Genomic DNA, 56,802 nt, shown 5'->3' on the forward strand with positions numbered 1-56,802 from the left:
GTTCAACGCCCCGACCAATGCCGAGAGCGAGCTGAGCTGCATCGCCAATGCCACAGGCGGGCAGTACTTCACCGCCACCAACACCGACGAGCTCGCCCAAGCCATCTCCGCGGCAGTGGAAACGACCAACCCCGCCGAATGCGATGACGTGTACTTCGTCGGCGTCCGCGGCTCCGGTGAAGAGCAGGACAACCCGCTCGAACAGTACGAGACCGCAGCCGGAGATCCCGTGTACACCAAAGATTCCGGCCCCAACGCCCGCACCACGGGGATGGGAGAACCGGTCAAAGCCGTCTTCGACGAACTGCACCATCAGGGCGAAGCCGGCACCCCGGAGATCGCATCGATGCAGGCCCGCGCGATCCGCTATCCCGCGATTCCGGTCAATCTCCTCGACCTCTCCTACATCGACCGGTACCAACGATCCGTCGCGGTCGGTGCCGACAACCTCGCCAAGGAACTGCGCCTGATCGCCTCGCACTGCCATCAGGCGTCCGTGGTGCTCGCCGGCTATTCCCAGGGCGCTGACGTGATCAACAAGGCCATGGGCAACGCCCACCGCAGTGCAGAAACGTCGCTGTTCACTCAGGTGAAGAAGATCGTCGTCATCGGCGATCCCTCGCATCAACCCAACCGCGCCGAAAACGTCGGGGGATGGAACAAGCTGGGCTCGACGAACGGCTCCGGCGCCTCGGTCTCGGCGTCGATCGCTGATCCTGATGCGCTGACCTTCAAGGATGCCCACGCCGGACTTGTGTCCTCGATCTGCATGATCGGTGATCTTGTGTGCGATACCAGCTCGTTAGCTGTTCACGAAGCGATCGCGTCGAAATTCGGATCGCAGACCATGACCCACACCCTGTATTCGGCCTTGTCGATGCAATGCCCGGCAGTGAGCAACGCCTGGCAGTACGGCACCGACTGCAGTGGTCAAATACTGTTCACCGCGCTGGGACACATCGCGGTGGCACGTTCACACGGCGGGCTCAGTGCCGATCAGGTTGTCGTGCAGTCCGGTACGCACCTGTGGGCCGGTTTCGTCGCCATTCGCGGCGCCGTGGGACAGGTGAAGAAGGTGGGCAAGTTCGTCGGAACGCTGTTCTCCGATCCGGTCGAGGTCGGTACGTTCGACGTCGACGACGACGGCGTGGCGATCCTCGACTTCGTCGTTCCGAATGTTCCTGCCGGTGAACATCATCTGGAACTGCGCGGCGACGACGGCAGCGTGTACCGACTGCCGATCCTCGTCACCGAGACACCGGTCACCGATGGACCCTTAGGGTATGTCGTCGACGGCTCGACGGTGCACGTTCCCAGCGGCTCCGGGACGGGAAGCGTCGGCAGCTCAGGCAGTATCTTCGGGAGCTGACGAACCACCTTCGTGTCAGCGATCGTTGTCCCGGTGCTGCAAAAAGGTACCGGGACAACAGTCGTCTCCGTCTGACGCATCCCACCCCCGGAATGGTGCTGGCGGGGCACTCAGACGCGAGAGCGATCCATGGCACCGCACGGCGAAGCGGGAGGTCTATGTGGGGCAGGTCCGGGAGGCGGGCGTCCCGCCTCCCGTCGAGTGACCAGCCGGTCGACGGGCGCCCACAGGAAACATAACTGCGAAACCCACTACTGCACAAAGGTTCCCCGATTTCAGAGGTGTGTCAGGCGCGCCGACGGTGCCAGAGATGCCCGTGGAGAGATGCGATCGGTGCGCGGCGGTCATCTGTTCTTACCTCGTATGGGAACCCCTGCCGACCGACATGTCGCCCGCGTTTAGCGGGCGTGAAGTCCTGGCTTCGATCGACAGGCTGGTATGTCCCGGTTCCGATTCGGCAATGGTCCTCTCCGCGTTACTGCACTCGTTGTAGCCGCCCATTTTTCGCGGGCGATGAGCGTGTTCGCGGCCTGGGCTCCCGATGCGCAGTGGGCAGGAGGAACAGCGGGGCGGGCCTGGTGGTGTTCACCGCGGTGGGAGCTGTCGATGTCGGGGCGGTAGGCGGCGCACTTGTACAGAGTGTGCGATGGTGCTCGTGCAGGAGGTGACGCTCTCGTGGTGGGATCCAGGGTCCTTCGTAGACGAGGAGGTCGCATTCTCGGCATTGGGTTCGGAAGTAGCCTTCGCTCATCGATCGGGTTCCTTTCGTTATTTCTCGGCGACGAGTCTCTGCCGGCGCGTCGGCCGCCGACGTTCACGATTGCGGTGGGAAACCGTAGCGTTGCCGCATCTGGGTGAGGGCCGCGATGTCTTCATTGTTGATCTGCTTCGCGGTCGCCCAGGCGAGGCTGTCGGCGTAGTCGCGTCGACGCTGGTGATGTTCCTCGGGCGTGAGGGCTGTAGCGGCGGTGTGAGGGTCCGTGCAGTTCGATTCGGTGTTCTCGAATTGTGCGAGGTACGCGGCGAGGACGGCGGCGTCACGGCGAAATCTACTCACCACTGCTGCCTCACCTCGGCCTGGCAGTAGTCGTACCGTCTCCACGACGTACCGGTGGCAAGTTTGATTTCAGGCATGGGACGTGAGACTCCATTCGGTCCCGACCTGATGAAGACAGTGCAATCTTTGATCAATCGGACTTTAGCATCGCATCACCGGGGATCAGTTATCCACAAGCTATTGGTTGGGCGGTGGCAGTGCTCCAGAACGCTGGGTCGAGATTTCAGGCGAGCGTGGTTGGGCAGATACGAGCATCGCGCGTGGACAACCATGCAGTTACCGGTGTCGAGTTCGAACAGACGGACTTTCACCGCACACCTGTATCGTTCGCCCCCATTTTTGGGGTCTCGGCAAGCTCTGATGCGCGTACTACGGTCGAGCAGTCAAGTGGACGACCCATCAGACGACCCCACCAGCATGGCCTCGGCAGCCCCACACTGACGCCGGTTCGGCCGTCACCGATCTGCAGAGAAAAGGGACAAACTATGCATCTTCGAAGGTTTATGACAACAACTGCAGCGATCGCCGCGACGACAGTTGCCGGAGCTGCAGTCGCGTCGGCCGACGTGGTCATCCCGCAGACTCCGACCGTCCAGACAAACATCGCCGGTGACACGTTCAGCGCTACTGTCACCAACACCAACACGATCAATTCGCACTGCGGCCTGACTGTGCTGACCGCCGACCTTGCACCAACAACTGTTTTCCCCGCCGGTTTCGATATCGGCACCTCGAACTGGGACACCCACCCTGATCCCGTGTTGCCCGGTGACACCAAGACGTACACCGTCGATGACCTTGCCGCGGGCACGTATGTCTTCTACGCCGGATGCACGACGACGGAGAACGAAAACTCCGAATGGGTGAACTCGATGGTGCAGGCGGACACGTTCACCATTACCGCGACAACGGGGGAAGAGGGAGGACCGGGCGGTTCCCTCGGAAATCTCTTCGGGTCGTCCTGACCCCAACTTGCCGTGTGAAACGGAACTGCGGCGTACGGAAACGGACACCGATGGTCAGCAGGGCGGTGTGTCCGGAACGCTACGGCCTGTTCCTGGTCGTAGGGTCATTGGCGTCGCCGTGTTCTTGACCCAACCCCGAGAGGATGGCGCCGGGGCTTGCCGGTCTCACACATGAGCGTCGACGGCCCTGTTCGGTGCGCTGCCTTCTGTCATGGTTCTCAGCGCGCTGGGGCTCCACTGGCGAAGTCTCACTCCTTTGCCGGTGGAGCCCCTTTTCGTTCGGTCGTGTCTCGGACGACGATTCCTGCCAATGGCGAAAGGTGGGAGTCGGGGTCATCGCGGCGCGGGCCTGACGAACGCCAATGGACGCACTATCCCATTCTATGAGAATTGGAACCGCGGCCCGAGAACTGGAACACGTTACTGAACAACGGTTTCCGGATGTCTGTGAATTACGGTCACGCGATAGTTAAACATTCACAAACCGGACAGTCTGTGCTAATTTTTGCTGATCTTTGCATTCCTTATCGAGAGGTTCAACTCGTATGTCCACCACTGCTCGCCGCGCCGGAATTGTCGCCGCACTCGTCAGCTCCGCAGCCCTGATCGCCCCCGCCTTTGCCGGCGCCCTGCCCACGGGTTCGCTCGGCTCGGACGAGACGGCGCCTGGCTTCACGTGTGATGCGACCTCCACCGAAACCAACACTAACGGTTGGGGAATCCCGTTCGACGACGAGAAGAATCAGACCGCTTCCTACTCGGCCGAGAACGTCCTTGACGAGGACGGCTCCCTCGAGCTCGCGGTCGACGGCGTCGAAGACCGCTCCGTGTCGTATCACTCGGCGGGAGGTGTGAAGCTTTCCGACATCGTCGACACCGAAATCAGTTTCGCCGAACGCGCGACCACGGCGAAGGCATCGTTCCAGCTGCGTCTGAGCGGAACCACCGGCGGAAAGTTCACCGACACCACCGGATTTACCACCCTCGTGTGGGTGCCTGACGCCACCGCGCCGGACACCACGGACGGCGCCGTCCATGAGCACCTTCAAGCTGGCAAGTGGTGGAGCACCCAGAACATCGATGGCGCGAAGGACTTCGCCCGCGTCGATCTTCTCGACATCGTGGAAGCGCAGCCGAACGCCGTCATCGATCACTACGGCGTCAGTATCGGTCGCGGCTCGGCCGCAACCTCCACCCTCGTCGACGCGGTGACGTTCAACGGTTGCACTACCAACTTCGCCAAGAAGGATGCCGAGACTGAGACCGGCACCGGCTCACTCGGTAACCTGGGCAACATCTTCGGCAGCTAGACGCGGAAGGGCAGGGGCATGACATCCGGTGCGGTAGCGGTCACGAACGGCCACCGCCCGGCGAACTGGCAGCCCCAAGGCAAAGAAGGCGGCGGAGCCCTGTGTATCCGGGGCTCTGCCGCCTTCTTGCTCCGCTGTTTTTCACTACCGTTCAATCGATAATGTACTGAGGAGTTTTCATGGGATCGTTCGACACCGCATCGCTGAGCACCGAATCGCTCGAGGAACTGAATCTCGGGAAGGTCAGCGAACTGCTCAAGCTCGGCATCACCGCCGTCTCTTTCATCACCGCCCTGAACTCGCTCAGCTGAGCATCATCTTCGGGCTGACACGAACGAAATGCCACTGAAGTGTGGGCTCGGAACGTGGCGGGTCTTTGTCAAGTCGTTCCCTCTAAGTTAATGAGCGCAAACCTGTCCCGTGGCGTATTCCGCCAGCCAGACAATAGGTTCGAGCGGGGTGGCGGCGGCTCGCCCCCCTTGGACGTGGATCGGGTTTAGTTGGTCGTGGTGGCCGCGATCCATCGGTCTAGTGTGTCAAGGGCGATGCCGCTGTTGACGGCGTGTGCCGCGCGATCGAGGGCAGCGCGAAACCGGTCGTTGATCGATCGGTGGAATTGCTGCGGTTGCCGGGATAGTGCGTCTGTGACCAGTCCTGCAGCGGCGTTGAGGAGCACGATGTCTCGTACTGGCCCGTGGTTGCCGGACAGCACCGCTCGGGCCAATGTTGCGTTGTGTACAGGAGTGCTACCCAGGATTGCCTCGATGTCCACGCGGGGCAGGCCGAGCTCGGTCGGGTCGAGGTCGTGTGCGTGCATCGAGCCGTGACTGATCTCCCAGATGTGGGAGTGTCCGGTGGTGGTGAGTTTGTCGATGCCGTCGTCCCCACGAAAGACCAGCGCGGTGGTGTCGCGGGCTCGGAACACGCCCGCGATGAGTGGGGCACGCTCTAAGTTGGCCACACCTACCGCAGACGCGTCGGGGCGGGCGGGGTTGCACAGCGGGCCGAGGACATTGAACAGTGGATACGCCCATCTCGGCCCGGACGGCACGCACGTGCGCAAATCCCGGATGGAAGGTACCGCCGCAGCGAAGGTGAGTCCAACTGTGTGGAAAACCTCGGCGACCCGGCTAGGGGTGAGATCTGTTCGGAGCCCAAGAGCGTCGAGGAAGTCGGTGGCGCCGGACTTCGAGCTCGCGGCGCGGTTGCCGTGCTTGACCACAGGGACGCCACACGCCGCGATCACGATTGCGGCGACGGAGGAGATATTGAGGACGGCGCCGTAGGGGTCTCCGCCGGTCCCCACGATGTCGACCACAGCGGAGGGAACCGCTAACGGAGCGGCGGCGGCAAGCACCGCATCGCGCAAACCCACGATCTCGTCAATGGTTTCGCCCTTGATCCGCAGGCCCATCAGGAATGCTGCGATCTGGGCCGCTGTCGCCTCGCCTGAGATGATCTGCCCCATCGCCCACGTCGACTCGTGAATGGAAAGATCTCGACAATTGGCGAGTTGTTCGAGTACCCGCACCCAGTTCGTCATGTGAATCACCGCCGGAAGTATATGCCCACCATCCCGATCCCGACTCCTCAGTTACGGCCCGCTAACCCCAACACTTTGAGAACGATTCCGGGATGCTCTCCCCCGCAACCGCTTCGGGTCGATAGCAAAATATGTCATTTTCTCGATGAAATATGTTGCGCTGCAACGAAATGTTTCCTCAGTGAAAGTGCGTCGTCAGTATTGAGTGGCAGCGTCGCTACTAGACCGCGAGTGGACGCCCTGCAGCTTCGGTCGCAGCGATGCGCTCTTCGATGAGGTCGACTCCTATGTTCTGTTCGCTCCCGATACGGATCGCGTCGACGATGACTTGAGTACGCTCCGCGGGTCCTCGCCGCTTTTCCGCCATGCGAACACTCGAAAGTGCGTGAGCGCCGATCATCACCGCGCCGAGTGCCGCAGCTTTCGAATATTGCACATCCGCCAGTCGAGGTTCTCGGACGTCATGATCCGGAGCAACAATGCAGTCGAGGACGGATCTGACGCGCAAGTGGTGGTTGTACCGGAGGCCGTTTCCACCGCCAGTTCGTGAGTGCTGTGGATGATCGTGCAGCAAATTTGACGGACCTGACATGGCGCACCTGATGTATCCGAAATCGTGCCGGCGTCGGATTCCTCGAACCCGCTGTCAAACCCGCAATTCCTCGCGGTGAGGACACGATTCGGTGCGACGTTTGGTTGGCGGGCCTTTGGGGTAGCGAGATGAGGATCCACCGGATGGTCGAACCCCCATTTTCGCGTCCGGTGGATCGCTTGTGCCGTGCCTCACCTCTGCCGGGTCAGGGCACGGTACGGCTCGTAGGGTTTCACTGATCTGGAACCCGACGAGCCGTCACGGTTTCGACCGCTGCCCTACATCAGGAGAGAAATGGTTACGTACACCTTCGACAGCGAGATCCCTGAGGATCTACCGATCACTAGAGCAGCTGTGGAAAGCACCAAGATCCCTGACGCCGTCGACACCGACGGAATGACCGTGATGGAAGCAGCCAGTTACGCCACCAATCCCCTCGATGCCCTGCTGAATGCGGTTGCAGCCCTCGAAGCGGCGCTGCATCAGAGCCAGGAGACGCCTTCGCTGGCCGAACGCGACCCGATCGCAACACCATAGCGTTGCTGGTCCGTGCAGAACGTCGCTTACGATGCGAGGTTGCCGAGTTCTTTGCGCAGGGCTTTGAGGGACTGGCTGAGCAATCGTGAGACGTGCATCTGGGAAAGACCGACTTTCTCGGCGATCTCCGCTTGGGTCAGTTCCCCGAAGAACCGGTACACGAGAATTGTCCGTTCTCGTTCAGGCAACGCTAACAGTGCCGGCCGGAGGGTTTCGTGGTTGTCGATCCCGTCGAGCGCAGCATCGTAGTCACCGAGCGTGTCCCCGATAGAGGCGCCGTCGGGTGAGGCCGCGACGTCCAGGGACGCAGAATGGTACGAATCTCCGGCCGCGGCGATGTTCGCGATCTCGGCGGGCTCGACGCCCAGATCTGCGGCGAGTTCGGGAACGGTGGGTTCGCGTCCGAGAGTTTGGGTGAGTGACGCCTGAGCTTTTTTCAGAGCCAGGTAGTTCTCCTGCAGTGAGCGGGGAACCCGAACGTCCCATCCCCGGTCACGGAAGTGCTTGCGCACCTCACCCATCATCGTCGGGACGGCAAAGGACAGAAAATCCTGACCTTTCGCCAGGTCGAAGCGATTGACCGCGTTGACCAGGCCCACGCTCGCGACTTGGACGAGATCCTCGTGTGTTTGACCGCGTCCTCGATACCGCCGTGCGATGTGATGAGCGAGAGGCAGGCACGTTTCGATGATCTCGGTGCGAAGCCGCTCGTAATCGGGGACGTCGGCGGGCACCGCGACGAGACGTACGAACAGATCGGTGACCTGCGAGTACTCGTTGACTTCCCGGGCAGGCGAGGTCACGAAGGCGCCTGCAACGCCTTGGTCAGGGTGATCGTCGCACCCCAGTTCTGCTCGGGCGAGGCCGGTGGGACCTGCTCGAGGACTACCGCGTCGACCAGGATCTCGAGGACATGCCATCCGAAGGACGAAGTGCTCGTGGTGATCTGCCCGGTTGTCGAGGTAGAGAGCATCACTCGCACAGCGCCCGGGTCGACATCTCCGTCGAATGCGCACGTCAGCGAGCTGGAAGGGAGAGCGTGGCCAATGAGAATGGTTGCCGCTTCGTCGGCGGCGAGAACGAGGTCGGACAACCCGTCCAACGAGAGCGCATAGTGCGCGGCCACGGTCCGCACTAGTGAACGCAGCACCGCGAGCTGATCAGGAGCTGCCGAAACGGACAGGGAAGGCTCAGCGGCGGCCGGGGAAACGATCGCTCGCTCGGGGAACGTCACGTGAGATTTACTCCTGTACCTGGTCGGATGCGACTAACTCCTGTAGCGGGAGTTAGGTGGCCGCACGCGAGAAACAATGGTCAGCACTTCAATACCCAGTTGACCGACCGTCAAATATCGAGCTTAGCGGTGTTGTCAGTTGTGCAACAGGACGTGATCGACTTGGGTGCGCACAGCGTCGGGGACATCGAAGCCTGCTGCTACTCGCGTGAGGAGATGCTCTGCGACACCACGGTCCTTGACGTTCGTTTCCTGAGGTGGTGGACCCGATTTTGCCGGCTGTGGACCGGCGGGCGACCGTTGCAGCGAAAACCGCAGTGAACGAACCAACCACCCCGACGAAACCAGCGACCATATGACCAGGACGACCACAGAAGCGAACAGCACTGGTGTCAGGGTTCTGTGGGTGCTTGACGGTGGAGTTTCGCGGCCGCGGTGAGGAGGTATTTTTCGGCGTCGGCGTATTCGGTGATCGTGCCGCCGGGGCCGGTGGTGTGGGCGAGGAGTTCGAGGTAGCGGCGCCGGTACAGGTGCGCGTCTGGTTGGTGCAGGAGGAAGTGCGCGGCGGCAACGACCTCCGGACGCGGTGCCGCGCGGATGAGCCTGGTGCGGGCGTCGTGGTGGCGCTGTGCCTCGGTGCTGTTGTCCGGATTCGTTCCGGGACGGTCGGCGTCGTGGGGTTTCCCGGTGGCGTGGGTCATCGAGTGGCCTTGGTGTGGACGAGGTCGAGGTTGTTGTCGTAATAGTCCAAGACACGGTGATCCATGATGGTTCGCCAGAGCGGTGGTACGGCGGCGCAGACGATCATCACCGCGTACCCGGCCGGCAACTGCGGGGCGGCTTGAGCGCTGCGCAGAGATTGATAGCGCAGACGCGGATTCGCGTGATGGTCACTGTGTCGTTGCAATTGATAGAGGAACAAGTTGGACACGAGATGATCACTGTTCCAACTGTCTTCGGGCCTGGCTTTGACAAAGCTGCCGTCGTTTCGCCGGGCGCGCAGGAGTCCGTAGTGTTCGAGATAGTTCGCGGCTTCGAGGAACGTGATGCCCGCAGCGGCTTGGAGCAGTAGCCAGGGCAGGATCTGCCATCCGAAGGTCACGGTCACGATCGTGTACAGAGCAGCGCTCAGGGCCCACGCCTGGAGGATGTTATTTGCCGGGGACAGCACCGTTTTTCCTTGACGGCGCAGGCGTGCCGTCTCGATCCCCCACGCCGACTTCAGTCCTCCGATGACGCTGCGAGGGAGAAACATCCAAAAGGACTCCCCGAAGCGGGCACTCGCCGGGTCATGGGGTGTGGCGACCTTGATGTGGTGGCCGTGATTGTGCTCGACGTAGAAGTGTCCGTACAGCGATTGGGCGAGAACGATCTTCGCCAACCAGCGTTCGAGGTTGTCGCTTTTGTGGCCGAGTTCGTGTGCGGCATTGATACCGACGCCGGCGACGACGCCGACGGTCATGGCGAGCGCGATCTTCTCTCCGGTCGCCATCGGGGCATAATACGACCAGCACCAGGCGGCGAAGACGAGACCTGCGTATTGCAGTGGCACGAACAGGTACGTGCACCACCGGTAGTAGCGGTCATTCTGCAGTGCCGCGATCACGGCGTCGGGTGGGGACTGCCCGTCGGGGCCGGCGACGAGGTCGACGACCGGGACTACAAGAAGCAAAATCCAAGCTCCCGTGGCCCAGAACAGTCCCAGGTGTAAATGTTCGACGAGTATCCAGGACAGGAACGGGCTGGCCGGGATCAGTAGTCCGAGTGGCCACCAGTAGCGTTTGCGGTCCCGCCACGTGTGCGCAATGCGACCGGATTCGGGGTGGAGGTTGTGGTGGGCGTCGTTGTCGGCGGTCATGAGCACATCACGGTAACGAGCGGATGGAGCAGCGTCATCGGCATTGTGCCGTTCTCTTGATGGTTAGTCGTGCGTACGAGAGGTGTATAGCGTTATACCGCAATAAGTTACAGGCAATGAAGGTTACATGTACTTGCGTTGTTCAGTTGGGTGCGCTCTCCGCGCGGGTGACGTATCCGGTTGTGGTGTGTTCGTGCTCTGATCACGGTTTGCTTCATATCGATTCGAATCTAATGACAAATTGGCAGTAGTTGTACATCGCTTTTTACAGATGCCGCAGCGTACCTTCGTCGATATCGAGGTCCCACAGGCTTGTCTCCCAAAGAATCACCTTTCCGATCGGCATTGCCGACTTACTGTCGACAACTTGGATTGTGTCATTCTGTTGATTGAATTCGTTGCACTGCAACGAGATGCGTTCATAGTGAAACGTATCTTCGCCTGGTATCGAGTGGCAGTGTCGCTACCAGAGTGCGAGCGGACGTCCTGCCGCTTCGGCCGCAGTGATGTGCTCTTCGATGACGTCGACTCCTACGTTTTGTTCGATCCCGGTACGGATCGCGGCGGCGATGGTGCGAGTGCGACCTGCGGGTCCGCGGACGTCGGCGAGTGGGCTGGCGATGTTGCGTCGCCGAAGCTCGTATTCGCTGCGGTTGCTGCGATTGGTTCCCAGCAGCAGGTGGGTGGGGTTGGTGCAGCCGGCGAAGTCGCATTGATGACACAGCACCGCGTCGTCGGTGCCCGACCAGCCCAGCCTCGAGATGACACCGTATTCGAGTTGGTAGGCGAACAAATGCGCCGGCACGGTCCCGCGGCGAGACGGCCCCGGCAGGCTCGCTGCCCGGAAGGAACCGTGCCCGGTCGAGGACACCCCGCCGATCCACGGCCAGCACTGGTGCTGGCGGCGTCGGTAGCGTTTGGATTCGAACCGAGAAACGACGGCTGGGTCGTCGAGCCAGGATCGCCATAGACGTTCGGGAATGCGTAGCGGTTGAGGTTGCCCGATCAACGTCATCTGGAACGCCGATGGCGTGGGAGTGCTGGTAGGCATCCCGGGGAGAGGCAATGGAGCATCGCCCGCGAACGTCATCGCCTGCTCCTGACACTCGATCCGGACTGTTACCCGGACTGACTGTAGGAGTGCGTACCGACAGGAATATGCCTGACCGGCATTCGGGCGTGCTGCGGTAACAGTTCCAGCGAGCAATAATCGCCCTCCGGCAGACGCGCCGAACTGCACCCCCACTTGTTGGGCCGAGGTCCCGATGCGGTTGCCACGTAGTTGCTCTGCCAGAATCAGGCAGATGACCGACAAAAACGGCACACGCGAAGACGTGCTCGCAGTGGGTTCTCGCGTACGAATCAGGGTGCCAGGCTTCGATGCTGATGGCAGCGTGGCCTGCACGGGTGTGGTGATCGAGGACTACGCGGACATGATCATCGACCGAGGTTCGGTGGGGCGGGACTGGGCTCCGGTACAGCGGTGGGCGATCGCACTCGACGACGGACGACTGATCTTCGCGAACGACGAAGACCTGACGGCCGCAGAGTAGGGTTCAGCGGAAGAATTGGCACCGACCGCTTTTCGTTACCACTGAAGCGGTAGCAGGGTGCCCGCTGTTACCCACGCGGCGCCCCAGCTCAACGAAGGTCTGAACTACCTACGCGAGGATGAGGCGCCGTCCTCGTCGCTTGGAAACTCGACCGCCTCGGACGTTCCGTCCTTCACGTCAGCGATAGCGTCAACGGCTGCCGTTCAGCTCGCGGGCGAGGAAACTTTGCACCTCGGAGCGGGAGTTGGCGGACGATCTGACCGACTTCAACGGCGGATTCTGCTGCACGCGCCACTGCACCGAGTGCGACGGTACTGTGAAGACCTCTGGCTTGTTCGGGAGTAGGGGAGAAAAATGTGTGCTGCTGCCAAAGTTGCCTCGTCGGTGATGCAAGTAGCCAACCTGGATCGGTCGGTGAGTTACTACTGCGACGTGTTTGCCTGCCGTGTCGCCTTACGTGAACGCGATGCCGTGCTTCTTCTGACGCCGGATGATTTTCAGATCTACATGTATGTGCAAAAGGGCGCATCCCGGCGAAACATGAGCAACATCGGCGTCCACTACGTCATGTGGTCCGCCGATACAGAAGAGGAACTTACGCGCATCAGTGAGCGTCTACGCACATATGATGCCTCCACCTTCACCCAGGCAGTCGGTGGAGTGACCTTCGTCGACGGCTGCGATCCCGACGGCATCCGTGTCATCGTCGCCTACCCGGGCCCAGAGCAACTACCCCGAGAGCTGATCGCACAACGATTCCACGGATAACTTGCCCAACGCACCCCAGGTAGCGGTGCGTTGGGCAAGTCAGTCCTCGCTGCTCACACGGTCACCGATCCACGCGAGGAGATGGGGATCGGATGACGTCAGACGCTCTACTTCCTCGCCCCCGTCGCAGCGTCGTAGTGAGATCATGATCGATGTGGGGGTGCGCTGTAGAACCCGCCACGTCGCTCCCGAATCGGACCAGCGCGAAAGAGTTTCCACCGGTTGATCTTCCGTCATGTCGGCTCCGCTCAGGTATTGGCCCAGCTGTCCGGTCCGAAGACCTCGTAGTGAATATTCTGCGACGGGACATCGCGTTCGAGCAACGATGCGCGCATCGCCAACATGAACGGCATCGGCCCGCAAAGGAACGCCTGGGTATCCGGTTCGACAGTGATATCGCGCAGATCGGCTCGGCCTTCGTGTACCGACCCGAACGGTATGTGCGTGCCGAGATCCTCGTACCAGCGGTGCAAGGTTGCTGCGGGAATCTTGTCGACGAGTGTGCTGAGTTCTGCTCGGTGAGCATGGTCCGCGATGGATCGATCAGCATGAATGACGGAGACGGAACGCTGTGCACCGGTGTCCGCAAGATGGTTGAGCATGCCGATCATCGGTGTGCAACCGATTCCGGCCGACGCGAGTAGCAGTGGTGAGTCGTCGTCAGGCATCATCAGATCGCCGAACGGTGTGGTTACCGACAGCTCGGAACCTTCGAACGCGTTGTTGTAGAGGAAGTTCGACACTTCGCCGTCGGGAGTTCCCGAGATTCGCTTCACACTGATCCGCCAGTCCGCGCTGCTCGGTATCGAACACAGGCTGTACTGACGGATCTGGCGAGCGCCGTCTGGAAGCACCACGCCGACCGAAAGGTACTGTCCGGGAGCAAAGGTGGGGAGAACGCTGCCGTCGAGCGAGGTGAGTGTCAGTGACACGGTGTCGGCGGACTGCAGGACGCGCTCACTGATTCGCACCGTCCGCCACACGTCGCCGGCCTCGACTCCGGCGAGCTGGTAGAGACCCCGTTCCATCGTGATCAATGTTTCCGCCATCAGCCAGTAGACCTCGTCCCAGGCTGCTGCGACGTCGGGAGTGACTGCATCGCCGAGTATTTCGACGATCGCGGCGAAGAGGTGTTCGTGAACGATCGCGTACTGATCGGGGGTGATTCCCAACGACGCATGCTTGTGAGCGATAAGAGAAAGGATGAGATCGACCTTGGCGCTGTCCGGCTCGAGCTGCAGTGTCGCGAATGCCGCGATAGCGCCCGCGAGTGCTTTCTGCTGTTCGCCCTGCTTCTGATTGCCGCGATTGAACAGATCGCGTTCGAGTTCGGGATGTGCGTCGAACATCGTGCGGTAGAACAGGGTTGTGATATCGCCGATGGCAGCGCCGACCACGGGAAGGGTGGCGCGAATGACCTCGGTTGACTGTGGGGAAAGCATGAGCTGCTCCGTTCGGTCGAAATTGACGTTGATCAGCCTGCTTCGTCGCTCCGAGTGGTGAGGCGAAGCAGAACAGTTTTGGACGGCTGCCGGATGACGTCTTCGATCGTGACCGCGTCGAGTGAGACGAAAAACGCTTCCTGAGCGTCACGCAACGCACTCCGAAGGAGGCAACCGCCGCGCAGTGGGCACGGCTTGTCGCCTTCGCAGTCGACGACCTCGCCTGGCCCTTCGAGGCGTCGGGCCAGCCAGCCGATGGTGGCGGTGCGGCCGAGTTCGGTGATGGAAAGCCCACCGCCGCGACCACGCCTGGTTGTGACGATGCCAAGCTCACCGAGCCGTGTAACCACCTTGGTGGCATGGGAATACGACACGTTGAGCTGCTCCGCAATTACCCGGGTACTGGGGGAGGCATCCGCGTCGAGTACGGCCAACCGCATGACGACGCGCAATCCCAGATCGGTGAACTGCGTCAGTTGCATGACCCGAACCTACATAATTCGCATCTGAGATGACTATTTATGTGAGGGGGATCTCAAACGAAGCCTCAACGCACCACGTCGACGTGGTCGAGAACGCTGTGAAGCGGCACCGATCGTGCAAATTGGTTTGTCGACGAAGATCGAACCGGGCACATCGTCCCGTAGCGCACGCTCAGAGGGCGGAGGTAAAACCGTACCGTCGACGCATTTCCTTGATGGCGACGACGTCTTTTGCGCTGAAACTCGTTGCAGCTGACCATTGCAGCGCTTGCGCGTAGTCCTCTCGCCACTGGTCGATCTCACGTGCGGTGAGGCGAGTGACGGTCGGTTTCTGTCCCTCGGCTACGGGTTCGAATTGGGCCAGAAACACGGCGAGTAATGCTGCTTCGCGCCGACACCTGTTCGTCATGGCGCCACCGCTTTGATGCTGATACCGGCAACGCGGAACGGTGCTGCAATGATCCCGCAAGCGTCGATCGGATCTCGGTGAGCCCGATCGATGCGTCGAACGCAACGACGAACAAATGATGTACAGGGACTTTCGTTCCGGAAATGCACTGTGCTACATAGTCTCATTACAGATGGAGCTCCATTCGGCCCCGACCTCATGAAGAACGAACAACTTTCAAGTAACTCACCGTAACAGTACGATTCGGATTATCGCTAACCTCAAGCTACCGACGGTTCGCTCACCGTACATCGCACCCGAACGACAACTGTCAACGGGGGTAACGACGGTGGACTGGATCTGGAATCGGTCCGCCACCGAAGTCCGTCGTATATTTTTTGCGTCGAGCGACTCGCCAACGGTCACGCCCGAGATCGCACGTGTGGGCTTCGGCTCCATGGTGCGCGGTTCTGTCTGCCACGATTTTTCTGCCGAAGATTTTGTGGCACTTGTATTACCGGGCTTCTCCTCGGAAGGTCGCGGAGGAGTCAGATGGCAACGCTTTTTCAGAGTCGACGGAATCGAGGCCGATCCCGGATCCGATGGAAATTCCACTACCAGAGGAGAATTGAGGGCGCGGTAAGCCCGGATATCCACCTCGCCGAGGTGCTCGGTGGTGACAGCAGCGATGAGCTGGTCCGGTCGAACATCGGTCCGAGTGGATCCTCGTACTCTCCGAAGCACGCGCAGTTCCGCCCGCGTCGTCAGCGAGCGCTGTGCGGCGGATTTTTCGCTTGTCGCATTGTTCCTTTTCCGGGTGTCGTGTTTGCGTTGTCCGTTGATCGACCTTTGCGGTCGACGAATATCTCACATCACAGCAGTCGTCTGCAGGACAGGTTTACAAGGATTGCCGGTACCCGAAAAATTCATGATCCTCGTTGTACCCGCCGAAGCCGCCACCGACGTCGGAATAGTCCGCGACGAACTCCACGCCCTTGAGCCACTTGACCTGCTTGAAACCGAGTTGCGTCTCATTGCGGAGTCGCAGCGGTGCACCATTGCCGAACGGCAAGGGGGCTCCATTCATGTCGTAGGCAAGCATCGTCAGGTGGTATCCCATCTGTTCGATCGGGTGCGCGTCATAGTAGGTACCCCCGTCCGGGCCGTCGCCGAGTGAATAGAACACCACCCACTTCGCGCCCGGTTTCGGTTGCACAAGGTCGATGATCGTCTGCATCGACACCCCGCCCCACTTGGCGATGCCCGACCATCCTTGGATGCAGAAATGCTGGGTGATCTGCTCCTGTAGTGGTAGTGCGCGGAGGTCAGCCAGGCCCAATTCCACCGGGTGCTCGACCAGTCCGTTGACCCGCAATCGGTAGTCGACGAAGTTGCCGGTCACGAGGGATTGGTATTCCTGCGAGTCGGGGTACTGCCCGTTGTGCCAGAAGTACGGGGAGATGTCCTTCTCGGTGTATTCACCCGGCTTGGAGTCGACGTGCTCGAACAATCGCTGCGCTGGTCCGATGAGCGCGAAACCCACTCGCTGGACCACTCGGGGATGACGCAGCGTGAGCGGGGTTGCCGCAACCCAGCCGACAATAACGACCACCATCGAGACCGCAAAGATCGTGAAGCCGATCCAGCTGTTGTCATCCCTAGACGCGTACATGTGGTTGGCGTTGCGGAGCAGTCCGGTGGTGAAGACCATCGCCACGTGGATCACGATGAACGCCAGGAACCAGATCAGCACGAGAAAGTGCAGCGAGCGGGCAGTTTGAATGCTCAATATCTTGCTGACCCGCCTGAAACGGGTGGACAACGCCGGCGACATACCCAGCCCGGTGATCATCGCGACCGGAGCGGCGACGAAGACCGTGACGAAGTAGGCGAGCAGTTGCAGTCCGTTGTACGCCACCCAGTGATCTTCGGTCGGCCAGTCGAGCGAAAGGTATTGCAGAAGTACAGAGATGGCGTTGGGGAAGACGTCCCAGCTGGTCGGAATCACATGCCGCCATTGCCCGGTCGCGAGCAGCAACACGTAGAAGATCAGACCGTTGAGCAGCCACAGCGTGTTGGTGCCGAGATGCCACCACCGGGCCAGGCCGATCGAGTGCCGGATCCCCGGTAAACCCACGTACCCGGGCAGGCTGATCGAGTCCTTCTTCGCTGTCCACAAGGGATCGGCAGGAACAGGTTTCTGGATACGGAACCATTCCCGGCCAGGTGTGCTGTGGCGAGTCCAGTACAGCCGAGGGTGGTCGGTGAGGATCTGTACTCCCGACCGGATGATGAAGACCATCAGAAACAGATTGAGAAAGTGTTGTGCACCCAACCATGCGGGGAGGGCCGATGTTTCGCCTGGGCCGGGCTCACTCGCACCGGGATGCTGCTCGATGAACACCTGCACGGACGACATGCTGCGCAGGTGTTGCGCCGCTGCGACTGCCCCGATCAGGACGACGAATCCGAGAGGGAGCAGCCAGAGCAGGTTGAACCATCTGCTGTGGCCGATGCGCATGCGAGGTGCGATACCGGTGGCGTACGGTACCGAACCCGCCCACGTGACGGGGTCGACGACGTCCGCACCTGGGGTCAATTGTGTGCGGAAGCTGTGCGCTACAGCAGGAGTCCGCGCGGCATCGGGAGCCGCACTCGGCGGTGTAGGTGGATCGGTGGAGTCGACCATCGGTCACATCCAAACGCTGTCAGCGACACCGGCGAGATACCGGTGTGCAAAAAATTGTTCGATGACCTGACCCTACGCACCACTATTAGCCGCAAAGTCGGCTTACCTGGTTTTTGTCGACTACCGCGTCGCATCTCGGAGCGTATATGCGGACACGTCGGGAACGACCCATTTCTCGTCGACTTCCTCGATCGGGAGAACATCGAGGACTATGTCCGGATCCAGCGGTATTGCTCCCACGATCCGGGGAACCCGCGTGCCTGTACCAGGAGGCGATGGGTTGCGCTCGTCCCACCTGATCGAGACCCCCGCAGCAAGGAGGGCATCCTGATCGACAACCACCACTACCAGTGGAAGTCGGAGGTCTTCGTACACTGTCGAGAGAACATAGTCGAGATCCGCAGTAGTGGCAGCATGGATGAAGCCGACTTGATCGAGAGTCGTTGCGCGGGTTGATCCTTCATATTCTCCGAATCGTTGAGCACCCTCCCAGTCATCAGCAAGGGCTATGTGAAAAATACATTCGCTCATCGGAAACCTTTCATCGACGTGGTCGGGTGTCAGTGAAGACAGGCGGACAACACCCCGAACAGAGAAATGATCACACTGATCAACAACACGACCTTCACCAACTCGAATGCGATGTACACCAGATGCATCGTCGAACGTGGTAGGTCTTCTCCGGCAAGGATCCGGTCGGACCGTCTACCGAGCCGCGGCCGGATCACCACAACCTGAACAACGAGCACCAGCGCGACCAGCACGAAGAACGTCAACGCAGGTGCGTCAGGTTTCGCGGCCATGCAGGATGCCGCCAATGTCAGTGCCAGAACCAACTCCACGGCGTTCAGTGCGGTGAAGACCTTCCGGCCGATCCCGAGCCCGATGGCCAGGCTCACTCCTGGAGCACGAAACTTGATCGGTGCTTCCAGGAAGGAAATCGCAGCGACCATCCCGAGCCAGAAGACCGGCAAAATCAATTGTGCGTAGCGTGCCGCTTCTGTCATAGGTCATCAGGCTCACCGGACGGGATCGAGTTCGGTTCGTTCACTGCGGAGGTGACAGCCTTCCTTCTACCTGCATGTTCTTCCGTCCTCATTCGTTCGGTCATGTGCGGGTAATGCAGTTCGAACGCGGGACGCTCGGAGCGGATCCGCGGCAGTTCGGTGAAGTTGTGCCGCGGCGGCGGACAACTTGTAGCCCATTCGAGCGAATTGCCGTACCCCCACGGATCGTCGACCGTGACCACCTGGCCGTAGCGGTAGGACGTGAACACGTTCCACACGAACGGCAACAGTGACGCGCCGAGAACGAACGAACCGATCGTGGAGATCGAGTTCAGCGTGGTGAATCCGTCCGAGGGCAGGTAATCGGCGTATCGGCGCGGCATACCTTCGGCGCCGAGCCAATGTTGCACCAGAAAGGTTGTGTGGAAACCGACGAAGGTCGTCCAGAAATGCCACCTACCGAGTCGTTCGTTCATGAATCGTCCGGTGATTTTCGGGAACCAGAAATAGATCCCGGCGTACGTGGCGAAGACGATCGTCCCGAAGAGGACGTAGTGGAAGTGCGCGACGAGGAAATACGAATCGGTGACGTGGAAATCGAGCGGCGGGCTCGCCAATATCACCCCGGACAGACCTCCGAAAAGGAAAGTCACCAGAAATCCGATCGAGAACAGCATCGGCGATTCGAAGGTCAATTGCCCCTTCCACATCGTTCCGATCCAGTTGAAGAATTTGACCCCGGTCGGTACGGCGATGAGAAAACTCATCATCGAAAAGAACGGCAGCAGAACGGCTCCCGTGGCAAACATATGATGAGCCCACACTGCCGCCGACAGTGCCGATATGGCGATCGTCGCGTAGACGAGTCCGAGATAGCCGAAGATCGGCTTGCGGGAGAAGACCGGAAAGATCTCCGACACGATACCGAAGAACGGTATCGCCACGATGTACACCTCGGGATGTCCGAAGAACCAGAACAGATGTTGCCACAGGATCGCACCACCGACGGCGGGATCGAAGAGATGCCCGCCCAAGTGTCGGTCCACGAGCAGTCCCATCAGCGCTGCCGTGAGAATAGGAAAAGCCAACAACACCAGGATCATGGTGATGAAGACATTCCACGTGAAGATAGGCATCCGGAACATCGTCATCCCGGGTGCACGCAGACAGATCACGGTGGTGATCATGTTGACCCCACCCAAGATGGTCCCGACGCCGGCCAGTGCGAGTCCCATGATCCACAGATCCCCACCGACACCTGGTGAATGCAGGGCGCTGGTCAGCGGGGAATACCCCGTCCATCCGAAGTCAGCGGCACCTCCGGGGGTGAGGAATCCGGATACGGTGACGAGCGCACCGAACAGGTACAGCCAGTAACTGAGCGCGTTCAATCGCGGGAACGCCACATCCGGTGCGCCGATCTGCAGGGGAAGTATGTAGTTCGCGAAGCCGAAGACGATCGGAGTGGCATAGAGCAGCAACATGATCGTGCCGTGCATGGTGAAGAGCTGGTTGTACTGCTCGTTCGAGAGAAACTGAAGACCGGGGACGGCAAGTTCGGTCCGGATCAGCAGGGCCATCAATCCGCCCAACATGAAAAAGACGAACGAGGTGACCAGATACATCACGCCCAGCTGTTTGGGATCAGTCGTAGTGGCAGCGGCATAGAGGAACGTGCCCTTGAGCCCCCGGCGTTTCGGGTAAGGCCGCGAAGGAAGGAGCCCTGTCACAACGGGAGTCATTGCCGTCCCTCACTGCGCGGGAGATGGCGGTCCGATATCCGGACGATTCGAGTACGGATACCCGACCACCAATTCCGTATCAACGCCCACGCGACCGAGATTCATGGATCCTCCCGGCGATCCCACCATCTCGGACGCACCGGGCAGTGGCCGATGGAAGAAGCGGGCGTTGTCATCGATGAAATCTTCCCAGCGGGCGGGGACGTCGGATTCGTACGAGATGGCCTCGACCGGGCAGACCGGCTCGCACGCGCCGCAGTCGATGCATTCGTCAGGGTGGATGTAGAGCGACCGCGCTCCTTCGTAGATGCAGTCCACGGGACATTCCTCGACGCACCCCCGGTCCAACACGTCGATACACGGTGCTGCGATCACGTATGTCATGAGCGACCTCCCGGGGTACTGCCTATTTTTAAGGAATTCTTTCCTCTAAAGTCTTACAGTATGGCGATACGAAAGGGAACCGGTTCTGCGCGCGCCGGCACCCATGCAGTACTTGCGTCCCGGCGGCGAGTCCAACTGCTGGACGCTTTGCGAGCCGGCGCGGAATCGATGACCGCCACCGAACTGGCGGATCTGTGCGGCCTGCATGTGACCACAGTTCGGTTCCACCTCAACGCGTTGATCGAAGTAGGCCTGATCGCGAAGGAGACCGAGCGCAACGTCACCCGAGGACGTCCGCGCCAGCTCTACCGGGCACAGAATCCACTCGGATCAGGAGTCGGGATCACCTCCGGATACGAAAAGTTAGCCCACGTTTTAGCGGCGCACTTCGCGCGCCACGCCGACGGTGATCCGCAAAAGCTCGCCGAGGCAGCAGGTCGACAGTGGGCGCTGGACGATCTCGGCGAAACCTCCGGAACCGGCCGATCCGCAGACGAGACGGTGCTCGTCGTCACCACCTTGTTCGCGGAGATGGGGTTCGATCCGGAACTCGAATCCTCGACTTCCCGAACGCGTATCCGATTGCACGCCTGTCCGTTCGAAAGCGTCGCCCGACAGAACCCCTCCGTTGTCTGTTCCTTGCATCTCGGTCTGATACGCGGCGTTCTGACACGACTCGGCGCACGTCAGATCAAGAGCACGCTCACCCCCTGGGACACCGCGCATACGTGCCTCGCGCAACTGGAGCGGCAATGATGCCCAGGTACATACAGCCGGTGTCTATCAATATCGACCTCGCACAGTCACATTCCCCTCCCTCATGCATTGCTGGACCACTGACGTGCTCACGCGATCGAAGATGTTCCCCGTTTCGGCGGACCGCATCGAGAAATGAACAGCCGGAAACTTCCTCACCACAACGGATTACATCCCATGAACATCTATCGCATGATCTGGTGGATTACCGCGGTCATCCTGGCCGTTTCAGGGGGATCGCCGCAGCCGTCACCGTCCAAACCGACGTTCTGGTATCAGCGGTGATTGCCGCAATGCTGATCGGAGGGGGTTCACCGTGGCTGCGACCGATCACACGTCGTACTACCCCACCACCGCGAACTCTCCTGACGATTGCGCTACGAGACGGCGCTACATGGGCGGCAGGAATGGTCACCGTCATCGGATTGATCACGCTCGCCGGCGCTCCTGCCCTACCGCTGATACTGCTGATGGCCATCACCTCCGCTCCGGTATGCCGCTATCTTCGCGACAGAGTCGAGTTCACACCCTCGCTCCCGTGCTCGAAAGATCCCCTGATACGCACCGGCGGCGTCGATGTGCCGCTTCTCCCATTGCCGGACTGCAGCCAACTCTCGGACGAAGCCCTGTGCCGATGTTGGCGCATGAGCTTCCCCGCGCTGCAGAGCGATCCCTCGACATCGCCCTCGGCCACGGACGCACTGCACCTCGCGCGTACCCGCGAGGCTTATCTCGACGAAATCGAACGTCGCGATCCAAGGGGATTCGCCCGATGGTTAGAGAGCGGCGCCCGCGCCGGCAGTGACCCCGCCAAGTTCCTCACCCCACGAGATCACCCCCCACCGCCGCAGCCCTAATTCAACGCCCCCGCCAAATACCCATGAACCAATGAGGAACCTCCTCATGGCCGGACCAGTCGAGAACGATGGAAATCCCTGGCCAGCACCGCATAAACCAAAGAAAGCGAACATCGTGGAAAAGATGTCCTTGACAGCGCTCGCTCGCCAACTCGCCGACAAGGCGGGAAACTCGAAGAGCGGCCGGAGCGCTCGTACCGTGTACGGCGGCCATGAACACGTCCTGCGTCAAACCGTCATCGCGCTGGCGGAGGGGCAAAAACTCGACGAGCACGAGAATCCCGGGGAAGCGACCGTCTATGTCCTCACCGGCCGGGTACGCCTGTGCGCGGACGAAAATGCGTGGGAGGGATCATCCGGCGATCTGTTGATCGTCCCAAATTCTCGGCATTCTCTCGAAGCACTGGAGTCCTCGTCCGTACTGCTGACGGTCGCTAAAACAATCTAAAAATATCGACGGCCTTCTGCGGCCACTGATGTGACCGTCATTTCTTACTCTGCTTCGTCATCGACCACGATCGAGTCGCAGAGCTGTGCCTGTGTCGTCCACGGGCACGGTTCGCGTTCCTTCTACGTGTCGATGGCAATCGTCCTGTGAGGTAAATGCATTGAACCGTTTCGAGACCAAAGATCCGATCGCCACTGATTCCTCGGAGTCCACTGCCGGCGGCATGTCTGCCCCATTTAACTCTGCCCTGCTTGATGCGCTGAAACAGCGCGTTGTCATCGGCGACGGAGCGATGGGCACCATGTTGCAGGCCGCGGACCTCACCCTGGACGACTTCCTCGGCCTCGAGGGGTGCAATGAGATCCTCAACGACACCCGTCCCGACGTGCTCAAAGACATCCACCGTGCGTACTTCGCCGCTGGTGCCGATGCCGTCGAGACCAACACCTTCGGTTGCAACCTGCCCAACCTCGCCGACTACGACATCTCTCACCGGATCCGCGAACTCGCGGAAAAAGGCACTGCTCTCGCCCGTGAAGTAGCGGACGAGATGGGACCAGGCCGCGACGGCATGGCCCGATTCGTACTCGGCTCGATGGGACCGGGAACCAAGCTCCCCAGCCTCGGGCACGCACCGTACGCAGTCCTTCGTGACGCGTACACCGAAGCTGCGCTCGGCATGATCGACGGTGGCGCCGACGCCATCCTCGTCGAAACCTGCCAGGACCTGCTTCAGGTGAAGGCGGCCATTCTCGGCAGTCAGCGCGCGATGGAGCAACTCGGACTGCGGTTGCCGATCATCACGCACGTGACGGTAGAGACAACTGGAACGATGCTCCTGGGCAGTGAGATCGGTGCGGCGCTGACGGCACTCGAGCCACTCGGTATCGACATGATCGGCCTGAACTGTGCCACCGGGCCGGCCGAGATGAGTGAACATCTCCGTCATCTGTCCAAGTACTCGACGCTGCCGGTGTCGGTCATGCCCAATGCCGGTCTGCCGCAGCTCGGCCCCAAGGGTGCCGAGTATCCGCTGACTGCCGACGAATTGGCCGAAGCCCTCAGTGGTTTCGTTTCCGAGTTCGGACTCGGCCTCGTCGGTGGCTGCTGCGGTACGACGCCCGAGCACATCAGCGCGGTCGCCGACGCGGTCCGTCAGGTCGAGAAGGCCCAGCGCACGCCGATCCACGAGCCGAGCACCTCTTCGCTGTACTCGGCGGTGCCGTTCGAGCAGGACGCCAGCATCCTGATGATCGGCGAACGCACGAACTCCAACGGCTCCAAGGCTTTCCGCGAGGCGATGCTCTCCGCGGACTACCAGAAGTGCCTGGACATCGCCAAGGACCAGACCCGCGACGGCGCACACATGCTCGACCTCAACGTCGACTACGTGGGCCGCGACGGTGCCGCCGACATGTCGGAACTTGCCAGCCGCCTGGCGACGTCCTCGACGCTGCCGATCATGCTCGACTCCACCGAGCCTGCCGTGCTGCAGGCCGGCCTCGAGCACCTCGGTGGCCGCTGCGCCGTCAACTCCGTCAACTACGAAGACGGCGCCGGCCCCGAATCGCGTTTCCACAAGATCATGACTCTGGTCAAGGAGCACGGCGCGGCGGTCGTCGCCCTGACCATCGACGAAGAGGGCCAGGCTCGCACCGCCGAGACGAAGGTCGCCATCGCCAAGCGTCTGATCGAGGACATCAAGGGAAACTGGGGACTCGCCGAGTCCGACATCATCGTCGACGCCTTGACCTTCCCCATCTCCACCGGTCAGGAAGAGGTGCGACGCGACGGCATCGAGACCATCGAAGCCATCCGTCAGCTCAAGGCTGCGTACCCGGAACTGCACTTCACGCTGGGTATCTCAAACATCTCGTTCGGTTTGAACCCGGCCGCTCGCCAGGTCCTCAACTCGGTGTTCCTGCACGAGTGCACCGAGGCCGGACTCGACACGGCGATTGTTCACGCGTCCAAGATTCTGCCGATGGCCCGAATTCCTGACGAGCAGCGCGAAACCGCACTCGACCTCGTCTACGACCGTCGCAGCGAGGGCTACGACCCGCTGCAGAAGCTGATGGCTCTCTTCGAGGGCGTATCGGCTGCGTCGGCACGTGAGTCCCGTGCACAGGAACTCGCCGGACTTCCGTTGTTCGAACGCCTCGAACGCCGCATCGTCGACGGCGAGCGCAACGGCCTCGACGACGACCTCACCGAGGCGATGACGATCAAGCCTCCGCTGGCCATCATCAACGAGACCTTGCTCTCGGGCATGAAGACCGTCGGCGAGCTGTTCGGCTCCGGACAGATGCAGTTGCCGTTCGTGTTGCAGTCGGCCGAGGTCATGAAGGCTGCCGTGGCATTCCTCGAACCGCACATGGAAGCCAGCGACGAGGACGGCAAGGGTCGCATCGTGATCGCGACCGTCAAGGGCGACGTTCACGACATCGGCAAGAACCTGGTCGACATCATCTTGAGCAACAACGGCTACGAGGTCGTCAACATCGGCATCAAGCAGCCGATCGCGACCATCCTCGACGTCGCATTGGACAAGAAAGCCGACGTGATCGGCATGTCCGGACTGCTCGTGAAGTCCACTGTCGTGATGAAGGAAAACCTCCAGGAACTCAACGCACGCGGAGTCGCCGAGAAGTTCCCGGTTCTGCTCGGTGGTGCGGCGCTCACGCGCTCCTACGTCGAGAACGACCTGCAGGAGGTGTACGAGGGCGACGTCAGCTATGCCCGCGACGCCTTCGAGGGTCTGAACTTGATGGACCAGATCATGACGACCAAGCGTGGTGGCGGCCCGGCGCCGGACAGCCCGGAGGCCATCGCAGCTCGCGAGAAGGCTGCCGAGCGTAAGGCTCGTCACGAGCGTTCCAAGCGCATCGCCGAAAAGCGTAAAGCTGCAGCGGTTCCGTCGTCCTGCCGGAGCGTTCCGATGTCGCAACCGACATCGCGGTGCCGACACCTCCCTTCTGGGGCTCGCGCATCGTCAAGGGAATCTCGCTGTCCGAGTACTCGGGGCTGCTCGACGAGCGCGCTCTCTTCCTCGGCCAGTGGGGCCTTCGCGGTCAGCGCAAGGGCGACGGTCCGACGTACGAGGAACTGGTCGAGTCGGAAGGCCGTCCGCGGCTTCGATACTGGCTCGATCGGCTGACGTCCGAGGGCATCCTCGCGCACGCCGCCGTTGTGTACGGGTACTTCCCGGCGATCTCGGAGGGCGACGACGTCATCGTGCTCACCGAACCGAAACCGGATGCACCCGAACGGTTCAGGTTCACCTACCCGCGTCAGCACCGCGACCGCTTCCTGTGCATCGCGGACTTCGTCCGCTCGCGCAAGGACGCCGAGGCAACCGGTCAGGTCGACGTTCTTCCGTTCCAGTTGGTGACGATGGGTCAGCCGATCGCGGACTTCGCCAATGAATTGTTCGCGTCGAACTCGTACCGTGACTACCTCGAAGTTCACGGAATCGGCGTCCAGCTCACGGAATCTCTGGCCGAGTACTGGCATCGGCGCGTTCGTGAAGAGCTTGTGCTTCCCGAGGGTCACACCGTCGCGGAGCAGGATCCCACCGAGGTCGCCGGTTACTTCGATCTCGAGTACCGCGGCGCTCGTTACTCGTTCGGATACGGCGCGTGCCCGGATCTCGAGGATCGTGCCAAGTTGGTTGCGTTGCTCGAACCCGAGCGAATCGGCGTCGAACTGTCCGAGGAACTGCAGCTGCATCCCGAGCAGTCCACGGACGCTTTTGTCCTGCACCACCCGGAAGCAAAGTATTTCAATGTCTGAGTTGTCGAACGGAATATCGGAAGACGGCCCCTCGCCGTTCGCTCGCCGCGTCCTCGACATCATCGACCGTATCCCTTCGGGCCGGGTGATGACATACGGACTGATCGCTGACACCGTCGACGCGCATCCTCGCCAAGTCGGCAGGGTCATGACCCACTGGGCAGACGAAACACATTGGCACCGAGTGGTCTACGCCAACGGTACTCCCGCTACCTGTCACGGCAACAACTCTCGCGTCCTACTGCGCGGCGAAGGAACACCCATGCGCGACGGACGAGTCGACCTCGTACACGCGCTGTGGAATGGGTGATCCACCTCAAACGATGGCGAGAACCATCCCGCAATCGCCTTCGACGAAATGCCATGTCCTCCATGCGAATAAGTCATCTTTACCCTCGTATTTTCTCCCCGGGCCATTTTTTAAGTCTGGTATGTCGGATGAGACACGGCCATCCGTTGCGCGGCCTCGGCATGCTCTCAGACGGAGTGGCAGTTGGCGGCACATCCAGGGGCAGTGTGTAAGGAGCGAGAGCGTGTAGCGCCGACGCGGCGTGTGAACGGGGAGAGCGCAGTGACCGGGCGGCGGGCCGCCGGTATCGGTTCGATGATGTGGACGGTCAACTGACAACGTCGAACACGTTGTGTTCGCGCTTCGCGCTGAACCTCCACGTGGAGACAAAAAGATCTCTCAGAGAGCATTCGGAAACTCGCGGCGGTGCTCGTTCAGCGCGCTTGTGGGGCAGAGGTGGGCTTCTGGTTGGGTCAGGGATGAACAGTCACTGACCGTACCCAGGAGCCCACCATGTCATCACCACCTGTCGCGTCGTGCCCGGCATGCCCACTCGGGGCGCCTGGACATCGGAACGCGGTGTATCCGTCCTCGTCGCTGACCGACGCGCAGTGGGCGGTACTGCGACCATTGCTACCTCGGCCAGGCAACTCCACCGGATGGGGCGGCAGGCCAGAAAAGTACTGCCGCCGAGCGGCGTTGGATGCAATTCTCTATGTGGTTCGGGGTGGGATCGCGTGGCGGCAGTTGCCGGTGGAGTTCCCGCCGGCGTCGACGGTGTACGGGATCTTCGTCCGTTGGGTCCGCGCCGGCGCGTGGCAGCGTATCCACGACGCGTGCGCGACCGGCTCCGCGTGCGGGCCGGACGAGACCGGTGCCCGACCGCGGCGATCGTCGACTCGCAGACCGTGCCCGCAGCCGACACTGTGCCCGGCTCCCGTCGCGGATGGGACGGCGGTAAGCGAACGAATGGGGTCAAGCGGCACATAGCGGTGGATGTCAACGGGCTACTGCTCACGGTCGTGGTGACCGCCGCCTCGATCCAGGATCGAGACGCCGCACACCGGCTACTGGCCGGACTGCGGGGCGGCTTCTCCACTATCGGGCTTATCTGGGGCGACGGCGGCTACCCGGGGTCGACTGCTCGGTTGGGCGAAAAACGTGCTCGCCCTGCAGGTTGAGATCATCAGACGGATCCCCGGCGCGAGCGGATTTCACGTGCGACCCCGGGTTTGGGTAGTCGAGCGCACGTTTGCCTGGATCAACAAGTACCGCCGTTGCGTACGCGCTTACGAGAGTCGACCCGACCACCACGAGGCCGTCATTCGCATCGCCATGATCGGCCTCATGACCCGGAGCCTTGCACGGATATGAACCCAGTTTCCGAATGCTCTCTCAGTGGCGGTCAGTGGCTCGGCTGCGTAAAAATTCGCGCGCTGACCGGCGACGGAAAAACCGGACTGGATCTGTGGCTCTGGGTCACCTCCGACGCCATCAGCAGCACCGGCCCGTCGACCTCGCATCCAGACCTCAAGCAGAGAAGATGACGCCCTGGGGCATGCGCGTTCGCTTTTCATAGCGTTGACTTCGGTGAATGCCCGTGCATACGGCCTTGAATGCGAAATACCCCGGCTCTAATTGGGTCGGGGTATTTCGTGGTTTCACATTTGTCAGCTTGTCGACAAGTTAACTTTTTCGTCGTTCCGTGGTTGCGGGCTGGCCTGGCGATTCATTGCTCGGGTCTGATTCGTTTCATAGTTCGGGTCGTCCGGGAAGCAGTGTGTCGATGCGGCGGCAAGAGTGGCGTGGACCAGCGCGGCGTGCTGGAGGGTGTCACGGATCTCGATGGGGTAGGCAAATCGTTGCGGGTGATTCGGGTCTGGTTGCAGCGCAAGTATGGACACTCTCGAAGCGAGAGCTGCGTGTTCGATGCGTGTCAGTTCGTGGTGTTGCGGTTCGGGTATATCGGCCAGGGCAGCTTCGAGGATCGTCCAGGGCTTGCGTGGGCTCGCCGCGTTGGTCGGCTCTGGTTCGAGGTTCGAGGGGTCGTGGGTCATCGTTTCTTGCCTTTCAGTTCGTTGTTTTGTCGGTGAGTGCCCCAGGTGTGGGCTCGTACGTCGGCGCAGATCGGGCAATAGTTTTCGTCCCTGGCATGCGTCCACCCCCGTTCGAGAACGGATTCGATGTCAGTGCAACCGTTTTCGTTCTCCTCGGTGGTGGTTCCACACCCGTTGCAGCTCAGATATGGCGACATCGTCGTCATATCTGCTCGTCGTCGGCGCTCGACGGACTCGCGGGGAGCAGTACCGCGGCGATGCGCGTCAGTTCCCATCGCGATGGCCGGCGGTTGACTTCCGATCTTCCATCGACGAGGTCGTTCAGTGATCGAGCTATCTGATCGTCGGTTTCGTAGCCGATCGCCGGCGATGTTGGCCGGTCCTCGAACACCGCGGTTGTTGTCGATGACTGTGTAGACGGCGCCCTTGCCTTCGGGGTTCTTCCCTGGTGAGGATGACGAATTGGTGGTCGTCGGATACCGCACGGACGGTCCACCACAGGTCTGCCGGTTGAGACGAACTTCCGCGCGGTGCCCGGCAGTGAGGGCACATGCCGTGATCGTCGAGGGGGAGGATCGTGTTGCGATACTCATGATGCGCTCTGCTCTCTGTGGTGGGGGATCGGAGATGGCGTGTGGGGTGTCAGCAGCTCGTGGTCGGAGCGATCCCGGCGAAGCGGTCGTCGAGGAACTCGAGTGCGCCGGGTAGGCCGATCACCGCCGCCGAGAGGTGGTCGGGTGCGGAGACTTTCGTCGGAGGTGACCGGCACCCCGGCTTTGCAGTACCGCGCCATTGTCGAGTCGATCGCCTCGACCGGGATCAGGACGTCGGTTCTTCGAATGCCGCTCGTACACAGGGGCATTGGGCACCGAAGAAACCTCTTCGACGCTGTTGTCGGCGAACACGGCCGCAATGTCCGCGCTGTCGAGTAGCGCCATGCCGACATCGCCGGTCCGCGACATCGGCGAGGGATCGGCCGGCGCCGCAGGAACATGGTCTCGTTGGCGGCGGTGTTCGCGATCTGGTCACGCAGCTGCTGTCCGGCAGCGTTGAGCTGGCTCGTGATCGGCATACGGTCGCAGGTATTCACGTTCGAGGCCGAGTGCGGCGGCCATAGCCAGCCCGAATGCCGGGTGTTTTTGCTGGCCCAGGGCCTTGGCCATCTTGTCGCTGTTCATCGGAGCGCCGCCGTAGGCGCTGCCCGCGAGCTGGAGTTCTCAGGGCGTAGGTCGGGGCGATCGCCGCGGCCATTGCCGTCGCCATTGCGCCGCCGGAGTAGCCGGCCATCCCGACGGGGCTCGCGCCGAGTCCGAGCGCGTCGAATCGCCTGGCGGCGCGGATGCCGTCGAGGGTGATCTGTCCGCCGAGCTTGGCAGCCCCGTAGGCGCGCGGCGGGCCGAGATGGTCGGGGATGGCCACCGACCATCCCTTCGCGATGGCGACGTTCAGGCTAGGGGCTTCGCGGATCGCGAGCTTGAAGGTCGTCGGTGTACATCGCGGTCGACGGTGCACAGCCGAGCCCCAGCGCATTGATGATGTGGGTGATACGACAACAACACCCCGACCCGGCGCGGCGCCGCGAGGTGAAAGAATTGTGGTCACCGCAGCAATGGGGTGACCTGTCGAATTCGTCGACCGGAACTTCAGCTGCACTTCCGTCGGTGTTGAGAAAGCCTGCTGGCGCCGACACAGGCCGCGCAGCGAGCACACCGCCAGGTCGGTGGTCGGCCAGATCGGCGGGCGAGGTGTAGAAGGTGTCGGTCAACGCGGCCGGGTAGATGATCGCCCGACGCACTCGCTGCCGGGGCGACGGCAACGACCGCAGCGGCGGCTGGCCGCACAAGCGGCCAGAAGAGCAGCGATAGTTTCCGGCGTGTGATCGCGGGGCGATGGGGCGCATTCCTGCGCTTTCGTCGAAGTCCAAGCGCAGTGCATCGCTCACGAACGAACGAGCGCCACGGCCGGGTGAGTCACCGAGCGGCTCGATGACCTGCGCATCGTGTCCGAAATCGGGCGTTGAACGTGGGCGGGGTGTCCCCTGATCCGGAGGACGAGCGGGTGCCCAGCCCGAAGGCCCTGAGAGGGGCGAGGGGACGTGTCGTCTTACCAGGTGAAAGGCTATTTCTAGACTTCTAGGATCAGTGATCCGGATGGTCGAACCCGGCAGAGGTGTCCGGCGGTGCGTCGCGCTCCTCCGGCTTCTCCACGATGAGTGGCCTCACCCAGCGTTGTACCGAAACCCCCACCAACCATTAGGCAAAAGAACCATTCCGGCCTGACCCTCGTCAGGCGGCGGACTCCAGCCCTCATCCGGGGGCCGGGTCGAGTGGACGGGCCTCACGAACACGTGAAGTGGCTGGAAGATGACTTGTGACCCCACAGGTCGATTCCGGGCAGGTGTGGTTCTCTGACGCTGACAAATGCACTGCGCCGGAAGGCGAGGACCCAAGGAGCGGCGATGTTGGCGACTAAATTCAGAGCCCTCACCTACCAAGTCGACGAGGATGCAGCTCGTGGAGACGGGAATCCACAGGCCATGGTGCGTTTCATGCTGTCGGGTAGTTCGATGTCTCGAGAGTCGTGAGGTGAGGTTGTTGCAGCTGACGATCCGCGGTGGTTTGGGGTGCGGCGTTCGAGAGCAGCTCGGTCACGAGTGATTGGTTGCCGGCTTGGGCGGCGACAGAGAGGGCTCGATGTGCGGCGTCGGGATCGCAGTGCGGCGGGACGACGAGTATCACCAGTCTTCGTCCGTCGACGCCGGTGACGTACACGGTGCCGTGTGGTTGAAATCTGTAGCCGTCCAACCGGACCGAACGACCTGCGAAAGGAAGTCGGGTGGTGCGTGAATCCCATCCGTTCAGTTCGTAGGCGACACGATCGATCGGCCCCAGCCGTGTGATGACTGCCGCGAGTAGTTCGGGAAGTTCGGCTTCGAGGTCCGTGGAGTACGGCCACCACGCGCCGTCGACGCTACCGATCGGCACCGAGGTGGAGTTCTGGGGTTCGGGCTTGAGCCTGAGCCGCGGCATATGCGGCTCGTTGATGCCGCGATCGGTGTCGTTGGAGGGGATGACGGTGGACTCGTGCGTCATGGCGACGCTCCTTGTCTCGGCCGTGAATTCGGGCCGACATCACTTCGGATCGGTGACGCCGTGAAATAGACGATCTCAGGCGGACAATCGCCGATACCATCGACGATACGCCCCTGAAGCCGCCTCAGTGCTGTGATCACTCTCGCGGCGGGTTCCCTCACCGCTGGTGGAGCGGGATACATTGGTAAGGAAGGTCTTTCGGTCCCTACTTTCCCGGTGTCGAGCCGCGTAGGCTCGGTGAGTAGGTTCGCCCTTGCGCAACGCTGCGGAGGCGCGTCCAACGACGACATATCCGCGATCAACGACAAGATATCGGCGACGAGGAAAACCTGTGACCACCACTCACACCCCGAGTTATCGCGCGAACGCCCATGGCATGCGGCCAGATCCGTACGCAGAGACGCTGGCTCGTTTGACGGCGGAGTTCACCGGGAGGTTCTCCGAGCGCGGTATCGAGATCGTTCTCGACGGTTGTATCGCCGACTTGTCCGGGGTGCCGTTCGCGTCGATGCCGGAGATGAGCGAGCGCCTGGCACTGGAGCGGATTACCCGTTATTGCCGCAGCAGAGATCGTGACTTCACCGATTTGTGGTGATTCGCGACTCGATCGGAAAATATTGAGTTGCGCGCTGTTACGTCCGGAATCTACAACGTAGGAGGCCGTCGGAGACGAGTGTGGGACGGGTCGGTAGCCGTGAAGTTTTCCTCGCGTGATGTGTGCGGAGTGTTGTTCGAGCGGGAAGGAGTCGATGGTGAAGGTATCGTCATCGATGATGCACGTATCTGATCTCGACCGTTCTGTGCAGTTCTATCGTGACGTGTTCTCCTGCACTGTGGAGCTGCGCGCTGAGGACTCGGCGTTGCTGTTGACCCCTGACGGATTCCAGATCTACATGCACGCGAAGTCGGCATTCCACTCCGGCGATGCGGGTGCCACCGGGGTCCTGTACATCATGTGGTCCACGGACAGTGAAGACGAATTCGCACAGGTAGCGCAGCGGTTCCGGGAGCATGACCCGTCGGCATCGGTGCAGACGGCGGACGGGTTGAGTCTTCTCGACGGATGCGACCCGGACGGGATCAGGGTCGTGATCGCGTATCCGAGCCCTACGCAGTTCCCGCGCGAGGTGATCGCCGCCCGCTTCCGTGGATAGCGGCCCCTATGCAGGACTCGCACCCGAAATGCTGCCGGTTCCCGAAGCCTCGGTGTCGAAAGAAGTCACCTGCGATTTGGTTGATCTATTACTTGTGTTGCGCCGATGATATGTTGTACAGCAGTACTATTCATCGTAGTTGTGCATGGTTTGGTTCTTCTTGTGTATTCGTACGATGTTCAGGGCGTGGGGGCGGGTGGTGTCACCGGGGCGTCATCTGTTTCGGTGCCCTCGTGTCTTCCGGTGAGAGTGTGTGGTTCGATGTTCGCCGTAGCGGGCGTGTGCGTGTGGGGAGTAAAGTTTTGCTGACACCACGGGTATGTCGGACGCTGGCGTCCATGTCGGCCTCGCCGGTGGAGATCAGTGACCAGTCGCTTTGCCGCGGCGCGGATGGGTGTCAATCATGACTGTCGTACACACCGCGACCCTCGTGGATTCGAGAGAGCAAAGCCAGCACGTCCTGAAGATTCAAATGTCGTTGCAGTGTAAGGGTTTTGCGGTCGCGACCATCGTTCGGGGATGCTGATATGCGGATCGTGGTCGCACTCGGCGGCAATGCCTTGCTCGAACGTAAGGACCGTCCCGATGCTGAGGTAGAGCGCCGCCACATCCGTGAAGCTGCGGCCGTGCTGGCGCCGCTCGCGCGAGAGAATCAACTGATCGTGTGCCACGGCAACGGCCCCCAAATCGGGCTGTTGGCGATGGAGAGTGACGCCGATCCGTCTTTGACCGAGTCGTATCCGCTGGATGCGCTCGGCGCCCAGACACAGGGAATGGTCGGGTACTGGCTCACCCAGGAACTGCGCAACGCCGGACTCTTGGGTCCGGCGGTCGCGGTGATCACGCAGACTCTCGTCGACGAAGCCGACCCGGGTTTCGCCTCGCCCACGAAATTCATCGGGCGGACCTACACTCGCAGTGAGGCCGAGGATCTGGCGGTGCGCCATGGCTGGCAGATTCGTGGGGACGGCTTGGCGTGGCGCCGGGTCGTGGCTTCTCCGCGGCCGTTGGGGATCGTCGAACAAGAGAGCATCGAGCATCTCCTCGGTATGGGTGCAGTGGTTGTCTGCGGCGGTGGGGGAGGGGCGCCGGTCGTCCGTGAGGTCTCTGGTCGGCTGCGAGGGGTCGAGGCGGTCGTCGACAAGGACTACACCTGCACCCGCCTCGCGTTGGATCTGGCTGCGGACAGATTGCTTCTCTTGACCGATGTCACTGCCGTGATGCGCGACTTCGGTACTCCCGCCGCGCATGCCATCGACAGCATCGGTGTCGACGAATTGGCCGAACTGGATTTTCCGGCGGGATCGATGGGCCCGAAGGTCGATGCGGCTGCGTGGTTCACCGCCGTCACCGGACATCGGTCCGCGATCGGCGCTCTCGCCGAAGCTGCCGACGTCTTGGACGGGCGTGCAGGTACCACGATCACCGGCCACGGCCCGTCGTCGCCAGACTCTGCTGACGCGTCGGACGCGGTAACAGCCCCACCCGGATTGTCTGTGAGCGAGAGGACGGACGTATGACTGACCCGGCCGAGTCCGTCGTTGCAGCGATTTCGTCCTGTCGGCAACGGTGCGCGGAGCCCCATTCTGAGGCGTTGATGATTTCCCGCTCGCTTCGTCGCCCACGGACTCGCTAATCGGGGTTTTCCCATTTCCCGTGGGTAGGGTCGCCCTGACCTGTGCCCGAGATCGGTATTGGATTTGTCCGGTGCGAATCCGGTTTGTCTGAGCATTCTGCGCAGGTCGACGGTCAGCTGTTCGTCGATGTCTTTGCCTTGCGGGCTTCGAGTACTTCAGTTTCTGGTCTCGAGGTCACCGTGAACGTGCCGTCGTGTTTTTCGGTCACTGTTCCGAGGGGCTCGGTATCAGTGGCTCGACCGTCTCGACATGGTCGAGTCCGCTGCTGACGGTATGTTCGCGATATCCCTGGGCCGTGTGTCGGCCTCGAACGGGTATCCAGCGCAGCGGTGGCAGTACCAGATGCAGCGTCCTGTCGACGTGTAGCGTTCGGTAGGTGTTCGGAATTGCACTGTACGACTACGTCATTCGTCGGATCCGGGCAGCTGCGCTGGTGGATGGTGCGAGCACATCGAACAGTGGTGTGTAAGCGCCGCGGCTGGGTGCGGAATGTGCATGGTGATTCCCGGTTGCACGGTTGTCGCCGAAGAGCGCGGCCGTGAGCGATGGCTCGGAGAGTGCGACCGCGGGCAGTTGCACTCGTTCCGGACTGGCGGAGTGTCCCTGGCATCCTCGACGCTAGTCCCGGGGTCATGGATTCCGGTGATCGTGCGTGGGGGGCGTCGGCTCTGTGGGCCCGTGCACGCGGCGGATTCGGTGGTGCGGGTCATCGCCGGTGGCGGTGATCGTATCGAGGATCAGTTGCGCGGCGGTGCGGCGGTCGGTGCGGTTGTCTGCAGCGTGGCGATCGAGGAGGTGATGAGCGTGCTGTGGGGTCTCACCTCGGCCTATCAAGACGCCGATGGCTTGATCGATGTCGGATGCTGCGTGCAGGTCGGCGCTGATGTCCGCTGCGGCCGGGACGGTGAGATCCTGGTCGAGGACGAAGTCGGCCGCAGGTCGTCCTGTGAGCCAGGTGAGGTCGGCAGCGAGATCGACGAACGTGCCCGGCGATCGTGCGTACAGAATGATCGCTGTCGCCAGTGTCGTTCGCGGGTCGGCGGGGTGGTCGGGCACGCTGATGTGCAGTGAGGTGCGAACGTCGCCGACGGCCGTTCCTGCAGTCATAGTGGTGATGATGATCGGTGGATTACTTTGCGGTACAACCACACTGAGACCTATGTAGGTCGGAAAAGCCTCGGCGGCCGCGAGGGCCAGACGCTGCAGACTGTGTGTGATGTCGACGCCGGGGTCATCGAGCGCTTCGGTCAGGACGGCAAGCGTGGCCGACATCGCTGCGGTGATGTTCATGAGCCGCGTGCTCCGTTGGGCGTTCCCGAGCGCCGATCGAGCCTGCCAGAGCCGGGCAGAGCGAGTCGCTGTACCCGGTGAAGGGGGCCGGGATACGGGTCAGGATCCGTCCCGGGACGGTGCCTCCGTGTCCGACCGTACGCCCGACCCGCGCCGTGTGGCGACCCCGGCGGGGAGATTCGCACTTCAGTTCGGGTGGTGGCGGGCGCGGGCGCGGCGCACGGCTTCGTCGACGATGCGTTGCGCTACATCCGCCAATTTGCGGTGTTCGGTTTGGCTGATCGATCGAAGTTGGGTGAACGCGTCTTCGGCGCTGCGTCCGCTGCGCCCGCGAAGGATCCCGATTGCTTGATCGATCACCGGTCGAGTCGAGAGCGCGGTCTGCAGTTGCGTGGCCAGCGTCATCGCCTGGGCGAGGATCTGAGCGTTGTGTACCGCGGCTGCCGCGGGTTTGGCGAACAGTTCTCCGAGTTCGGCGGCGTGCTCGTCGAACACGTCCTTGGCGTGCGCGTAGACGTTGATCGCTCCGACCACCTGGTCGGGCAGAAGCAGAGGCAGCGACAGCGCACTGTGCACGCCCATTCGGCCGACACGGGGGCCGAACCTCGGCCACAGTTGTTCGCCGCCCAGTGATCCCGACCGCACCGTGCGGCGTTCGCGCGCCGCGGTGATGCACGGCCCTTCGCGAAGGGTGACGTACTGGATCTCGTCGATCTCGGCGACGAACGGAGCACTTGCCGCCAGCGCTTCGACGATGTTCTCGGTCCGATCGACCTGCAACAGGGTCACTCCAGCGCCCTCGGCGCCGGGAATCGCATGAACTGCGAAGGCCGCCACCTCGGCCAACAACTCGGGAAGCCCGCCACTGCCGGAGACCAGGCCTGCTAATTCTCCTATGGCAGTGTGCAAGTCGGCGGTATCTGCGCCGGCCTGCTCCGCGCTCAGTGAGTTGGTTGTATTGCTGTGGATGCCTTCGGTGAACTCGGTCATCGGTATGCTCCCGCGCTCAGTTGGTCACGCTCGGGTGCGCCTGGTAAGAAACAGCTCCCGACGACATACCCATGCGGCCGATCAGCCACGAGGTGGGATGGTCACACCAAGAGTATCGCCAGGGGCAGTTTCTGGGCTGGCGAAACGGGCGATCCCCTCGCAAACGGGGTAGCGTGGACGGTGCTGAGAATCTCAGCTGGTTCGGGATGAGTTCTGCTGTCCGCTGCAGAACTTTCAGGGGCATGCAGCTCCACGACCCGTACACGCCGGTGATCGTCTGAACATCAGGATCGCCATGACTGTTTCACAAGTTTCCCCTATTCGATCGGCTCCATCGGTCCGTTCATCGGGGTACGCCCGACGCTCCGGAACGTCGATGTCTGCGAAGGGCGCCGCCGTCTGTATCGGTCGCGACGACTCACAGCCGGGTGGCCGGTGATGAACGCGCTGAGCGTGGTGATCCTCGTTCTCGTGGTACTCGTACTTCTGTTACTGGCGATGGCGGTGCGGATCGTCAAACAGTACGAGGACGGTGTGCTGTTCCGGCTGGGGCGCGTGATCGGCGAGCGCAAACCCGGGTTGCGGCTCATTATTCCTGCAGTTGATGTGCTGCATAGGGTTTCGTTGCGAATCGTGACGATGCCCATCCAGTCCCAGGGGATCATCACTCGCGACAACGTGAGCGTCGACGTCTCGGCTGTGGCCTATTTCAAGGTCGTCGATGCGGTGAAATCGGTAGTCGCGATCGAGAATGTCTACTCGGCGATCGATCAGATCGCTCAGACGACTCTGCGTAAGGTCGTCGGTCAGCACACCTTGGACGAGACATTGTCGGCGACCGACAAGATCAACCTCGATATCCGCGCGATCCTGGACGTGACCACCATCGAATGGGGCGTGCAGGTGACCCTGGTCGAACTCAAGGACATTCAATTGCCCGACAGCATGAAGCGGGCCATGGCCCGCCAAGCTGAGGCCGAGCGGGAAAAGCGCGCGAAAATCATTGCTGCCGAAGGTGAATCGATGGCCGCCGCAGCCCTAGGTGATGCATCGGACACGATGATGGCTCACCCGTTGGCGCTGCAACTGCGAAACCTGCAGACCCTCGTCGAGCTCGGTGTCGACAAGAACACCACCGTCGTGTTTCCCGCTCCGTTGATGTCGACGATCGCCGAACTCGGAACTTTCCTGGCCCATGAGGGTGCCGCCGCAACCAGCCGCACCGCAGCACCGCCCACTTCCGTTCCCCCTCCGATCGCCGCCCCGCCCAACGGGGTCTCCACTGTGGGAGGCCCGCGATGATGGGCGCGTTGATTCTCCTGGCCATGACCGGTGCCGGGTGCTGGTGGATGCTCTCCCACTGCCGTCCGCAGCTCAAGGAGTCGTTCACCATCGCGACCTGCCGCCCCACCGGGAAAGCGACAACTGCCGGAAAGGCGAGTGCTCTCGGACTCGAAGACGACCCCGATCAGTGGCGCGCTACCTGCGGCGCATGGACCGCATTGGACGAGCGCCAACTTCTGCGATTGCTGACGAACTCGACCACGGACCCGACACAGACCAAACGACCCGCAGCGAACTCTGATGACACCGCAGGCGAGGACATCGAAGACGAGGACACCACATGAGAAGTACCGCAGCGACGCCAGACGCCCCCACCTTGGATCCTGAACTGCTCTCGCGGATGGATGCATATTGGCGGGCGGCGAATTATCTTGCGGTGGGCCAGATTTACCTGTACGACAATCCGCTGCTGACGCGGCCGCTGGCGCTTTCGGATGTCAAACCGCTCGTCGTCGGCCACTGGGGGACCACCCCAGGGCAGAATTTCATCTATGTGCACTTGAACCGGGTCATCACCAAGTACGACCTGGACATGTTCTACGTCGCCGGCCCCGGGCACGGCGGTCCGGCGTTGGTGGCCAACACCTACCTCGAAGGCACCTACAGTGAGATCTATCCGGATGTCGGTCTGGACGAGGCCGGGATGAAGAAATTGTTCACCCAATTCTCTTTCCCCGGAGGCATTTCCAGCCACGTGGCGCCCACGACGCCGGGTTCGATCCACGAGGGCGGCGAGCTGGGGTATTCGCTCAGTCACGCGTTCGGGGCTGCGTTCGACAACCCGGATCTGATCGTGGCCTGCGTCATCGGCGACGGCGAAGCGGAGACCGGACCGCTGGCCACCGCCTGGCACTCCACCAAGTTCCTCAATGCTGTCGGGGACGGGGCGGTGCTGCCGATCCTGCATCTCAACGGCTACAAGATCAGCAACCCCACTGTGCTGGCCCGCATCGAACCCGAAGAGCTCGACCAGTTCCTGCGTGGCTGCGGATGGGCGCCGCGCTACGTCGAAGGCGACGACCCCGAAGAGATGCACGAACTGATGGCCACCGTCCTCGACGAAACGATCGAGTCCATTCACGCCATCCAACACCACGCCCGGACCTCGGGCGAGAACACACGAGCGCGGTGGCCGATGATCGTTCTGCGCTCACCGAAGGGCTGGACCGGGCCGAAGGTCGTCGACGGGTTGCAGGTCGAGGGCACGTTCCGGGCGCACCAGGTGCCGCTGTTGGTCGATGACGCTCACCCCGGCCATGCCGAGCAGCTCGATGCCTGGATGCGCAGCTACAGACCCGAGGAGTTGTTCGACGAGACCGGGCGGCTGCGACCCGACCTGGCCGCCCTCGCCCCGACCGGGGATCGGCGGATGGGTGCCAACCGGCACACCAACGGCGGGTTGCTGCTTCGCGATCTGCGGATGCCGGACTTCCGTGACCACGCCGTCACCGTGACCGCGCCCGGTTCGGTCCGGGCCCAGGACACGGCCGTGCTCGGCACGTTCTTGCGCGAGGTGGTCCGTCTCAACGAGAAGGGCCGCAATTTCCGGATCTTCGGCCCGGACGAGACACTGTCGAACCTGCTCGGCGCGGTCTTCGATGTCACGGATCGGCAGTGGGATGCACGCACCGTCGCAAGCGACGAATTCCTGGCCCCGGCGGGCCGGGTGCTGGACTCGATGCTCTCCGAGCACCAGTCCGAAGGCTGGCTGGAGGGGTACCTCCTCACCGGCCGGCACGGGCTGTTCAACTGCTACGAGGCGTTCATCCACATCGTCGACTCGATGTTCAACCAGCACGCCAAATGGCTCAAGGTCACCAGGGAGTTGCCGTGGCGGCGCGACATCGCGTCGCTGAACTACCTGCTCGCCTCCCACGTCTGGCAGCAGGACCACAACGGCTTCACTCACCAGGACCCGGGCTTTCTCGACCATGTCGTGAACAAGAAAGCCGACATCGTCCGCGTCTACCTTCCCCCGGACGCCAACTGCCTACTCTCGGTGGCCGATCACTGTCTGCGCAGCCGCCACTACGTCAACGTGATCGTGGCCGGCAAGCATGCGATGCCGCAGTGGCTGAGCATGGAGGCCGCGGTCATCCACTGCACCGAGGGGATCGGTATCTGGGAATGGGCCGGCAACGACCGCGGCACCGAACCGGATGTGGTGTTGGCCTGCTGCGGGGACACCCCCACCCTCGAGGTGCTGGCCGCGGTATCGATCCTGAGGGAAAACCTGCCCGACCTCAAGATCCGAGTCGTCAATGTCGTGGACCTGATGAAACTTCAGTCGGCCAGCGAGCACCCGCACGGGCTGTCCGACGGGGACTACGACGCCCTGTTCACCCGCGACAAGCACATCATCTTCGCCTTCCACGGCTACCCGACCCTGATCCACCGCCTCACCTACCGCCGCACCAACCGCAACCTGCACGTACGCGGCTACAACGAGGAAGGCACCATCACTACTGCCTTCGACATGCGCGTGCAGAACCGATTGGACCGCTTCCACCTCGTGTCCGACGTCATCGACAGGCTCCCGCAACTCGGCGCCACCGGCGACTATCTCAAACAAACCATGGCCGACAAGCTCGTCGAGCACACCCGTTACATCGACATCCACGGCCAGGACCTGCCCGAGATCCGTGACTGGGTCTGGCACACATGATGACCATGCCCCCGCCTGTGCCCATCACGCCCGCGGGCCCCGCCGTGATCGACACCGCCCTGACCGACACCGCATGGCCGGATACGACGGTGACGGACACGGCGCGGGCGTTGGTCGCCGACGACAAAGGTCTGCTGGCGATCGACGAATCGATCCCCACCTGCAACAAGCGCTTCGCCCAGCTCGCGATCCCCCAGACCGAGCAGGCCCGCCGCACCTACCGGGAACTGATCGTCACCACCCCCCAGCTCGGAGAGAGCATCAGCGGCGTCATCGTCTGTGACGAGACGATCCGGCAACGCACTGCCCACGAGGTGCCGTTCCTGAGCGTGTTACGCGACGCTGGGATCGCCACGGGCATCAAGGTCGACCTCGGCGCGACACCGATGGCCGGTCATCGCGGGGAGACGGTCACCGAAGGCCTGGACGGGCTGCGCGCTCGCCTGGCCGAGTACCGCCAACTGGGCGCCGGCTTCGCGAAATGGCGGGCGGTGTTCACCATCGGTGCGGCCACTCCCAGTCGGGTGTGCATGATCGCGAACGCGCACGCGCTGGCGCGGTATGCCGCGCTGTGCCAGGAAGCCGGCATGGTGCCGGTCGTCGAACCGGAAGTGCTCATGGCCGGCGAGCACACTCTCTCGCGGTGCGGCCGAGTCACCGAAGACGTGCTTCGCCTCGTGTTCGACCAACTCGAGGAGCAGGGCGTCGTACTCGAGGGAATGCTCCTCAAACCCAACATGATCCTTCCCGGGCGTGATTGCCTGATCCAGGATCCGGTGCAGGCCGTGGCCGATGCCACCCGTACCTGTCTGCGGCGGGCCGTGCCGGCGGCGGTTGCCGGGATCGTGTTCCTTTCCGGTGGACAGTCCGGCGATCTCGCCACGATCCGTTTGGCCGCCGTCAACGACGGCACCGGCTCACCGCTGCCGTGGCCGGTGGCGTTCTCCTTCGGCCGTGCGATCCAGCAGCCCGCCTTGACGATCTGGGACGGTCGGGATGCGAATGTGACCCGCGCCCAGCAGGCCATCCAACGACGGGTTACGGCCAATCGCAATGCCCGCCGCGGCACCGACTTCGAGTAGGCGGATGCCCAACATGAGCACTGGCAGCACCCAGTCCACACCGGGCGGTTCGGCGACACCTGACCCGGAGTCCGACTTGACGACGTTGCCGATGCCCGAGGTCCAAAAGCAGCTCGCGGCCTCACCGGATGGGCTGACCCAGGCCGAGGCCGACACACGCCTGGCGAGGTACGGCCCGAACGAGATCGCCGAACACACGACCAATCCACTGTTGAAGTTCCTGTCCTACTTCTGGGGGCCGATCCCGTGGATGATCGAAGTGGCGGTCATCCTGTCCGGCGCGGTCGGGCACTGGCCGGATTTCTTCATCATCTTGCTGCTGCTTCTGGCCAACGCCGTGGTCGGTTACACCGAGGAGCGGCAAGCCGGCAACGCCATCGACGCTCTCAAAGCGAAACTCGCCGTCACCGCCCGCGTCAAACGTGACGGCGAATGGGTCACCCCGCCGGCCCGAGAACTGGTTCCCGGTGACGTGATCCGACTACGGCTCGGTGACATCGTCCCCGCCGACGCTCGTCTGCTCGGCGGCGACGAGATCGAGGTCGACCAGTCCGCCCTCACCGGGGAGTCGCTACCGGCCACCCGCACACCAGGAGATGCGGTGTTCTCCGGATCCATCATCCGCCGCGGTGAGATCGGTGCGCTGGTCTACGCCACCGGCACCGACACCTACTTCGGCAAGACCGCCGAACTCGTCGAGGACGCCCACACCGTCAGCCACTTCCAAAAAGCGGTCCTCAAGATCGGCAACTACCTGATTATCCTCGCGGCAGTGTTCGTCGCGGTGATCGTGCTCGTCTCGTTGCTTCGCGGCGACGCGGTGCTGACCACCTTGCAGTTCGCTCTGGTGTTGACTGTCGCGGCAATCCCGGTCGCGATGCCCACGGTGCTGTCGGTGACCATGGCGGTCGGCGCCCGGCTACTGGCCAAGAAGAAGGCCATCGTCAGCCGGCTGGTCGCGATCGAGGAACTCGCCGGTGTGGACGTGCTGTGCGCAGACAAGACCGGCACCCTGACCCAGAACTCACTCACTCTCGGTGCCCCGTACAGCGTCGACAAGGTCACGGCCGACGAGGTCGTCCTGGCCGGTGCGCTGGCCTCGCGCGCAGACAACGACGACCCCATCGACCTCGCCGTCCTCGGCGGCCTTCGCGACAAGAGTGCGCTGCAGCCGTACACGCTCACACACTTCGAGCCGTTCAACCCGGTCGACAAACGCACCGAGGCCACCGTCACCGGCGCCGACGAGGCGACGTTCAAGGTCAGCAAGGGGGCCCCGCAGGTTATCCTCGCTCTCGCCGGTGACAGCGCCGAGCTCACACCGGCCTTCGAGGCCGCGGTCAACGAGTTCGCCGCCCGCGGCTACCGGTCGCTGGGGGTGGCCCGCTCCGACGGCCACGACCAGTGGAGGGTCCTGGGCGTGCTCCCGCTGTTCGACCCGCCCCGCGAGGACGCCGAAACCACGATCGCCACAGCCCGGAAGATGGGAGTGAGCGTGAAGATGGTGACCGGTGACGCGATCGCCATCGCCAAAGAAACCGCCGCCAAAGTCGGGCTCGGTACTCACATTCTCGATGCCGCCGGCCTCGGCGATGTGAAGAAGGAAGAGACCCCGGCACGGGTGCGGTCCATCGAGACCGCCGACGGCTTCGCCCAGGTCTTTCCCGAGCACAAGTTCCACATCGTCGATGTACTGCAGAAGAGCGGCCATATCGTCGGAATGACCGGTGACGGAGTCAACGACGCCCCCGCACTGAAGAAAGCCGACTGCGGCATCGCCGTCTCCGGCGCCACCGACGCCGCCCGCGCGGCCGCCGACATCGTGCTGCTGACCCCCGGCCTTACGGTGATCATCGACGCGATCAAGGAGAGCCGCAAGATCTTCCAGCGGATGAACTCCTACGCGATGTACCGCATCGCCGAAACTCTGCGGGTGTTGCTGTTCGTCACGGGGGCGATCCTCGTCTTCAACTTCTTCCCGGTCACCGCCATCATGATCGTGATGCTCGCGTTGCTCAACGACGGAGCGATCTTGTCCATCGCCTACGACAACGTCCACTTCAAGATGGCGCCTGAAGCCTGGAACATGCGCCTGGTGTTGGGTATCGCCACCGTGCTCGGTGTCGTCGGGCCGATCGCCGCATTCGGTCTGTTCTACCTCGGCGACCGGGTCTTCGATCTGGGCCGTCCCCAACTGCAGACCATGATGTATCTGATGCTGTCCGTGGCCGGGCACCTGACGATCTTCCTCACCCGGACCCGCGGCCCCTTCTGGTCCATCCGCCCGGCCCGCATCCTGTGGATGGCTGTACTCGGCACCCAGATCATTGCCACCCTCATCGCCGTCTACGGGCTGTTCATGACACCGCTGGGCTGGGGCTGGGCCGCGTTCGTCTGGGGTTACGCGATCATCTGGGCGTTGGTCAGTGACCGCGTCAAACTTCTCGCCTACCGCATCCTCGATCCCGCCACCAACCTCGATGATGGGGGGCTGACCGAGGGCACGCCGCCACCGGCAGACGAGCCCCACAGCGCAGAGGATCGCCTCGTGCGGCGAGCGGAGCACGAATGAAGCTGATCATCGTCCGACACGGTCAGACCGACTGGACCCTCTCCGGCCGCTACACCGGCACCACCGACGTGGAATTGACCGCGAGCGGGCGCCACCAAGCCGCTGAATTGGCGCCGCTCCTCGAACGCATGCTGCACGGCCAGAGCCCCCTGGTGGTGTCCAGTCCCCGCCGCCGCGCCACCGAGACCGCCACACTGGCTCTGCCCGAGCGAGCTGTCACGATCGACCCTGTGGTGGCCGAATACGACTACGGCGACTACGAAGGCCTGACCACCCCACAAATCCGTCTCATCGCGCCTGGGTGGATCATCTGGCGCGATGGCTGCCCCCACGGCGAATCCACCGCCGACGTCGGCACCCGCGCCGACGACCTTCTACACTCCCACGCCGAGAACGATCCGCGGCCGGTAGTCGTCGTCACTCACGGGCACTTCTCCCGCATCCTCGCAGCCCGGGCCCTCGGACTGCCGGCCGAGCAGGGTCGACTGTTCGCCAGCACCCCGGCCTCGGTGTCGGTGATCGAAGACCACCACGGCGAGCGGTGCATCGCGCTGTGGAACCTTGACCCGGCACTGCTCGCCGACCCCGGTGACCGCAGCGCCTCCACACATGCGCCCCACGACAAAGCGCCGGCACCGCTCGCTTCCGATGCGTCGGCGCGATCAGTGGGACTACCCGCGGGGACGACTGCATGCCTGTTCGACCTCGACGGCGTACTGACCGCGACCGCGACAGTTCACGCGGCGGCGTGGCAGGAGATGTTCGACGACTACCTGAAATCGCGGGCGCACCGTCTCGGAACACCATTCGTAGCGTTCAACCCGGCCGCGGACTACGACACCTACGTCGACGGCAAGTCCCGGGCAGACGGCGTCGCCTCGTTTCTGGCCTCGCGGGGGATCGAACTGCCGCCCGGCGGCCCCGGGGACCGGCCCGGAGCGGAAACGATCACCGCGCTGGGCAGCGCCAAGAACAGCATCCTGCTCCGCCGGATCCGCCGCGACGGTGTGCACGCCTATGCAGGGTCGGTCCGCTACGTGCAGGCCGTCCGCGCAGCCGGGCTACGCACCGCAGTGGTGTCTTCGAGCGCCAACTGCAGCGAGATTCTCACCGCCGCCGGGATCACGGAGTTGTTCGACGCCCGCCTCGGCGGACTCGACGTGCGCGCCGACGGTCTGGCGGGCAAACCCGCGCCGGACAGCTACCTGGCCGCGGCCCACGCGCTGGGGGCGCCGCCCCGGCACGCGGCCGTGTTCGAAGACGCACTGTCCGGCGTGCAGGCAGGGCGAGCCGGCCGGTTCGGATGCGTGGTGGGAGTGGACCGGGTCGGGCAGACCGACGCGCTGCGCGCCGCGGGCGCCGACATCGTCGTCACTGATCTGGCCGAACTTCTGGACCGGGCGTGATCAGCCATCCGGCCTACACGACCGAGCCGTGGTGTCTGCGCGAAGACAGCCTCGACCTCGACGTGTTGGCGCAGAGCGAATCACTGTTCGCGCTGTCCAACGGGCACCTCGGTTGGCGCGGCAACCTGGACGAGGGGGAACCGTACGGACTTCCCGGCTCCTACCTGAACGGGGTGTACGAGTCGCGGCCGCTGCCCTACGCCGAAGCCGGCTACGGCTACCCCGAAGCAGGGCAGACCGTCATCGACGTCACCAACGGCAAACTGATCCGGCTGCTGGTCGATGATCAGCCCTTCGACATCCGCTACGGGCAACTCCTCACCCACGAGCGGGTGCTCGATTTCCGGACCGGGCTACTCACTCGCGAGGTGCAGTGGGTGTCCCCGGGTGGGCGAGGAGTGCGGGTGCGCTCACAGCGACTGGTCTCGCTGGTACAGCGGTCGGTGGCCGCGATCTGCTACGACGTCGAAGCCCTCGACGACGAGGTGCAGGTCGTGCTGCAGTCCGAATTGGTCGCCAACGAGGCGCTGCCGCCCAGCGGCGGTGACCCACGGGAAGCCGCCGCTCTTCTGGCACCACTCGTATCGGAGCAGCACGCCTGCACGGGCACGGGTGGATCGCTGTTGCACCACACCGCCGTCAGCAGGCTGCGGGTGGGCGCGGGGATGGAACACAAGATCCACGGCCCGTCCTCGGAGCCAGCGAGTACAGCCTCGAAGGGCGCCCGTTCGGTGCAGGTCGTCGCGGCGAGCGCACCGGATCTGGCGCGGGTGACACTGACTACGACGGTGGGACCGGGGCAGCGACTACGGCTGATCAAATTCGTCGCCTACGGCTGGTCGGCGGTCCGCTCGCAACCAGCCGTCGCCGCTCAGGTCGCCGCCGCCCTCACCGCCGCCCAGCTGAGCGGATGGGACGGATTGGTGACCGAGCAACGCACCTATCTGGACGAATTCTGGGCCCGCGCCGACATTGCGGTCGACGGTGACCCCCGCGTGCAGCAAGCGGTCCGGTTCGCGTTGTTCCACCTGCTACAAGCGGGCGCGCGGGCCGAAGGGCGAGCGATCCCGGCCAAAGGCCTGACCGGCCCCGGCTACGGCGGACATGCGTTCTGGGACACCGAAACTTACGTGCTGCCGGTGCTCACCTACGCCGCCCCGCACGCCGCGCGCGACGCGCTGAGGTGGCGGCATTCGATCCTGCCCCAGGCGCGTGAGCGGGCGGCCCAACTCGGGTTGGCCGGGGCGGTGTTTCCGTGGCGCACGATCGCCGGGCATGAGTGTTCCGGGTACTGGCCGGCAGGAACGGCGGCCTTCCACGTCGGCGCCGACATCGCCGACGCGGTGGTGCGCTACCTCGACATCACCGGAGATACGGCGTTCGAGCGCGATATCGGGCTGGAGTTGCTGGCCGAGACGGCACGGCTGTGGTGCTCGCTGGGGCACTACGACACGCGGCACGGGTTCCGTATCGACGGGGTGACCGGCCCGGACGAGTACTCGGCGGTGGCAGACAACAACGTCTACACCAACCTCATGGCGCAGCATAATCTCGTCCGCGCGGCCGACGCCGCCGGGCGCCACCCCGGCCAGGCCCGCATCCTCGGCATCGACGCCGGGGAAACCGCAGCGTGGCGTGCCGCGGCACGGTCCATGATCATCTGTTATGACCACGGCCTGGGTGTGCATCCCCAGTCAGAGGGGTTCACCAGCCACGAGGTCTGGGACTTCGCCGCCACGACCGACGAGCAGTACCCGCTGCTGCTGCACGCACCCTACTTCGATCTCTACCGCAAACAGGTCGTCAAACAAGCCGATCTGGTCCTGGCGATGCACCTGCGCGGTGAGGCGTTCACCCCCGCGCAGAAGGTCCGAAACTTTCTGTACTACGAAGCCCTCACAGTGCGTGACTCCTCCCTGTCGGCCTGCACGCAGGCGGTGCTGGCCGCCGAAACCAACCACCTGGAACTGGCCTATGACTACCTAACAGAAGCCGCCTTGATGGACTTGCACGACCTCGAACACAACACCCGCGACGGCTTGCACGTCGCGGCGCTGGCCGGGATCTGGATCGCGCTCGTTGCGGGGTTGGCAGGGCTTCGTGACCGCGACGGCACCCTCGCCTTCACTCCGCGCCTGCCCTCCGGCATCACCCGACTGTCCGTGAACTTGTGCACGCACAACAGCAGGCTGGTCGTCGACATCACCCCACACACCACGACCTACCACCTGAAAGACGGTGACCCACTGCCTCTACTACACGACGGACTCGCCGTCACACTCACCTGCGCGAACCCGATCACCCGGCCCACCTGCGCGAACCCGATCACCCGGCCCACCTGCACGGCACCCGCCTCCCATGAACCGGCAGACGAGGCACCAACCCAACCCCGCGGCCGGGCACCGCTCCGCCAGCGACCCGCCCGATGACGATCTCGACCACCGGCGGCGGCCGTGTGGTCGCGGTGTGATTGCTCGCGGTGTCGAGATCGCCGGGCGGTCCAGACTCGGACATGAACGGCCAGGACCCCTCAGAGTTGCGGTGCCGGGCCGCGGACGTGCCGGAAGGCTGCTTCGATGCCGAAAGACATCGCCACCATGACCGCGAGGACTGTCGCAGCGCCGAGAGTGCTCTCGGCGAGAAGAGCTGCCAATGCGCCCGCACATGCCGTCGCCGCCGCGATGGAGATCCACGGCGCCGATCCACGCCGTCGCGCTGTGCGAGCTTCAGCGGCGTTCACGACGGCGAAGATGATGAGGAACCCGGCGCTGCCCATCGTGGAGATACTGTTGAGGTCCAGCGCGTTCGCGAGCACGACGGTCGATCCGGAGGTGATCAGCAACCCTTCGATCGGACGGTTCCAGATGGGCCGCTCGAGCTGGGCAGGTAGTTCTCTCGACTTCGCGATGACGTAGATCATCCGAGCTGATCCGTACAAGGTGGCGTTGATCGCCGATGCGGTCGAGAGCATCGCCGCGACGGCGATCATCGTGAACCCGGCTGCTCCGAGCGCGGGCCGGGCGGCTTCGGCCAGCGCGTAGTCACGCGCGTCTATCAAGGTCGCCAGCGGCACTGCACCCACCGAGACAACAGCGACGAGCACGTACAGCACGATCACGAACAACACCGAAATGTAGTAAGCCCTGGGCAGAGTACGCCCCGGATCGTCGACGTCCTCGGCGGCGTTGGCGATGAGTTCGAAGCCTTCGTAGGCCAAGAAGATGATCATGCCGCCGGCCACGATGGCGATCGGGGAGCTCCACTGCGACGGCCCGAGCCGTGTCGCGGATACACCGGCCAGCCCGACCGCGACGAACAACACCAAGATCGCGATCTTGATGGCCACGACATAGCGTTCGGTGCGAGCGATCGTGGATGCGCCGGCGATGTTGAGGACGGTGATGAGGACGATCGCCGCGGTGAGAAAAAGATGTTTACCGATGCTGCGGTAGTCCGGTGGCAGAAAGGTGGAGGCGTAGCTTCCGAACGCTTGGGCGTACAGCGCCAACATGACGATGTAGCTCAGCCACAGCAACACGTTGATCCCGCCGGAGAACAATCCGGTACCGAATGCACGGTTGACGAACGTGACCGTGCCGCCGCGGCTCGGGTACGACTTCGAGAGCAGCGCATACGATCTCGCGGTCAGCAATGCGATCAGCCCTGCCAGGAGGAACGCGAGCGGTGCGGCGCCTTGGGTTATTTGTACCGACAGTCCGAGGACGGCGAAGATCCCGCCACCGACCATTCCTCCGACACCGATAGCGACAACGCCCCACAACCCGATCGGATGTGAGACCGCACGCGCGGATCGGGGCATCACCGAAGTCTATCCGCCGCACACACAAGAAGGACGGCGAATCGGAGCAGGTCACGGCGACCTGGTGGGCAGGACATCCGCGTCGGGTCCGGCTGGAGTTCTCGGATCGATGGCCGATGAGTCGTTCAGCGAGGTCTCGGATGCGCCGCGCCATGGTGGCGGGAACGTGCAATGTAGGCGGGTTGGGCGATGGAAGCGAGCACGGTGGCCGAAAAACTCGTCCGGTGTGTAATCGACGATCTCGACGGCGATGTGATCGACGGTGCTGCGCTGTGTGTGGAGTTCTCGTTTCGAGGGATCGACTACCGGATCGATATGCGAAAGTCGAACGCCGACAAACTGAACGCCATTCTGTCGCCCTTCATCGCCGCTGCGGCCATCGTCGACGGCGCGCCGCGGGGAGGCCGAGGGACAGACTCACCTCTTGCTCCACGTTCGCAGGCATATTCGCAACCCGCACGCCGGTCTTTCTCCGGATGCGATTTCGAACTGTGGCGCAACCGCTTCGAAGCGATGGCAGACCCGAACCGACTACGAATACTGCATTGTTTGAGTGCTGGACCTCTGTGCGTCATGGACCTTGCCGTCGCCACAGACATGACCGCATCAGCGGTCTCGCACGCTGTTCGGATACTCCGTGATTGGAAGATTGTCTCGCGGACACGGGACGGTCGGCAGATGTACTACCGTTTGGTGGACGAGCCTGTGCGTGTCCTCCTGCGCAGGCAGCATGTCCGCGTGAGGGAGTCTCCGACCTGATCGTCACGTGACCGGCAGCAGTGTTTCCGAGACTCTGACATCGCGAGGTCACGGCCACCCCTCGCTGACGCACTCGGCAACGACTGGACCGAAATATCTTCATGCTCACGCGAATTCGTCCGGCCAGGCTGCAGCGGTGACTGTGGGCGGAATCATGAGCACCGGGTACCGGTCCTGACGGGTCAGCCGATTCGAGACCGAAGTGTGAAACAGGTCGCCGGCGGCCGATACTGCTCCCCGTCGCGGAGCGCCGATCACGACGACGAAGGCCCCGTATGTGTCGGCGATTGTCATCAAATATTGTGCAGGTTCGGCGCGGTGGCAGTCGTAGGTCCAGTTACCAGGGAAGGTGTGCAGAATCGCTAGTACGTGGTCGCGTTGGGCAGTGACCGCCTGATGGAAGCGATCTTCGTAATAGGGTGAATCGGTTTCGACGGGCATGTCTTCGATGTCGACACAGTGCACGACATGCAGCGCTGCTCCCTGCTTTGCTGCGAAATCCGCGGCGAAGGTCAGGGCATTGCTACTGGGGAAGCCGGAACCGAATCCGACAACGACATGCCCTACGGCGGGGAGATGCGAGCGGGTTTCCTGCAGATGACAGGTCAGCGGTGAGCGCGACGCGTGCGAAACATTCTGCTGATGATTCATGGAGGTCTCCTTGGAAGGGTGGACGACCATCGCATCCAGGTGCCGGAAGGTGCAGGCCCGTAAGGACAGTCGCACTCACGGGCGCCGGACGGGCTGGGTGAAACTTTCATCCGAGGTGATGGTCAGAGGGGTTGCTGATCGATGAGGTCGATCCTCCACCTCCTCTCACAGTAGGTGAGCGCTTGGTAGGACCCCGTGTGGACGGTGATCATCGTTGCGTCCGGGTCGATGTGCAGCATCAGTGGCCGGATGACGGCGTCGTGGGTGACGACGATCAACGGTGCCGAATCGGCACGCGAGGCGGCGATTTCGTCGAGTGCGGGTAGGGCACGGGCGAGGACGGTCTCGGACGTTTCGACTCCGGGAGCCGCATCGACGGTGCCCCATTCTGTGAGTACCTCGCTTTTGCGGTGCCCGGTCCAGAATCCGTAGTCGCGGTCGTTGAAGCGCGCATCGACGCGCTGCTCGATGCCCAGTGCCTCTGCGATGATCTGGGCAGTGCGGACCGCGCGACGGAGTGGACTGGACAGAACCCGACTTACACCGGTATCGCTCAGGGCCCTCGCCACTGCGGCGGCTTGTCGCTCTCCGATCTCGTCGAGCGGAGGATCTGCCAGGCCGCGCAGACGGTCTTCGGCGTTGAGGGCGGTGTGTCCGTGGCGGACGAGGTAGAGCTGAGAGGTCATGACGGTTCCTCTCTCATCGGTCCTGCGTGCCGTTCTCCTTGCCTCCGTTGGTCAGTAGCAGTTGTCACGGCGAGGCCGTCCATCCGGTAGACCTGGCCTGCGCCGGGATCATCAACAGCGGTCGGTGGCTTTTGTGGATCAGATGCGCGGACACCGACTCACCGGACATGCGTTCCATCGTCGATATGAATCCGCGGCGTGGTGTTCCGATGACGATCATCAGCGCGTCGTACGTCTCGGCGATCGAGTTCAGCAGCCGCATGGGATCGTCGCGGGTGCAGTCGTACGACCAGTTCCCGGGCAGCGGTGCCAGCATGGCGCACGCCTGGATGCGTTCGGATTCGAGCCCGGCGGCGAGTTCTTTCTCGTAGTTGGGGGAATCGGGATCGATCGGTAGGTCGTTGGGGTCGACGCTGTGCGCGACGTGCACACCGGCATGGACGTGCAGCGCGAAATCGACAGCGAACCCCAAGGCCGCGTGCGAGCCGGCACCCCGATCGAATCCGACCACCAGATGACAGCTAGGGGGATCAACTGCAGCGGGGCCGTCGATATGCAGCGCTGTCAGTGACTTCTGGTTCTCGGTGAACCGGTGACGTCCGTCTTTACTCATCTCGTCCTCCTCACAGTCCCGCCAGGGCGAGACCGGCCGCCCCGGCGGACAAGGTCAGTGCCAGGGTTCCTACCGCATTGCCGAAAGCAGGCCAATAGCATTGGCGTTGGATCAATCGCACGGTCTCGAAACTTGCCGTACTGAAGGTGGTGTACCCGCCGCAGAACCCGACACCGACGATCAACTGCAGTTCGCGAGAGGCGCCGTGGAAGATGACGGCCCCGGTGACCAGTCCCAGGATCAGTGAGCCGGTGATGTTGATAATCACTGTGGCCCAAGGTAATTCGGTATTGCGTCGGGTCCGTATCGCGCCGTCGAGAACGAACCGGCTCACCGCGCCGGCGCTACCTGCGAGTGCAATCCACAATGTGATCATCGGATTCCTTCTGGGCGTCGGGCCCGGACCTGTGCTCCGAGAGCGATTCCGACTGTGGTCGCGACGAGACCGACCACCACACTGACCACCGCGTAGAGAACTGCGGACCACATGTGGTGATCGTGGAGGAGTAGATCGGTGTCCACGGCAAGTGCGCTGTACGTGGTGAAGGAGCCGAGCACACCGGTGCCGACACCCAGTCGCACCCGTCGGCGCCATCCGGCGTCCTCACCGAGCCGGGTGAGGGCCTCGAGCAGCAGTCCCAACAGCAATGCTCCGGCGACGTTGATCGCGAACGTCGTCCAGGGGAACTGTCCGGCAGAGATCGGAAACGCCAGAGTGAGTCCGTAACGCAGAGGGGCACCGAGCAGGCCGCCGACGGCTACCGCCGCGATCGCAGACGGTCGTACATGCAGCGGCCCCGGCCCCGGCTCGCGGGGAACGGAATCGGGGTCGATCGGCAGTGTCGGTGCGGGATCGGGTCTACGGGCCACAGACGTACTCCTTCCACGGTGGGAAGGAGCCATCAGCCCCGGGAGTGGGGCGGTTCAGAGCACCCTCCGAAGGGTGTGTCTAGGCGGAGATCCATCGCCTGTTACCGATTGTAGTAGCCGTGCCCGTCCCGAGGCAGTCGCCTTCGATCACATTTCGAAGCCCGGCGAACGCCACTACACATCGGTATCGGGGGCGGATGGGATCTTCCTTGACGATTGCACGACTCCGTCAACGCCCGTGACGGCAACCATCACGCAGTAGTCGTCGGGAGGACACCATCGGCATTAGAAACCACGCCGCAATCGGTCGAAAGTCACACTTGTGCAAGTCGGCTATGTCGAGAAAATCATGTCGTAGCGCTATGTCGAATGACCCTTAAGGGTATTTTCGACAGATATTGTTCGGTTGCGCCGGGCCTTCGAGCGCAGATCAGGATCTTGCCCATCAGGTCGATGCGTTGGTGGGTGCCGGTCGATGTTCGAGGCTCGGTATCGGTTACGCGACGAGGAACAACAGCGCTATCAGTGCAACGTACGTCGCAGCGGCCAGCGGAACCACGATGGAGCAGTTGTCGGAATTATTCATGCGTTCACTTCGAGATAAGCCATCAGAGCCAGAAACCTACCCCGACGAGAGAGTGTGCGCGAATAGGCGACTGCGCGAAAACCGCCGTTCCGGATGCACTCTGCATCTGACTCGAAGCCTGCGCCGACGATCCGATGCGGTGATCGACTTGCCCCTCGACGAACGCCTCTTCTCCCGTCCGAGTTCCGCATTTCACGACGCTGCGATTTGAGCAACCGCCGCCAAGCCATCTACGGTCGAACAAGTTCGAACTCGCCATCAATGAATGTCTACCTCCGTTCAGGCCGGTCGCAGGACAGACACAACCGCGCCAGTTCTAAGGCGTGATCGTCCGACACGGTAACTCGAGGGAGCACACGTGAACACGGTTGAAGAAGCCTGGCGTGGAATCCGAACACAGGTTTCCAGTCCCGTGCCAATCGTCATCTTCACGATGATCGTGTTTCCAGTTGTCTATGCCGGGACCGCGAAGCGTGCGTTGGAATCCCTCAATGCAGCGATCGTGGACGGGGCCGGTTGGTGGTGCATCCTCACTGCTACCGGATTTGTGCTGTTCGCGTTGTACTGCGGAATCAGCCGCGTCGGCAACATCGGGTTGGGTCGGACGACGAGCAACCTGGAGTTCGGTGTGCTGTCGTGGCTTGCAATGCGCTTGAGCACCGGCAGGGACATTGGCCTGGCGTTTTACGCAGCGGCAGAGCCGCTTTCACACTACGTGACTCCCTCCGATCGTCGGCCGCGTCGCCGGATCCACCGATGCCGATGTCAATCAGGCCATGGAACCGTCAACCGAAAGCAGGTCACCACATGACCGAACTCCCACCGCATCCGCCGGCAGGTAAACGCGCGCTCTTCGCGCGCGGTTCGTGGTCTGAGGCCACGCGGATCGCGGCGCTGCTGCGCGGCGAGACGGTGGGCGGTGCGTTGCTCCTGGCCGCAACGGTCGTTGCGCTCGTCTGGGCGAATTCGCCGTGGGCCGGTTCCTACGACGCACTCTCCGAATTCCGGATCGGCCCCGGCTCGCTGGGGTTGAATCTGCCCCTCGAAACCTGGGCTGCGGACGGCCTGCTGGCCATCTTCTTCTTCGTCGTCGGCCTCGAACTCAAACGAGAATTCGTCGCCGGGGATCTGCGGGATCCCAGCCGTGCTGCGCTTCCGATCGCGGCAGCGGTCGGCGGCATGCTGGTTCCGGCCCTGATCTTCGTTCTCGTCAATCTCCGAACCGGTGACGGGGCCTTGGCGGGGTGGGCGATCCCCACGGCCACCGACATCGCCTTTGCCGTCGCTGTGCTGGCGGTGGTGAGTACGCATCTCCCGTCGGCTCTGCGAACATTTCTGTTGACCTTGGCTGTGGTGGACGATCTTCTGGCCATCACCGTCATCGCGATCTTCTACACCGACGATCTCGATGTCGCGATGCTGGGCGCAGCACTGATCCCGCTGGCGTTGTTCACGCTGGCCGTACAGAAACGGGTGAGATCGGGGTGGGTTCTCCTGCCGCTTGCTCTCGCGACCTGGGTGTTGGTTCATGAATCCGGTGTCCATGCCACCGTCGCCGGGGTACTCCTCGGGTTTGCGGTCCCGGTCGTTCGCAGCCGAGCTGCAGGAGGACCGGATGCCGGGCCCGGCCTCGCCGAGTACTTCGAACGCCGGATCAGGCCGCTCTCCGCGGGCTTCGCAGTGCCGGTCTTCGCTTTCTTCGCGGCCGGAGTCACCGTGGGGGGAATCTCCGGGCTCACCGATGCGTTGACCGATTCCGTCGCCCTGGGCATCATCGCCGGTCTCGTGGTGGGCAAGACCATCGGCGTGTTCGGTACAACCTACCTGCTCGCGAGGTTTACCCGGGCGGTGCTCGACGAGGGCTTGGCCTGGATCGATGTGTTCGGTGTGGCGGTTCTTGCGGGAATCGGATTCACCGTCTCACTGCTGATCGGTGATCTCGCGTTCGGTGCCGGTTCCCTCCGCGACGACCACGTCAAGATCGGTGTTCTGGCCGGTTCGGTACTCGCGGCACTGTTGGCGTCGATAGTCCTTCGCCTCCGAAATCGCGTCTACCGAGTCATCGCCGAGAACGAGAAGCGAGACGACGATGGCGACGGAATTCCGGACATGTATCAAACCGGCGACTGAACTATCCAGTTGCGCATTGAATTTCCAGTTTGCCGTTTCCGGTCGTCTCATCTCGTCGATGCGTTCCGATGGAGTCCGGCGTTCCATCGGTTTGAACGAAACACGGCCCTCGGCAACGGTTGTCAACACTGTTCGTTCACCCCCATCGAGGAAAATGTGTCAAATATTCTTTCTGCGACAACGAAGTTGAACCCGACAACGATGTGCTGCGCGGGTATGTCACAGTCGGGTATCGATTTCGATGAGAGGAAAGTCGGACATACCTGGGCAAACCTCGGTAAGGACCCGGACAGGTATCGAAGGACCGGTTCACCGCGTCCGCAATCCGTGGTTGCA

At 62.6% G+C, this 56,802-nt stretch carries 58 protein-coding genes, 2 pseudogenes and 1 riboswitch (1 of these 61 cut by a window edge); of the genes and pseudogenes, 29 read left to right on the plus strand and 31 right to left on the minus strand.

All coding sequences use genetic code 11. The annotated features are described in order from the left end of the window. A protein-coding gene (locus GJB56_RS30555) for a cutinase family protein (protein ID WP_113683975.1) crosses the window boundary here: on the plus strand, positions 1 to 1,369 show its 3' portion. Its footprint begins 551 nt before the window's first position; only the last 1,369 of its 1,920 coding nucleotides appear in the window; its start codon lies beyond the left edge, outside the window; its stop codon occupies positions 1,367 to 1,369. 814 nt (positions 1,370 to 2,183) lie between these two features. On the opposite strand, the gene GJB56_RS30560 is transcribed toward GJB56_RS30555, so the two are convergent. Beyond that, positions 2,184 to 2,426, minus strand: coding sequence for a hypothetical protein (locus GJB56_RS30560; protein WP_154606742.1), 243 nt, complete (start codon positions 2,424 to 2,426; stop codon positions 2,184 to 2,186). A gap of 503 nt (positions 2,427 to 2,929) precedes the next feature. Here GJB56_RS30560 and GJB56_RS30565 point away from each other — a divergent pair. From GJB56_RS30565 to GJB56_RS31970, 3 genes are all read left to right on the plus strand, one after another. After that, the gene (locus tag GJB56_RS30565) at positions 2,930 to 3,391 is read left to right on the plus strand and encodes a hypothetical protein (protein WP_113683977.1); all 462 of its coding nucleotides are present in this window, start codon (positions 2,930 to 2,932) and stop codon (positions 3,389 to 3,391) included. Between the two features lie 545 nt (positions 3,392 to 3,936). Continuing rightward, positions 3,937 to 4,701 carry a hypothetical protein gene (locus GJB56_RS30570; RefSeq protein ID WP_113683978.1) on the plus strand — a complete coding sequence of 255 codons (765 nt, stop codon included), beginning with the start codon at positions 3,937 to 3,939 and terminating at the stop codon, positions 4,699 to 4,701. Between the two features lie 179 nt (positions 4,702 to 4,880). Continuing rightward, on the plus strand, positions 4,881 to 5,012 hold the full coding sequence (locus tag GJB56_RS31970; protein WP_268248344.1) for a hypothetical protein: 132 nt from the start codon (positions 4,881 to 4,883) through the stop codon (positions 5,010 to 5,012). Positions 5,013 to 5,197: 185 nt separating this feature from the next. Here GJB56_RS31970 and trpD read toward each other — a convergent pair whose 3' ends face one another. After that, positions 5,198 to 6,244: an anthranilate phosphoribosyltransferase gene (gene trpD, locus GJB56_RS30575; RefSeq protein WP_205318856.1), complete on the minus strand. Its 1,047-nt coding sequence runs from the start codon at positions 6,242 to 6,244 to the stop codon at positions 5,198 to 5,200. A 220-nt stretch (positions 6,245 to 6,464) separates the two neighbouring features. Further along, the gene (locus tag GJB56_RS30580; RefSeq protein ID WP_154606743.1) at positions 6,465 to 6,680 is read right to left on the minus strand and encodes a hypothetical protein; all 216 of its coding nucleotides are present in this window, start codon (positions 6,678 to 6,680) and stop codon (positions 6,465 to 6,467) included. 450 nt (positions 6,681 to 7,130) lie between these two features. Here GJB56_RS30580 and GJB56_RS30585 point away from each other — a divergent pair, with 450 nt between their 5' ends. Beyond that, complete coding sequence (locus tag GJB56_RS30585) at positions 7,131 to 7,373, plus strand: hypothetical protein (protein ID WP_113683980.1); 243 nt, start codon at positions 7,131 to 7,133, stop codon at positions 7,371 to 7,373. A 26-nt stretch (positions 7,374 to 7,399) separates the two neighbouring features. On the opposite strand, the gene GJB56_RS30590 is transcribed toward GJB56_RS30585, so the two are convergent. The 5 genes from GJB56_RS30590 to GJB56_RS30610 all read right to left on the minus strand — a co-directional run bounded on the left by GJB56_RS30590 (position 7,400) and on the right by GJB56_RS30610 (position 11,555). Further along, positions 7,400 to 8,176 (minus strand): SigB/SigF/SigG family RNA polymerase sigma factor, encoded by a 777-nt coding sequence (locus GJB56_RS30590; protein ID WP_113683981.1) that lies wholly within the window; start codon positions 8,174 to 8,176, stop codon positions 7,400 to 7,402. Beyond that, entirely contained in the window at positions 8,173 to 8,607 is a 435-nt protein-coding gene (locus tag GJB56_RS30595; protein ID WP_113683982.1) for an ATP-binding protein, read from the minus strand. The genes GJB56_RS30590 and GJB56_RS30595 overlap by 4 nt, the downstream gene beginning before the upstream one ends. 392 nt (positions 8,608 to 8,999) lie before the next feature. After that, positions 9,000 to 9,308, minus strand: coding sequence for a hypothetical protein (locus GJB56_RS30600; RefSeq protein ID WP_230091269.1), 309 nt, complete (start codon positions 9,306 to 9,308; stop codon positions 9,000 to 9,002). Further along, the gene (locus tag GJB56_RS30605) at positions 9,305 to 10,465 is read right to left on the minus strand and encodes an alkane 1-monooxygenase (protein ID WP_113684016.1); all 1,161 of its coding nucleotides are present in this window, start codon (positions 10,463 to 10,465) and stop codon (positions 9,305 to 9,307) included. Before GJB56_RS30605 ends, GJB56_RS30600 begins: the two co-directional genes overlap by 4 nt. Before the next feature lie 463 nt (positions 10,466 to 10,928). After that, positions 10,929 to 11,555: a hypothetical protein gene (locus tag GJB56_RS30610; protein WP_113683983.1), complete on the minus strand. Its 627-nt coding sequence runs from the start codon at positions 11,553 to 11,555 to the stop codon at positions 10,929 to 10,931. Positions 11,556 to 11,769: 214 nt separating this feature from the next. Between GJB56_RS30610 and GJB56_RS30615 the strand changes: the two genes are divergently transcribed. Together GJB56_RS30615 and GJB56_RS30620 are read left to right on the plus strand one after the other, a co-directional pair. Beyond that, on the plus strand, positions 11,770 to 12,018 hold the full coding sequence (locus GJB56_RS30615; RefSeq protein ID WP_113683984.1) for a hypothetical protein: 249 nt from the start codon (positions 11,770 to 11,772) through the stop codon (positions 12,016 to 12,018). 354 nt (positions 12,019 to 12,372) lie between these two features. Next, positions 12,373 to 12,786, plus strand: coding sequence for a VOC family protein (locus tag GJB56_RS30620; RefSeq protein WP_113683985.1), 414 nt, complete (start codon positions 12,373 to 12,375; stop codon positions 12,784 to 12,786). A gap of 39 nt (positions 12,787 to 12,825) precedes the next feature. Here GJB56_RS30620 and GJB56_RS30625 read toward each other — a convergent pair whose 3' ends face one another. The 9 genes from GJB56_RS30625 to fdxA form a co-directional block, all read right to left on the minus strand. After that, positions 12,826 to 13,023: a hypothetical protein gene (locus GJB56_RS30625; protein WP_113683986.1), complete on the minus strand. Its 198-nt coding sequence runs from the start codon at positions 13,021 to 13,023 to the stop codon at positions 12,826 to 12,828. 11 nt (positions 13,024 to 13,034) lie between these two features. Beyond that, positions 13,035 to 14,228: a globin domain-containing protein gene (locus GJB56_RS30630; protein ID WP_113683987.1), complete on the minus strand. Its 1,194-nt coding sequence runs from the start codon at positions 14,226 to 14,228 to the stop codon at positions 13,035 to 13,037. 32 nt (positions 14,229 to 14,260) lie between these two features. Then, complete coding sequence (locus tag GJB56_RS30635; RefSeq protein ID WP_113683988.1) at positions 14,261 to 14,710, minus strand: RrF2 family transcriptional regulator; 450 nt, start codon at positions 14,708 to 14,710, stop codon at positions 14,261 to 14,263. A 172-nt stretch (positions 14,711 to 14,882) separates the two neighbouring features. Further along, entirely contained in the window at positions 14,883 to 15,119 is a 237-nt protein-coding gene (locus GJB56_RS30640) for a hypothetical protein (RefSeq protein WP_113683989.1), read from the minus strand. 877 nt (positions 15,120 to 15,996) lie between these two features. Next, complete coding sequence (locus tag GJB56_RS30645; protein WP_113683990.1) at positions 15,997 to 17,787, minus strand: molybdopterin-dependent oxidoreductase; 1,791 nt, start codon at positions 17,785 to 17,787, stop codon at positions 15,997 to 15,999. Between the two features lie 120 nt (positions 17,788 to 17,907). Continuing rightward, complete coding sequence (locus GJB56_RS30650) at positions 17,908 to 18,318, minus strand: DUF952 domain-containing protein (protein ID WP_113683991.1); 411 nt, start codon at positions 18,316 to 18,318, stop codon at positions 17,908 to 17,910. 29 nt (positions 18,319 to 18,347) lie between these two features. Beyond that, complete coding sequence (locus GJB56_RS30655) at positions 18,348 to 18,794, minus strand: hypothetical protein (protein WP_113683992.1); 447 nt, start codon at positions 18,792 to 18,794, stop codon at positions 18,348 to 18,350. Further along, positions 18,791 to 20,536 (minus strand): aa3-type cytochrome oxidase subunit I, encoded by a 1,746-nt coding sequence (ctaD, locus tag GJB56_RS30660; RefSeq protein WP_113683993.1) that lies wholly within the window; start codon positions 20,534 to 20,536, stop codon positions 18,791 to 18,793. Before ctaD ends, GJB56_RS30655 begins: the two co-directional genes overlap by 4 nt. 9 nt (positions 20,537 to 20,545) lie before the next feature. Continuing rightward, the gene (gene fdxA / locus GJB56_RS30665) at positions 20,546 to 20,920 is read right to left on the minus strand and encodes a ferredoxin (RefSeq protein WP_113683994.1); all 375 of its coding nucleotides are present in this window, start codon (positions 20,918 to 20,920) and stop codon (positions 20,546 to 20,548) included. Between the two features lie 60 nt (positions 20,921 to 20,980). On the opposite strand from fdxA, the gene GJB56_RS30670 reads away from it, so the two are divergent. From GJB56_RS30670 to GJB56_RS30700, 9 genes and pseudogenes are all read left to right on the plus strand, one after another. Continuing rightward, a complete protein-coding gene (locus tag GJB56_RS30670; protein WP_113683995.1) occupies positions 20,981 to 21,676 on the plus strand; it encodes a helix-turn-helix transcriptional regulator in 696 nt (231 codons plus the stop codon). 200 nt (positions 21,677 to 21,876) lie between these two features. Further along, positions 21,877 to 22,533 (plus strand): hypothetical protein, encoded by a 657-nt coding sequence (locus tag GJB56_RS30675; protein ID WP_230091254.1) that lies wholly within the window; start codon positions 21,877 to 21,879, stop codon positions 22,531 to 22,533. A 115-nt stretch (positions 22,534 to 22,648) separates the two neighbouring features. Continuing rightward, the gene (locus GJB56_RS30680) at positions 22,649 to 22,981 is read left to right on the plus strand and encodes a cupin domain-containing protein (RefSeq protein WP_113684017.1); all 333 of its coding nucleotides are present in this window, start codon (positions 22,649 to 22,651) and stop codon (positions 22,979 to 22,981) included. A gap of 223 nt (positions 22,982 to 23,204) precedes the next feature. Further along, positions 23,205 to 26,773: pseudogene (gene metH, locus GJB56_RS30685) on the plus strand (methionine synthase). Next, the gene (locus GJB56_RS30690; protein WP_113684452.1) at positions 26,766 to 27,083 is read left to right on the plus strand and encodes an MGMT family protein; all 318 of its coding nucleotides are present in this window, start codon (positions 26,766 to 26,768) and stop codon (positions 27,081 to 27,083) included. The pseudogene metH and the gene GJB56_RS30690 overlap by 8 nt, the downstream one beginning before the upstream one ends. A 492-nt stretch (positions 27,084 to 27,575) precedes the next feature. Next, positions 27,576 to 28,052, plus strand: coding sequence for a transposase (locus GJB56_RS31830; RefSeq protein ID WP_230091255.1), 477 nt, complete (start codon positions 27,576 to 27,578; stop codon positions 28,050 to 28,052). Next, positions 27,989 to 28,243, plus strand: coding sequence for a transposase (locus tag GJB56_RS31835; RefSeq protein WP_230091256.1), 255 nt, complete (start codon positions 27,989 to 27,991; stop codon positions 28,241 to 28,243). The genes GJB56_RS31830 and GJB56_RS31835 overlap by 64 nt, the downstream gene beginning before the upstream one ends. 37 nt (positions 28,244 to 28,280) lie before the next feature. After that, positions 28,281 to 28,436, plus strand: coding sequence for a hypothetical protein (locus tag GJB56_RS31840; RefSeq protein WP_230091257.1), 156 nt, complete (start codon positions 28,281 to 28,283; stop codon positions 28,434 to 28,436). After that, positions 28,433 to 28,609 (plus strand): hypothetical protein, encoded by a 177-nt coding sequence (locus GJB56_RS30700; RefSeq protein ID WP_154606744.1) that lies wholly within the window; start codon positions 28,433 to 28,435, stop codon positions 28,607 to 28,609. Before GJB56_RS31840 ends, GJB56_RS30700 begins: the two co-directional genes overlap by 4 nt. A gap of 123 nt (positions 28,610 to 28,732) precedes the next feature. Here GJB56_RS30700 and GJB56_RS30705 read toward each other — a convergent pair whose 3' ends face one another. From GJB56_RS30705 to GJB56_RS30720, 6 genes are all read right to left on the minus strand, one after another. Further along, entirely contained in the window at positions 28,733 to 29,119 is a 387-nt protein-coding gene (locus tag GJB56_RS30705) for a hypothetical protein (RefSeq protein ID WP_195849650.1), read from the minus strand. Continuing rightward, a complete protein-coding gene (locus tag GJB56_RS30710) occupies positions 29,116 to 29,712 on the minus strand; it encodes a hypothetical protein (RefSeq protein WP_154606745.1) in 597 nt (198 codons plus the stop codon). The genes GJB56_RS30705 and GJB56_RS30710 overlap by 4 nt, the downstream gene beginning before the upstream one ends. Before the next feature lie 120 nt (positions 29,713 to 29,832). After that, positions 29,833 to 30,081, minus strand: coding sequence for a hypothetical protein (locus GJB56_RS31845; protein ID WP_230091258.1), 249 nt, complete (start codon positions 30,079 to 30,081; stop codon positions 29,833 to 29,835). 124 nt (positions 30,082 to 30,205) lie between these two features. Continuing rightward, a complete protein-coding gene (locus GJB56_RS31850; RefSeq protein ID WP_230091259.1) occupies positions 30,206 to 30,538 on the minus strand; it encodes a lipase family protein in 333 nt (110 codons plus the stop codon). A 31-nt stretch (positions 30,539 to 30,569) separates the two neighbouring features. Further along, positions 30,570 to 31,061, minus strand: a complete 492-nt coding sequence (locus GJB56_RS31855; RefSeq protein WP_230091260.1) for a hypothetical protein — start codon at positions 31,059 to 31,061, stop codon at positions 30,570 to 30,572. 604 nt (positions 31,062 to 31,665) lie between these two features. Beyond that, a complete protein-coding gene (locus GJB56_RS30720; RefSeq protein WP_195849651.1) occupies positions 31,666 to 32,211 on the minus strand; it encodes a DUF5994 family protein in 546 nt (181 codons plus the stop codon). A 331-nt stretch (positions 32,212 to 32,542) separates the two neighbouring features. Here GJB56_RS30720 and GJB56_RS30725 point away from each other — a divergent pair, with 331 nt between their 5' ends. The 3 genes from GJB56_RS30725 to GJB56_RS30735 all read left to right on the plus strand — a co-directional run bounded on the left by GJB56_RS30725 (position 32,543) and on the right by GJB56_RS30735 (position 34,885). After that, positions 32,543 to 32,806, plus strand: a complete 264-nt coding sequence (locus tag GJB56_RS30725; protein ID WP_154606746.1) for a hypothetical protein — start codon at positions 32,543 to 32,545, stop codon at positions 32,804 to 32,806. A 175-nt stretch (positions 32,807 to 32,981) separates the two neighbouring features. After that, positions 32,982 to 33,365, plus strand: coding sequence for a VOC family protein (locus tag GJB56_RS30730; protein WP_326839316.1), 384 nt, complete (start codon positions 32,982 to 32,984; stop codon positions 33,363 to 33,365). A gap of 527 nt (positions 33,366 to 33,892) precedes the next feature. Then, positions 33,893 to 34,885, plus strand: coding sequence for a carbamate kinase (locus GJB56_RS30735; RefSeq protein WP_113684447.1), 993 nt, complete (start codon positions 33,893 to 33,895; stop codon positions 34,883 to 34,885). A 747-nt stretch (positions 34,886 to 35,632) separates the two neighbouring features. On the opposite strand, the gene GJB56_RS30740 is transcribed toward GJB56_RS30735, so the two are convergent. Together GJB56_RS30740 and GJB56_RS30745 are read right to left on the minus strand one after the other, a co-directional pair. Then, positions 35,633 to 36,292, minus strand: coding sequence for an ANTAR domain-containing protein (locus GJB56_RS30740; RefSeq protein ID WP_113684445.1), 660 nt, complete (start codon positions 36,290 to 36,292; stop codon positions 35,633 to 35,635). Between the two features lie 186 nt (positions 36,293 to 36,478). Beyond that, the gene (locus GJB56_RS30745) at positions 36,479 to 37,282 is read right to left on the minus strand and encodes a GAF and ANTAR domain-containing protein (RefSeq protein WP_113684444.1); all 804 of its coding nucleotides are present in this window, start codon (positions 37,280 to 37,282) and stop codon (positions 36,479 to 36,481) included. A 438-nt stretch (positions 37,283 to 37,720) separates the two neighbouring features. Between GJB56_RS30745 and GJB56_RS30750 the strand changes: the two genes are divergently transcribed. From GJB56_RS30750 to GJB56_RS30780, 7 genes are read left to right on the plus strand one after another with little or no spacing between them, the layout of a single operon-like run. Then, positions 37,721 to 38,584 (plus strand): slipin family protein, encoded by an 864-nt coding sequence (locus GJB56_RS30750; RefSeq protein WP_113684443.1) that lies wholly within the window; start codon positions 37,721 to 37,723, stop codon positions 38,582 to 38,584. Continuing rightward, a complete protein-coding gene (locus GJB56_RS30755; protein ID WP_154606747.1) occupies positions 38,581 to 38,910 on the plus strand; it encodes a hypothetical protein in 330 nt (109 codons plus the stop codon). Before GJB56_RS30750 ends, GJB56_RS30755 begins: the two co-directional genes overlap by 4 nt. Beyond that, positions 38,907 to 41,291, plus strand: a complete 2,385-nt coding sequence (locus GJB56_RS30760) for a phosphoketolase family protein (RefSeq protein WP_113684441.1) — start codon at positions 38,907 to 38,909, stop codon at positions 41,289 to 41,291. The genes GJB56_RS30755 and GJB56_RS30760 overlap by 4 nt, the downstream gene beginning before the upstream one ends. 59 nt (positions 41,292 to 41,350) lie before the next feature. Further along, entirely contained in the window at positions 41,351 to 42,373 is a 1,023-nt protein-coding gene (locus tag GJB56_RS30765; protein WP_230091274.1) for a class I fructose-bisphosphate aldolase, read from the plus strand. Between the two features lie 13 nt (positions 42,374 to 42,386). Continuing rightward, positions 42,387 to 44,945 carry a plasma-membrane proton-efflux P-type ATPase gene (locus tag GJB56_RS30770; protein WP_205318869.1) on the plus strand — a complete coding sequence of 853 codons (2,559 nt, stop codon included), beginning with the start codon at positions 42,387 to 42,389 and terminating at the stop codon, positions 44,943 to 44,945. Next, positions 44,942 to 46,351, plus strand: coding sequence for a beta-phosphoglucomutase family hydrolase (locus tag GJB56_RS32030; RefSeq protein ID WP_113684439.1), 1,410 nt, complete (start codon positions 44,942 to 44,944; stop codon positions 46,349 to 46,351). Before GJB56_RS30770 ends, GJB56_RS32030 begins: the two co-directional genes overlap by 4 nt. Beyond that, positions 46,348 to 48,780, plus strand: a complete 2,433-nt coding sequence (locus GJB56_RS30780; protein ID WP_113684438.1) for a glycoside hydrolase family 65 protein — start codon at positions 46,348 to 46,350, stop codon at positions 48,778 to 48,780. The genes GJB56_RS32030 and GJB56_RS30780 overlap by 4 nt, the downstream gene beginning before the upstream one ends. Before the next feature lie 101 nt (positions 48,781 to 48,881). On the opposite strand, the gene GJB56_RS30785 is transcribed toward GJB56_RS30780, so the two are convergent. Next, complete coding sequence (locus tag GJB56_RS30785; protein ID WP_113684437.1) at positions 48,882 to 50,171, minus strand: APC family permease; 1,290 nt, start codon at positions 50,169 to 50,171, stop codon at positions 48,882 to 48,884. A 189-nt stretch (positions 50,172 to 50,360) separates the two neighbouring features. Between GJB56_RS30785 and GJB56_RS30790 the strand changes: the two genes are divergently transcribed. Beyond that, positions 50,361 to 50,930 carry a metalloregulator ArsR/SmtB family transcription factor gene (locus tag GJB56_RS30790; protein WP_154606748.1) on the plus strand — a complete coding sequence of 190 codons (570 nt, stop codon included), beginning with the start codon at positions 50,361 to 50,363 and terminating at the stop codon, positions 50,928 to 50,930. A gap of 105 nt (positions 50,931 to 51,035) precedes the next feature. On the opposite strand, the gene GJB56_RS30795 is transcribed toward GJB56_RS30790, so the two are convergent. From GJB56_RS30795 to GJB56_RS30815, 5 genes are all read right to left on the minus strand, one after another. Continuing rightward, a complete protein-coding gene (locus tag GJB56_RS30795) occupies positions 51,036 to 51,581 on the minus strand; it encodes a universal stress protein (protein ID WP_162793471.1) in 546 nt (181 codons plus the stop codon). A gap of 122 nt (positions 51,582 to 51,703) precedes the next feature. After that, a complete protein-coding gene (locus GJB56_RS30800) occupies positions 51,704 to 52,267 on the minus strand; it encodes a histidine phosphatase family protein (RefSeq protein ID WP_113684435.1) in 564 nt (187 codons plus the stop codon). A gap of 64 nt (positions 52,268 to 52,331) precedes the next feature. Beyond that, positions 52,332 to 52,880, minus strand: coding sequence for a universal stress protein (locus tag GJB56_RS30805; RefSeq protein WP_113684434.1), 549 nt, complete (start codon positions 52,878 to 52,880; stop codon positions 52,332 to 52,334). Positions 52,881 to 52,890: 10 nt separating this feature from the next. Continuing rightward, positions 52,891 to 53,256, minus strand: coding sequence for a fluoride efflux transporter CrcB (crcB, locus tag GJB56_RS30810; RefSeq protein WP_113684433.1), 366 nt, complete (start codon positions 53,254 to 53,256; stop codon positions 52,891 to 52,893). Further along, entirely contained in the window at positions 53,253 to 53,750 is a 498-nt protein-coding gene (locus GJB56_RS30815) for a fluoride efflux transporter FluC (protein ID WP_230091261.1), read from the minus strand. The genes crcB and GJB56_RS30815 overlap by 4 nt, the downstream gene beginning before the upstream one ends. 16 nt (positions 53,751 to 53,766) lie before the next feature. After that, positions 53,767 to 53,858, minus strand: a riboswitch (Fluoride riboswitch). 836 nt (positions 53,859 to 54,694) lie between these two features. Here GJB56_RS30815 and GJB56_RS30820 point away from each other — a divergent pair. Both GJB56_RS30820 and nhaA read left to right on the plus strand, forming a co-directional pair. Beyond that, a pseudogene (locus tag GJB56_RS30820) lies at positions 54,695 to 55,118 on the plus strand (BCCT family transporter); the annotation flags it as partial. 25 nt (positions 55,119 to 55,143) lie between these two features. Then, positions 55,144 to 56,466, plus strand: coding sequence for a Na+/H+ antiporter NhaA (gene nhaA / locus GJB56_RS30825; protein ID WP_113684430.1), 1,323 nt, complete (start codon positions 55,144 to 55,146; stop codon positions 56,464 to 56,466). The last annotated feature ends 336 nt before the right edge of the window (positions 56,467 to 56,802 follow it).

The organism is Rhodococcus sp. AQ5-07 (assembly GCF_009707305.1).
Lineage (GTDB): Bacteria > Actinomycetota > Actinomycetes > Mycobacteriales > Mycobacteriaceae > Rhodococcus_F > Rhodococcus_F erythropolis.

Coding starts and splice junctions, on each gene's coding strand:
- GJB56_RS30565 (WP_113683977.1), top strand. CDS start 2,930: ATGACAACAACTGCAGCGATCGCCGCGACGACAGTTGCCGGAGCTGCA.
- GJB56_RS30570 (WP_113683978.1), top strand. CDS start 3,937: ATGTCCACCACTGCTCGCCGCGCCGGAATTGTCGCCGCACTCGTCAGC.
- GJB56_RS31970 (WP_268248344.1), top strand. CDS start 4,881: ATGGGATCGTTCGACACCGCATCGCTGAGCACCGAATCGCTCGAGGAA.
- trpD (WP_205318856.1), bottom strand. CDS start 6,244: ATGACGAACTGGGTGCGGGTACTCGAACAACTCGCCAATTGTCGAGAT.
- GJB56_RS30585 (WP_113683980.1), top strand. CDS start 7,131: ATGGTTACGTACACCTTCGACAGCGAGATCCCTGAGGATCTACCGATC.
- GJB56_RS30600 (WP_230091269.1), bottom strand. CDS start 9,308: ATGACCCACGCCACCGGGAAACCCCACGACGCCGACCGTCCCGGAACG.
- GJB56_RS30605 (WP_113684016.1), bottom strand. CDS start 10,465: ATGACCGCCGACAACGACGCCCACCACAACCTCCACCCCGAATCCGGT.
- GJB56_RS30610 (WP_113683983.1), bottom strand. CDS start 11,555: ATGACGTTCGCGGGCGATGCTCCATTGCCTCTCCCCGGGATGCCTACC.
- GJB56_RS30615 (WP_113683984.1), top strand. CDS start 11,770: ATGACCGACAAAAACGGCACACGCGAAGACGTGCTCGCAGTGGGTTCT.
- GJB56_RS30620 (WP_113683985.1), top strand. CDS start 12,373: ATGTGTGCTGCTGCCAAAGTTGCCTCGTCGGTGATGCAAGTAGCCAAC.
- GJB56_RS30625 (WP_113683986.1), bottom strand. CDS start 13,023: ATGACGGAAGATCAACCGGTGGAAACTCTTTCGCGCTGGTCCGATTCG.
- GJB56_RS30630 (WP_113683987.1), bottom strand. CDS start 14,228: ATGCTTTCCCCACAGTCAACCGAGGTCATTCGCGCCACCCTTCCCGTG.
- GJB56_RS30635 (WP_113683988.1), bottom strand. CDS start 14,710: ATGCAACTGACGCAGTTCACCGATCTGGGATTGCGCGTCGTCATGCGG.
- GJB56_RS30640 (WP_113683989.1), bottom strand. CDS start 15,119: ATGACGAACAGGTGTCGGCGCGAAGCAGCATTACTCGCCGTGTTTCTG.
- GJB56_RS30645 (WP_113683990.1), bottom strand. CDS start 17,787: ATGGTCGACTCCACCGATCCACCTACACCGCCGAGTGCGGCTCCCGAT.
- GJB56_RS30650 (WP_113683991.1), bottom strand. CDS start 18,318: ATGAGCGAATGTATTTTTCACATAGCCCTTGCTGATGACTGGGAGGGT.
- GJB56_RS30655 (WP_113683992.1), bottom strand. CDS start 18,794: ATGACAGAAGCGGCACGCTACGCACAATTGATTTTGCCGGTCTTCTGG.
- ctaD (WP_113683993.1), bottom strand. CDS start 20,536: ATGACTCCCGTTGTGACAGGGCTCCTTCCTTCGCGGCCTTACCCGAAA.
- fdxA (WP_113683994.1), bottom strand. CDS start 20,920: ATGACATACGTGATCGCAGCACCGTGTATCGACGTGTTGGACCGGGGG.
- GJB56_RS30670 (WP_113683995.1), top strand. CDS start 20,981: ATGGCGATACGAAAGGGAACCGGTTCTGCGCGCGCCGGCACCCATGCA.
- GJB56_RS30690 (WP_113684452.1), top strand. CDS start 26,766: ATGTCTGAGTTGTCGAACGGAATATCGGAAGACGGCCCCTCGCCGTTC.
- GJB56_RS31830 (WP_230091255.1), top strand. CDS start 27,576: ATGTCATCACCACCTGTCGCGTCGTGCCCGGCATGCCCACTCGGGGCG.
- GJB56_RS30700 (WP_154606744.1), top strand. CDS start 28,433: ATGAACCCAGTTTCCGAATGCTCTCTCAGTGGCGGTCAGTGGCTCGGC.
- GJB56_RS30705 (WP_195849650.1), bottom strand. CDS start 29,119: ATGACCCACGACCCCTCGAACCTCGAACCAGAGCCGACCAACGCGGCG.
- GJB56_RS30710 (WP_154606745.1), bottom strand. CDS start 29,712: ATGAGTATCGCAACACGATCCTCCCCCTCGACGATCACGGCATGTGCC.
- GJB56_RS31845 (WP_230091258.1), bottom strand. CDS start 30,081: ATGTCGCGGACCGGCGATGTCGGCATGGCGCTACTCGACAGCGCGGAC.
- GJB56_RS30720 (WP_195849651.1), bottom strand. CDS start 32,211: ATGACGCACGAGTCCACCGTCATCCCCTCCAACGACACCGATCGCGGC.
- GJB56_RS30730 (WP_326839316.1), top strand. CDS start 32,982: ATGATGCACGTATCTGATCTCGACCGTTCTGTGCAGTTCTATCGTGAC.
- GJB56_RS30735 (WP_113684447.1), top strand. CDS start 33,893: ATGCGGATCGTGGTCGCACTCGGCGGCAATGCCTTGCTCGAACGTAAG.
- GJB56_RS30740 (WP_113684445.1), bottom strand. CDS start 36,292: ATGAACATCACCGCAGCGATGTCGGCCACGCTTGCCGTCCTGACCGAA.
- GJB56_RS30745 (WP_113684444.1), bottom strand. CDS start 37,282: ATGACCGAGTTCACCGAAGGCATCCACAGCAATACAACCAACTCACTG.
- GJB56_RS30750 (WP_113684443.1), top strand. CDS start 37,721: ATGAACGCGCTGAGCGTGGTGATCCTCGTTCTCGTGGTACTCGTACTT.
- GJB56_RS30755 (WP_154606747.1), top strand. CDS start 38,581: ATGATGGGCGCGTTGATTCTCCTGGCCATGACCGGTGCCGGGTGCTGG.
- GJB56_RS30760 (WP_113684441.1), top strand. CDS start 38,907: ATGAGAAGTACCGCAGCGACGCCAGACGCCCCCACCTTGGATCCTGAA.
- GJB56_RS30770 (WP_205318869.1), top strand. CDS start 42,387: ATGAGCACTGGCAGCACCCAGTCCACACCGGGCGGTTCGGCGACACCT.
- GJB56_RS32030 (WP_113684439.1), top strand. CDS start 44,942: ATGAAGCTGATCATCGTCCGACACGGTCAGACCGACTGGACCCTCTCC.
- GJB56_RS30785 (WP_113684437.1), bottom strand. CDS start 50,171: ATGCCCCGATCCGCGCGTGCGGTCTCACATCCGATCGGGTTGTGGGGC.
- GJB56_RS30790 (WP_154606748.1), top strand. CDS start 50,361: ATGGAAGCGAGCACGGTGGCCGAAAAACTCGTCCGGTGTGTAATCGAC.
- GJB56_RS30795 (WP_162793471.1), bottom strand. CDS start 51,581: ATGAATCATCAGCAGAATGTTTCGCACGCGTCGCGCTCACCGCTGACC.
- GJB56_RS30800 (WP_113684435.1), bottom strand. CDS start 52,267: ATGACCTCTCAGCTCTACCTCGTCCGCCACGGACACACCGCCCTCAAC.
- GJB56_RS30805 (WP_113684434.1), bottom strand. CDS start 52,880: ATGAGTAAAGACGGACGTCACCGGTTCACCGAGAACCAGAAGTCACTG.
- crcB (WP_113684433.1), bottom strand. CDS start 53,256: ATGATCACATTGTGGATTGCACTCGCAGGTAGCGCCGGCGCGGTGAGC.
- nhaA (WP_113684430.1), top strand. CDS start 55,144: ATGACCGAACTCCCACCGCATCCGCCGGCAGGTAAACGCGCGCTCTTC.